The organism is Microvirga alba (genome assembly GCF_015694465.1).
Classification (GTDB): Bacteria; Pseudomonadota; Alphaproteobacteria; order Rhizobiales; family Beijerinckiaceae; genus Microvirga; species Microvirga alba.
Window position 1 is genome coordinate 1 of the sequence record NZ_JADQDO010000009.1, and the last position, 57,671, is coordinate 57,671.

Genomic DNA, 57,671 nt, shown 5'->3' on the forward strand with positions numbered 1-57,671 from the left:
TGACCGGCACCGATCCGGATGCGGGCGACACCTTCACCTTCACCCTCGCGGATGACCCGAGCGGCAAGTTCGAGATCATCGGCAGCGAACTCAGGCTGAAGGCCGGGCAGCACCTCGATTACGAGACCGCGAAGTCGCATGTCATCAAGATCGCGGTGAAGGATCACGGCGGGCTCACGGTCATCCAGGAGGTCACGATCCAGGTGAAGGACGTGGTGGAGACTGGATTGAATCATGCTCCGACCAAGGTCACGGTCAATGGCGGCACGGTGGCGTGGCTCGACGAGAATTCCAACCACAACACGTTCATCGGCATCCTTGACGCCACGGATCAGGATAGCGACGACCTGACCTATTCGTTCGCTCCCGGCGGCGATGCGGGCGGCCTGTTCGTCATCGACAGCCTCACCAAGCAGATCAAGCTCGCGCCCGGCGCGACGATTGACTACGAGACTCTTCCCGAAGGCGGGAAGTTCTACACGCTCAAGATCGTCGCATCGGACGGCAAGAGCTACAGCGCTGCGCAAACCATCACGATCGTCATTCGCGACGTGAACGAGGTTCCGGAGATGACACTGACCGGGACCGGCCCGGGCGGTACGCTCGTCGTCGCCGAGAACTCTGTGACGAACACGCTCGTCGGCACGCTCAGCGCGGTCGACCCCGACGGCGACGCGGTAAGCTATACGCTCCTCGACAACGCGGGCGGGCGCTTCAAGCTCGTCGGGACACAGATCCGCGTCGCGAACGGCCATCTACTCGACTATGAGGCCGCCGACGGCCAATCCCATGACATCAGTGTTCTGGTGACGGATTCGAAGGGCGCTACTCAAATCAAGACCTTCACCGTCGTCGTCACCGATGTGGATGAGACCGTACCGAACCACGATCCGACGGGCGTGACGCTCTCGCGAACGGCGGTCAATGAAGGCACGACCGGCCTCATCGCGACGCTCACCGGAAACGACCCCGATCCGGGCGAGACTTTCACCTTCGCGCTCGCGGAAGACGTAAGCGGAAAATTCGAGATCGTCGGCAATCAGCTCCGGCTGAAGGCCGGCCAGGTTCTCGACTACGAAACTGCGAAGTCTCACACGATCAAGATCACGGTCACCGACCACGGCGGCCTTTCGGTCACGAAGGAGGTCACGATCGCGGTCAACGACGTGGACGAGACCATTCCGAACCGTGCGCCGACGGACATTTCGCTGAGCCGCGCGTCAATTCAGGAACTGGCATCCGACGGCACAGAGGTCGGCGCACTCTCCGCCACCGATGACGCCGGCAGCGTTCACAGCTTCACGCTTCTCGACGATGCCGGCGGCCGCTTCGAGCTTCGCGGCGGCAAGATCTGGGTGAAGAACGGCGTGAAGCTCGATTTCGAGCAGGCGCAGTCTCATCAGATCAAGGTCAAGACGACCGACCAGGGCGGCATGTCTTTCGAGAAGGTGCTCACCATCGCCGTGACCGATGTCTCGCCGGAATCGACCCTCGGCAGCGCCGACAACGACAAGATCGTCGGCGGCGCGGGCAACGACACGCTAGGCGGGGGCGTCGGCAACGACACGCTCTTCGGCGGGCTCGGCAGCGACGTGCTGACCGGTGGTGCGGGCAATGATGTGTTCGTCTTCGACACCAAGCCGAGCAAAAAAGCCAATTTCGACAAGATCACCGATTACGTCGTGAAGGACGACTCGATCTGGCTCGACAACGCGGTGTTCAAGAAGCTCGGCAAGGGCACGGCGGCGGCCCCGGGCAAGCTGAACAAAAACTTCTTCACAATCGGCGACAAGGCGAAGGACAAGGACGACTACCTGATCTACGACTCGAAAAAAGGCATCCTCTACTACGACGCCGATGGAAGCGGCGGCGGAAAGGCCGTGGAAATCGCCAGCCTGAAGAAGGGGCTGAAGATGACCGCCGCCGAGTTCTTCGTCATCTGAGATCAGCCCGCGCGCCCTCCCAAGCCTCGCCGGGAGGGCGACGCCCCAAGTCTCCTGCCCTCCGGCCTCCTGCCCTCGCGCCAATCCGCGCGATGTCGCGCATCCGGGGTAGGCGAAGGCCACTTGAGCCGTTAAGAGCGCTGGATCACAGGAGGCGTGGCGGCATGAACATTCTTCTCATTGGCTCTGGCGGACGCGAGCATGCTCTTGCCTGGAGCCTGTCGGCCAGCGCCCTGTGCGACCGCCTTTTGATCGCCCCCGGCAATCCCGGCACCGCCCAGCATGGGACAAATGTCCCCCTCGACGTCACCGACCACGCAGCGTTGATCGCCTTCTGCCGGGCGGAAAACGTCGATTTCGTGGTCGTCGGGCCCGAAGCGCCCCTCGTCGCCGGGTTGGTGGACGATCTCAGAGCTGCCGGAATCAAGGCTTTCGGGCCGAGCAAGGCGGCAGCACAACTTGAAGGCTCGAAAGCCTTCACGAAGGACCTCTGCGCCGAATTCGACATCCCCACTGCCGCCTATCGGCGCTTCACGGATGCACAGGCCGCCAAGGCCTATATCCGCGAACATGGCGCGCCCATCGTGGTGAAGGCCGATGGCCTCGCCGCCGGCAAGGGCGTCGTGGTTGCAACCTCGCTGGAGGAGGCGGACGCCGCCATCGAGATGATGATCGGCGGCGGCCTCGGAGCGGCCGGGGCCGAAGTGGTGATCGAGGCTTTTCTAGAGGGCGAGGAGGCGAGCTTCTTTGCGCTGTGCGACGGCACCACCGCGATCCCGCTCGGCACGGCGCAGGACCACAAGCGCGTCTTCGATGGCGATGAAGGCCCGAACACGGGCGGCATGGGCGCTTATTCTCCCGCGGCCGTGCTGACGCCGGAACTGCAAGCCCGCGCCATGCGCGAGATCATCGAGCCGACGCTCGCCGGAATGCGCGCGCGCGGCACGCCCTATACCGGGGTTCTCTACGCGGGGCTTATGCTCACCAAGGACGGACCGCAGCTCATCGAATACAATGCCCGCTTCGGCGATCCGGAGACCCAGGTGCTGCTGCCGCGCCTCAAATCCGACCTCGTCACCGCGCTCCTTGCCGCCTGCGACGGGGTATTGAACAACATTTCCCTGCAATGGACGAACGAGGCCGCGCTGACCGTCGTCATGGCGGCGAAGGGTTATCCGGGCACGGTCGAAAAGGGCTCCGAGATCCGGGGCATCGACAAGGCCGAAGCCCTGGAGGGCGTGATCGTCTTCCACGCGGGCACGAAGCAGGATGGCGACAAGATCCTCGCCAATGGCGGGCGCGTTCTTAACGTCACGGCGTTGGGCCGCACCATCGCTGAGGCGCAGGCCCGCGCCTATGAGGCGGTGTCGAAGATCGACTGGCCAGAAGGCTTCTGCCGCCGCGATATCGGCTGGCGTGCCGTGGCGCGCGAGCGGGGCTGACAAAGCCGGATCCGAGCGAGCAATACGGGTCGGCGCCAGTCGTTGTTAGCCGCGGCGATAGTGGCGAACTCCACCGCTACCGGCGACTTGCCGCTATCAGCCCATATGGATCATGCGCGGATTGCGCGCGACCGCTCTTCAGCACCACCACCTCTTTCTGCATCGCGTGGATGGAGTGGCAGTCGAGGGTGATGGCCAAGGCCCTCCCCTCCTCCGGGCGGTTCCGGGGGCACCTGAAGCATCTCCTTCGTTCGGCTATGCTTGCAGCGTTCCTAGAAGACGCCGTCACGAAGGGCTTCCTTCGGGCTTACACCCTCCGTTCCCAGACACCCGCTTAAGCGAGTCATGGGGCGGACGCGGGGCTGACGCAACGACGACCCTCCATCGAAATGATGGACGCCGTTCGCGCAGCCCCGCGCTATTCCAACTAGATGACGAAGAAATCGGCGGCGGTCAGCTTGAGATGCTTGGAGAGGATAGCGATCTCCACCGCCTTGCCCGCACCGTTGCCATCGGCATCGTAGGAGAGCCGCCCCGTTTTATCGTTGTAGACTAGGTAATCATTTTTATCCTTGGCTTCGCCAATGGTGAAGAAGCCCTTGTTGAGCTTGCCGGGCTTATCCTCGGTGCCCTTGCCGAGCTTCTTGAACACGGCGTTGTCGAGCCAGATCGAGTCGTCCTTGACCTTGAAATCGGTGATCTTGTCCAGATTGGCTTTTTTGTTTGGCTTCGTATCGAAGACGAAGACATCCTTGCCGGCACCACCAGTCAAAGTGTCGTTACCCAGTCCGCCTCGGAGGATGTTGGCATAGTCATCACCCTTCAGCGTATCTTTACCCGTGCCTCCGCTGAGTGTGTCGGCGAGCAAGGTGTTGCGAGTCATCTGGGCGGAAGAGAGATCGATCTTGTAAGGAACGATCCAGCTTTGCGCGCCCTGAACGACCGTCACCGAGGCGGACTTTACACCTGTCGTGGCATAAGTATGGCTGAAGGCCGCACTACCGCTCGAGGGCGTCATCGTATCCGTCGTACCATCGCCCCAGGCGACACTGACTTTCGAAGCGCTCCCGACCCCGAGTTTTGCCTCAACGAAGCGCCCTTGAGCGATCGCCGCTCCGTAGGGAAGAAGCGTGGTGTCAACGCGAAAGACGTCAAAATCGCGGTTGGTATCGCCTGAAACCAGATTGCCGGCGTTGCTGCTGATTACGACATAGCGTCCGTCAGAGCTGATGCCAGCCCCAAAACTGTTACCGCTGCCTTGCGTCCCGTCGGCGCTCATCGAAAGGATCGTGACTTCGCCTGTCTGGAGATCTTTGCGGAAAACGTGAGTCTTGCCGTTGGTACCACCTGCAACCAGATTGGTTGCTTGGCTCTCGAACACAGCATATCGACCATCCGCACTCACGCTGATTCCGACGCTTTCGCCGTTCGCTTGTGTTCCGTCGACGGCCGTGGATACCCGAATGATTTCGCCCGTATTGAGATCTTTGCGGAAGATATCCGTCTTGCCGTTGGTGTCACCTGCGACCAAATTATCGGCGTCACTTGAGAAGAGAACATAACGACCATCGGCGCTGATATCACCCCAGGCACCGCTGTCGGCGTTGGCTTGAGCCCCATTCGCCGCCGTGGAGACGCGGGTTATTGCTCCGGTCTCCAGATCCTTTCGGAAAAGGTCCGTCTTGTCGTTGGTGTCGCCCGCGACCAAGTTGGTCGCCTCGCTCCTAAACAGGACATAGCGGCCATCGGCACTTAGATTGACTCCATAGCTTACCCCGTTGGCATGGGTGCCGTCAGCCGCTTTGGAAACAAGGATCATGGTGCCTGTCCGCACGTCCTTCCGAAAGACGTCGGGGCTCCCATTGTCGTCACCCGTCACGAGATCGGACGATCCCGATGTGAACATGACGTAGCGCCCGTCAGCACTAATATGCCCTCCCGCCTCGAGAGACCCTTCGCCAACGACTCCGCCGTTACGCTCTTTGGCGGAGATGCAAGTAATCGCTCCGGTCTGCACGTCCTTCAGAAAGACATTGGTTAGGTTACTGCCGTCGGGCACCAGATTGTCGGCGTCGCTTTGGAAGACAACGTAGCGGCCATCCGCGCTGATATGGGGCGCCCACCCCCCCATGCCGTTGGCCTGTGCCCCGTCCGCGGCCGTCGAGACGCGCACGATGGCGCCGGTCAGGAGATCCTTGCGGAAAACATCATCCCAACCGTTGGTGTCGCCCGGGACGAGATTATCTGCGCGACTCGTGAATACAACATAGCGGCCGTCAGCGCTGATCTGGGGACTGTGAGCACCGGCTCCGTAAGCGTTTTCGGCTTGGCCGCCACTTGCGGTGGTAGAAACCCGGGAAATGACATCGGTGGCGACCGGCCGGCTAAAGGATTGGACGTTAAGGGTGAAGGGCACGAAATTCTCCAGGGGTTAATGGTTCAGGCTATACGGCAAGTGTTCGCTATTCTATGAATACGCACCGTTATATCACGCCATTTATTTTTGCAACTCACTGCTAGAAGGGAGCCCCTGGCAAATCCTAGATGCGAACGGGGGCCTGACGAACGCGTACTTTCCGCTAAGTGTTGACGTAACTGACGGACACGCGAGTAAGCGCCATGAGCGATGACCTCTTTCCCGGCTTCGAGTCCCACTGGATCGACACGGAAGCCGGACGCATCTTCGCGCGCTCGAAAGGGGACGGCCCTCCCCTCGCGCTGCTGCACGGGTTTCCGCAGACCCATGTGATGTGGCATCGCATCGCGCCTGAACTCGCCGAGACACATCGGGTCGTGTGCATGGACCTGCGTGGCTATGGCTGGTCCACCGCGCCGAAGGGCGATGCCACACATGAGACTTATTCCAAGCGCGCCATGGGGCGGGATGTCGTTCGGGTGATGGAGGCGCTGGGCGCGGTGCGTTTCGCCATCGCCGGGCATGATCGCGGCGCGCGGGTCGGCTACCGGCTCGCCCTCGACGAGCCGGGGCGGGTGGAGCGTCTCGCGCTTCTTGACATCCTGCCGACCTTTTATGTCTGGGCGCAGATGAAAGCGGGCAAAATCCCTGCCGCCCATTGGGGTTATCTCTCACAACCCTATCCGAAGCCCGAGGAGGAGATCGGCCGCGATCCGATCCCCTATTTCGAGGGGCTGATGCGCTCCTGGTCGGCGGCGGGGGATCTTTCCGCTTTCGACCCGCGCGCCATGCGCGCCTACCGGGAGGGGTTCAACGAACCTTCCCGCATCCACGCCTTCTGCGAGGATTACCGTGCTGGTGCGACACGGGACATCGAGGCGGACGACGCGGATCTGGCGGCGGGAAAAACCATCCATTGCCCGGTGCAACTGATCTGGAGTGACTTCTACCTCGTCAGCGGCCCCATCGGCCACGGGCAGCACCCGCTCGACGTCTGGCGGCAAAGCTTCGCGCCCGGGATTTCCGGGGTGGGCATCTCGTCAGGGCATTTCGTAGCAGAGGAAGCGCCGGGCGCGACGCTGGAGGCGTTGCAGGGGTTTCTGGACGCGTGATCCCTGTTGTCATCCCCGGCCGAGCGCAGCGAGGGGAAGGGGATCCATAAACGAGACGCTAGAGCTATGGATCCTCTTCCTCCCCAGCAGCTCCGCTGCCTCCAGCCGGGGATGACACCGAGGGGGCAGTCCCATCGCGCTTGTCAGCAAAAAACGCCTTCAACAACTGTGCCGCCTCGCTCTCCCGGATCCCGCCATAGACCTCCGGCGCGTGGTGGCAGGTGGGCTGCTGGAAAAAGCGGACGCCGTTTTCCACAGCGCCGCCCTTGGGGTCATACGCCGCGAAATAGACCCGGCGGATGCGAGCGAACGAGATCGCAGCCGCGCACATGGTGCAGGGCTCGAGCGTCACGTAGAGGTCGCAGCCGGTCAGCCGCTCGTCCTGAAGGGCTTCGCAGGCGCGGCGGATGGCGAGCATTTCCGCATGCGCCGAGGGGTCGTTGAGTTCACGTGGGCGGTTGCCATCGGTGGCGATGACACGCCCGTCCCTCACGATGGCCGCCCCGACCGGCACCTCGCCGCGCGCGGCCGCCGCCCGGGCCTCGTCGAAGGCGACCGCCATCGGGTCGGATTTCGGATCGAACTTGCTGGAGCCGGCGTTGTGCATGGGGGTTATTGTGGGGCCTCGCTTCTGTTGCTTTCCTCTGCTATCAGGCCAACATGACCGACAGCAATGACGATAATCGTAAGGGCCGTTCTTCGGGACGCCCCGACCGCGGCCGCACTTCCGGTGATCGGCCCCCCTTCCGCAAACCCCGCGAGGATGGTGACCGCCCGTTCCGCGCGCGCGCCGGTGACGAGCGCCCGCGTAAGGTCGGCGACAAGCCGTTCCGTCCGCGTGGCGAGGGTGGCGACAAGCCATTCCGCAGCCGCGACAATGACGAGCGGCCCCGCCGTCCCCGCGAAGGTGGCGACAAGCCCTTCCGCGCCCGGCGCGAAGAGGGGGATCGCCCCTTCAAGCCTCGTGGCGAAGGTGGCGACCGCCCGTTCCGCCCCCGCCGTGAAGAAGGCGACAAGCCGTTCCGCCCGCGCCGTGAAGAGGGCGACCGTCCCTTCCGCGCCAAGCGGGAGGACGGGGATCGCCCGTTCCGGGGCCGTGGCGGTGAGGACCGTCCGCGCCGCTTCGACCGCGCTCGCGAGGATCGCCCGCAACGCGCCCGCGAAGAGCGCCCCGTCGCCCAAGTCGAGCCGCAGGAGCCCGCCGAGGACCGGATCGCCAAGGTGATCGCCCGCGCCGGCGTCGCCTCGCGCCGTGACGCGGAGGCGATGATCGCGGAAGGTCGCGTGACCCTCAACGGCAAGGTGCTGGAATCGCCCGCGATCAATGTGACCGCCGCCGACGAGATCACCGTGGACGGCGAACCGTTGCCGGTGAAGGAGCGCACGCGCCTGTGGATGTTCCACAAGCCTCGTGGTCTCGTGACCACGGCGCGCGACCCCGAGGGACGCCCGACCGTGTTCGACAACCTGCCCGAGGACCTGCCCCGCGTGGTGGCAATCGGGCGGCTCGACATCAACACTGAGGGCCTTCTGCTTCTCACCAATGACGGCGGCCTTGCCCGTGTCATCGCTCATCCCGATACCGGCTGGCTGCGCCGCTACAAGGTGCGTGCTCATGGCGAGGTGACCCAGGCCGATCTCGACAAGCTTCGCGACGGCGTCACCGTCGACGAGATGGAATACGGCCCCGTCGAGGCCCGTCTCGACCGGGTGCAGGGTGACAATGCGTGGATCACGCTCGGCCTGCGCGAGGGCAAGAACCGCGAGGTCAAACGCATCCTCGAACATCTCGGCCTGCAGGTGAACCGCCTGATCCGGCTGTCCTTCGGCCCGTTCCAGCTCGGCGATATCGAGCCCGGTATGGTCGAGGAAGTGCGCACCAGAACGCTCCGCGACCAGCTCGGCGCGGCGCTTGCCGCCGAGGCGGGCGTCGATTTCGAAAGCCCGGTGCGCGAGCCTATCGCTCCCTTCGGCTCGCCTAAAAAGGCGGAACACGAGGAGCGTCAGGAACGCCGTGGCGAGCGTCCGTCCCGCTTCGCGCGGGATCGCGACGAGGAGCGCCCGCGCCGGCACCGCGAAGAGGGCGGAATGCCCTTCCGCGCCCGTGGCGACGAGCGTCGCGGCCGTGACGAGGAGGAGCCGCGCAAGCGCCCCTCGCGGCTTGAGGTGAAAACCAGCGTCTGGCGCGCCGACGAGGGCGAAGAACCCGCCCGCAAGAAAGCGCCCCGGCGCGGAGCCGACCCGCGCGAAGCCCGCGTGGCGACCGGCCAGCGTGCGCATCAGCGCGTCGGCGCGATCGAGTCGAGCGAGGGCCGCAAGGTTCTGGTCGAACGCCTGGTCAGCGAGCCCAAGGAAGAAGCCCCCGCGCGCAAGCCGCGCCGGGACGCAAGTCGCCCCGCTCCCGGCGGTGAGGATCGTCCGCACCGCCGCATGAATCGCGACGAGCGTCCGTCACGCAGCGAAGGCGGATTCGAACGCCCGCGCCGCGACGACGACCGTCCGCGCCGTCCGGCCGGCGACAAGCCGTTCCGTGCACGCAGCGACGAGGGCGACCGCCCCCGTCGTCCGGCTGGTGACAAGCCCTTCCGCGCACGCTCCGAAGAGGGTGCGGAGCGTCCCCGCAAGCCGCAGGGCGACCGGCCGTTCCGCGCACGCGGCGACGATGACCGTCCGCGCCGTCCCGCTGGTGACAGGCCGTTCCGGGCGCGCTCCGAGGAGGGTGGCGACCGCCCCCGCAAGCCTCAGGGCGACCGTCCCTTCCGCGCGCGCAGCGACGAAGGCGACCGCCCGCGCCGTCCGCGTCCCGAGGGCGATCGTCCCTTCCGCAGCCGCGATGGTGACAAGCCGTTCCGCGCTGGTGGCGACGACCGTCCGCGCCGTGGCCCGCCCCGGGGCGATGGTCCGCCGCGCGGCGGCCCGAAAGGCCGTCCGGGCGGAGGCTTCAAGAGCGGCGGACCCAAGGGTGGCTCGAAGGGCGGCCCGAAAGGCGGCCCGCGCGGACGTCGTCCGTGAGGGCTGACCTGTGAGGATCGTCGGCGGACGCTGGCGCGGCCGCTCGCTGGCAGGACCGAAGTCGGACGGCATCCGCCCGACTTCCGATCGCCTGCGGGAGGCGCTCTTCAACATCCTCCAGCATGGTTATGACGACCCGCTCGAGGGTGCGCGTGTGCTCGACCTGTTCGCCGGCACTGGTGCGATGGGCCTGGAAGCCTTGTCGCGCGGTGCGGCTTTCGTCCTCCTGGTCGATGAAGGCGCCGAGGCGCGCGGCCTGATCCGCGAGAACGTGGAAGCCTTAGGCGCAGGAGGCGCGACCCGCCTCTTCCGCCGCGACGCCACCCGCATGGGGGCTGCCGCCCCCAACGCCCCCTTCTCCGTCGTCTTCTGCGACCCGCCCTACGGCAAGGACCTCGCCCCCCAAGCACTCCGCTCCTGCTCTGAGGGCGGCTGGCTGACACCGGACGCGCTGGTCGTGGTGGAAGAAGCACAAGGCGCGGACCTCACGCTGCCCGAAGGCTTCGAGGAACTCGAGCGGCGGGATTACGGAGAGACGCAGGTGGTGTTCGGGCGCTACCGCGCCTGATGCACTCTACGTCCGTTGTGCTTTGCACTGAGTACTTTGACCAGCGCAGCAACTGCCAACCCAGTGGTTGCCCCTGACGCGAGGGCGAAGAAGCCAAGATCCAGGCTCACCCCTGCAATGACTATCAGCCAAAGCGATATCGCTGCGAAGAAGCCGAAAGCGACAAAGCCCAAGGTAAACCTCACGACGCCCAATATCGCGCGCACTTGCGCCGAGCGGCCCTCACCACGTCGGCCATAAGGCACCAGGAAGAGCGCCCCGACAAATCCCAGGCCAGCAATGATGAGCAAGGAGCCTTTCATCCCCCTTGCCATCGCATCGTTCGCCTCCGCCCGTTCCTGCGCGGTGGCTTCTCGCAAGGAGAACCCCCAGCTCTCCGACCCGCCCTCCAGATCCCATAAGCCATCGCGGTCTTCACTCGAAAGACCGGGAACAGCCGGACCTTGGCGGAAGGATGACGGCTCAAGTTCAAGCACCTGGTTCGTCCGCAGATCGACAATGAGACACCCGCCACCCGCTTGGCACGATAGTGCCATGACAACTGACTTTGGACTGCGCGCGAGCAACCGCCCTTGCGCATCCAGGATCAGCGCGCGAACCGGATCAGGGCCGAAAATCCCATCGCCGCTCAGAAGCCGCACCTCTCCAAGTTCGCCGTTAGGGAGAAGGATCTTCTCGACGTGCGTGAAATAAGGCCGATGCGCGAAAGCCGGAAAGCTTGCGGCAGCAAAAACAATAGATGCGAGAATGAAGACCGAAAGATATCTCATGCCCGAATAGCCTATCGCTTGACTGTCTTGCATTCACCTGCCCGAACCGACAGGGACGCCACCGCATCAACAAGCAAAAAGGTACGTTTGGAAACAGCGAGAGTTTTGAACGTTTTGCAAGGCCTGTTGGAGCTGCGCCTCTATGGGCGTCGCGACAGATGCACACTGGCGAGCATGCAGCGGACGGAGCCTCCGGCGAGTTCGATGGTGGGCACGTCGAGCGCCACGATTTGCACCGACCGTTCCAGAAGCTGGCGCTGTTGAGTGTCGAGGGCGCGCAGCGCGCGGGTGGACATCGCCAGAACGCGCCCGTCGCGACCTTGCAGTTCGATGGCGTTGCCGGTGAAGGCGCCGATCTGCCGGTGGCTGAGATCGACAATGGTGCGCCCGCTCCCTTCCAGCCGCTCCCGGATCTCCTTGCGGCGGGTAACATTCTGGATCGTTTCGAGCCCGATCAAACAAACCTCGCTGCCGATGCACATCAGCACGTTGGTGTGATAGATCGGCCGCCCAGCCGCATCCGCCGCATCGAAGACGATGGGCTCGAAGTTGAAATGGGTGCAGAAACGCTCAAGCGACATGTCGTTGCAGCGGTTCGAGCGGGCCGCGTACGCGACGCGCTCGGCATGATCGAGAACCATGGCGCCGGTGCCTTCGAGATAGACACCGTCATATTCCAACCCCGAATAATCGATCACGTCCTGAACGCGGTACTTCCGCTTCAGCATCTCGACGACGTCCGCGCGCCGTTCCTTCCGGCGGCTCGGCGAGAACATCGGATAGATCGCCACATGGCCGCCGGCATGGGTCGAGAACCAGTTGTTGGGGAAGACCGAATCCGGAGAGGTGACGCTTTCGTCCTCGAACAGATGAACCGTGACGCCCGCAGCCTCCAACGTTGCTGCCGCTTGTGTGACCTCGGCATAGGCATCGGCGGCAATCGCCTTTGCCGTCCGCGCCGCATCCTCCGACTGGAAGGCATTGTCTTTGGCGGTGTCGGCGTTGGGCGAGAAGTGATGCGGACGGATCATGACGACGCTCCGCGGCGTCTGGACGAAGAAGCTCATGCCCGCGCCTTCATCCTGACTGGGGCATGCTGGTGAAGCCGCGGCCGCAACAAGCCGAAGAGATCGCGCGGATCGCGCGGCTCCGCCAAAAGGTCGATATCCGCATAGAAGTCCGTACCCTGGACCTGATCGCGCAGATAGCGCAGAGCGGAGAAATCCTCAGTCGCGAAGCCCACGGAATCGAAGATCGTGATCTGCCGTTCGGAGGTGCGGCCCGGCTTCTTGCCGGTCATGACTTCCCACAATTCCGTCACGGGGAAATCCGCCGGCATCTGCTGGATCTCTCCTTCGATGCGGGTCTGCTCGGGATATTCGACGAAGACATCGGCGCGCAACAGAAGCTCGCGCTGCAATTCGGTCTTGCCGGGGCAATCCCCGCCGACGGCGTTGATGTGCACACCCGCGCCGACCATGTTGTCGGACAGGATGATGGCCTTTTGCTTGTCCGCCGTCACCGTCGTGATGATGTCGGCGCCAAGAACGGCCTCCTGCGAAGTGCCGGCGACGACGATTTCGAAACCTTCGTCAGTGAGATTGGCCACGAATTTTTCGGTCGCCAGCGGGTCGATATCGAACACCCGCAGCCGCGATATTCCGAGGATCGCCTTGAAGGCGAGGGCCTGGAATTCCGACTGGGCTCCAAGACCGATCATCGCCATCACCTTGGCGTCGGCGCGCGCCAGATAGCGCGCGGCCAAGGCGGAGGTGACCGCCGTCCGAAGCGCGGTGGTGATCGTCATCTCCGACAGGAACTGCGGATAGCCGGTCTCAACATCGGAGAGCACCCCAAACGCCGTGACAGTCTGCAAGCCGCTATAGGTGTTGCGGGGATGTCCGTTCACATATTTGAAGCCATAGAGACTGCCGTCGCTGGCCGGCATCAGCTCGATCACGCCATGCGCGGAATGACTGGCGATGCGGGGAGACTTTTCAAACGCCTCCCAGCGGCGGAAGTCCTCTTCCACATAGCCCGCGAGACCGACGAGAAACTCCGGCAGGCCTGTCGCCGCAATGAGATTGGTCACATGTTGCACGCCGACATATTGAACCACGCGATACCTCCACCGGAATGAGTTGGCATGAGGGCACGCTCGCTCTCAGCTCACATGATATATAGAATATTGCGCATTATCGCGACCAATTCTTGCATTTTGCATGGTCTGACTATACAAATTGTCCATGCACCACTTCGATGATCTCGATCGCCGATTGCTCGACGCCCTGCGGCAGGACGGCCGCGCTCCGCTGTCGAAACTCGCGACCATCCTGGGAATATCCCGCGCCACGGTTCAGGCGCGGCTGGACCGGATGCTCGAATCCGGAGCTGTTCTCGGCTTCACCGTCCGCGTCCGCCAGGACCATGAGGACAACGCCATCCGGGCGGTGATGATGATCGAGGTTTCCGGCAAGTCGACCACCGCGATCGTCAAGAAATTGCGCGGGTTGCCGGAGCTTCACGCGCTCCACACGACGAACGGCACCTGGGACCTGGTGGCTGAAATCAGAGCGTCGAACTTGAGGGAATTCGACCGCGTGCTGCGCGATGTCCGCGCCATCGACGGCATCCTCAACAGCGAGACGAGCATTTTGCTGAGCTCGATTTGAGAAAGCGAAACGGACCGTCGAGGTCCAAAGGCATCGCTTTCGCAAAATGACCACGCCGTTGTCTTCGCCTTTCGCCTCTGGCCGGTCGCCTATTCCGGCAGAGGAATGAACTCGGTTTCCTCTGGCACGGGGGCGAAGCGACCGGTTTTCCAATCCTCTTTCGCCTGCTCGATGCGCTCCTTGCTCGATGACACGAAATTCCACCAGATGTAGCGCGGGCCTTCCATGGCCGTGCCGCCGAGAAACATCAGGCGCGAGGGGCGCACCGCGCGCACCGTGATCCGGTCTCCCGGGCGGAAGATCAGAAGCCTCGGGCCCTCGAACCTGTCGCCCGCGATTTCGACTTCGCCGTCGAGCACATAAATGGCACGCTCCTCGTAAGTCGGATCGAGGGGCGCGGTCGCACCGGCGTCCAGCCTGACTTCAACGTAGAACCAATCGGACAGGGACTTGACCGGCGCCGTCTTTCCAAACGCGGAACCGGTGATGACGCGCGCATGCACGCCGCGATCCGCGATGACCGGAAGAATGTCGGCGTCAAAGTGCTGAAAAGAGGGATCGACTTCTTCCTGACCGGCTGGGAGGGCGACCCAACTTTGAAGCCCCAGCATGGCGTGCACACCCGCACGCTCCAACTCCGGCGTGCGCTCGGAATGGGCAATGCCGCGCCCGGCCGTCATGAGGTTCATTGCCCCGGGCACGATCTCCTGAATGTTGCCCTCGCTGTCACGATGCAGGATCCGGCCATCGAAGAGATAACTGACCGTGGCGAGACCGATATGCGGATGCGGCCGCACATCCATTCCCTGGCCTGCCAGGAATTGCACGGGACCGAAATGGTCGAAGAAGATGAACGGCCCAACCATCTGCCGCTTGCCATGCGGCAGAGCGCGCCTGACCTCGAAACCGCCAAGGTCGCGAACGCGCGGTACGATGACCAGTTCGAGGGCGTCGCAGGATTGGGTATCACCGAGGATAGGGTCATTCGACGGAAGCCAACTCATCGCCGTCTCTCCTCATCTGCACGAGCGCGTGCCGAGGCTATTCCAGATGCACGCGGTCGCGCAATCACGACCGCGTTAGCAGCGGATGCCGCGCGCTGATCGGTCTCAACCAGCCTTGCGCAGTCGCGACGATTGCGCAAACGCGACGAAGCCCTTCGCGAAACTCTCAAGCTGTTCGCGGATCTTCGGGTCGGTGAGACGGCCATCCTCCGTGAACACGCTTGGAGCCCGCGAAACGAGCAGACGCCCCTCGCCCCAGAACTCGGCTCCGAGCGTGCGGAGCACCGGCAGCCAGGCATTCTGGCTCAAGATGGTGCCGAACCCTCCGGGCGAAGCCCCCATCACCGCGACCGGCCGTCCACCGAACACGCGCTTGATGTCCGAAGCGGGGCGGGACAACCAGTCGATAGCGTTCTTGAACACACCGGGAATGGAATTATTGTATTCGGGCGTCGAAAGGAGCAGGCCGTCCGCCTCGGCGATCGCGTCCTTGAGGGCCGTTACGATTGCCGGGATGCCCTCGCTGGCTTCCACATCCCCGTCATAGAGCGGGATGCCGCGGATCGTGGCGATGGTGAGTTCCACCCCATCGGGCATCACGTCCTTGCAGGCGCGCAGAAGGGCGGCGTTATAGGACCCTTGACGAAGGCTCCCCGAGATCCCGACCAGCTTCGTCACGAGTGCTTCCCTTCTCCAACAAGCGCAGATCAATCTGAAGCCCGCGCCCGCTAAGGTCAACAAAGGCGACGCCGAAGGGGCATGCTGCCTTGCGAAATGAAACGCTGCCCCAATGGATCAGGAACGGCTACAATTCTCACTGCAGCCGCTTCGCCTGCCATAGACACCAGGAGCAAGATCATGGACGACAGCATCGTCGATAACCCCGTCGATCATCGGTTTCAGCTGGCTGTCGGAGAGAGCATCGCGGCGGCCTATTATCGGCTGAAGGATGGCAAGGTCATTCTCACCCACACCGAGGTCCCCCAGGAATTGTCGGGTCAAGGCATCGGGTCGAAATTGGCCCATGGCGTTTTCCGGCGGATTCGCGAAAGTGGACGCAAAGTGGAGATCAAGTGCTCGTTCATGGCGTCCTGGGCAGCACGCCATCCCGAGGTGAATGATCTGGTGGTCGCCCGCACCTAGAGCCCTCGCGGCCCGATGCCTCACTCGTTGTCTCAATCACCGTCGTTTATCGAAGGCGCTGTGGCGTGCTTGCGAGACTTTTTTCAAACCAGTCGGATGAAAAGAATCCATGACCCTTCTCGATCTTGACCGACGAACCGGCTGGCCCGAGGACATGCGGGTGCTTCTCGACCTTTATCCTCGTGAGGTTTGGCCTGCCCATGCCAATCTAGGACGAACCGCCCGCTTCTGGCTGAAGCGCCATGACATGTTTCGTGAGCTCGGGGGCGCGCTGCAATCAGCGACTGCCCAGTTTCGAGAAGGGCTGATCACGCCATCGGAGTTTCAGGGGTGGTTTGCGCCCCGGCTTCAGTTCTTCCTGTCGGGGTTGAACGATCATCACCATATCGAGGATCACGCGTATTTTCCGCTGTTCCGTGCGGCCGAGCCTCGCCTGGTGAGAGGTTTTGAGGTTCTTGAGAACGACCACGATGTCATTCATCAGTCCATCGAAAAGGTTATGGACGCCGCCAACGATCTCCTTCGGAACCTGCAGAAGGACAGCCTTCAGCGATCGGCCGACCATTATGCCGATGTCAGTGATTGCCTTCTCTCGGGACTGATCCGACATCTGGACGATGAGGAAGATCTTATCATTCCTCTGATCCTCGATCGCAGCGAAGAGAAGCTAGGCATGTGACGCCAAAGCGGGCCGAAGCGTTCAACGCCGCCCGAACAGCCGCTCGATATCGCTGAGCTTGAGTTCCACGTAGGTCGGCCGCCCGTGATTGCACTGGCCCGACAACGGTGTGGCTTCCATTTCGCGTAAAAGCGCGTTCATCTCTTCCGGCTTCATACGCCTGCCTGCGCGCACGGAGCCGTGACAGGACATGCGGGAGAGCACCGCGTCGAGACGCTCCTCCAGCGGGTGCGAGCCGCCCTGCCCCCATTCGGCGAGCGCATCCGCCACATCCTGAACCAGCGCCTTGATGCGGCCACCAGCGAGCGCGGACGGAACCTCGCGCACCAGAAGCGCGCCGGGGCCAAAACTTTCCAGAACGAGACCGAGGCTCTCCAAGGTCGCGGCTTCCGCCATCACGCGATCCGCATCGACCGGATCGAGATCGACCACTTCCGGGATCAACAGCAATTGCCGCGCGATGCCCGACGCCGTGCGCTCGCGCTTCAGGCGTTCATAGACGAGGCGCTCGTGCGCCGCGTGCTGATCGACGATGACGATGCCGTCCTGTGTCTGCGCGACGATGTAGGTGCCGTGCAACTGTGCCCGCGCCGCGCCGAGCGGTGCATCATCCGCCACGTGATCGTGCTCGGTGAACGTGGCGCGGCTGTCGGCGGAGGGCGCGGCGAGATCAGGCAGGCTCGCCTGCATCTCCGACAGGCCGGGAGTGCGGGAGGCTTGATCAAGCGGGGCCTGCCATCCGGCAAACGCGCTGGCATGGCGGAAGGACGGAGCGCGATGCGCCACCGACACCGGGCGCAACGGCGCGCTCTGCGGACGCAGGCTTTCCAGCGTGCGCGTTCCGCCGGTGGAGGCGGACCGGAAACCGAAACGGGTGATCGCTTCCTTCAACGCGGCCACAAGAAAGCCGCGCACGAAAGCCGGATCGCGGAAACGGACTTCCGTCTTCGCGGGATGCACGTTCACATCAACCGAGCGCGGGTCGATATCGACCATCAAAGCCAGCACGGGATGACGGTCGGAGGCCATGACATCCGCATAGGCCCCGCGCACCGCACCGAGCAGAAGCTTGTCGCGGACGGGGCGTCCGTTGACGACGAAATGCACATGGCTCGAGGTGCCGCGATGGAAGGTCGGCAAGCTGGCGAAGCCCGACAGGCGCACGCCCTCGCGCGTGACGTCGATCGCCATGGCGTTCTCGTTGAACTCCGCTCCCAGCACGCGCGACAGGCGTCGCAGGAAACCATGCTCGCTCGCCGGTTCCGGCGGATAGGTGACCGACGTGATGTGCTCGCCCGAGAGGGTGAAACGGATCGTCGGATGCGCGATAGCAAGCCGTTTGACGATCTCCGTCACGGCCTGGGCTTCCGAGCGGTCGCTCTTCAGGAATTTCAACCGCGCGGGCGTGGCGGCGAACAGGTCCGTGACCTCGATCTTCGTGCCCTTCGGCGCGGAGGCGGGCCTGACCGCGCCTTTCACGCCCGCTTCGACGACGATGGCGGAGCCGGTCTCGGCGTCTTCCGTACGCGTGGTGATGGCAAGGCGCGCCACCGCGCCGATGGAGGGCAGAGCCTCGCCGCGAAAGCCCAGCGTATTGATGGCAAACAAATCTCCGTCGGGGATCTTCGACGTGGCGTGCCGCTCGACCGCAAGTTCGAGATCCTCCGGCGTCATGCCGTGCCCATCATCGATAATGCGGATCAGGCGGCGTCCGCCCGCCTCGACCGTGATCTCGATGGAGGACGCGCCCGCATCGACCGCATTCTCGACCAACTCCTTCACCGCCGCCGCCGGACGCTCGACAACCTCGCCCGCGGCGATGCGGTCGACGAGTATGGGATCGAGGCGGCGAACGGTCATGACACCCTATTGGCTTTCAGGGATTCGAGAGAACAAAGATAGAGATTGAGGCCGAAGGACGCCAGACGGCGCGGCTGCGTTTTCGCCCGTTTCTCCCTCCCTTGGGGAGAGAGTTGGGGTGAGGAGTCGCGCGTTATCCGGATAGGCCTGTCCCCCCTCACCCTCGCTTCGCTCGACCTCTCCCCATCGGGGAGAGGTGGGTGCGGCGGGTAGGTTGGACTTGGGACGGGAGCTTTTGGCGCTGTCGTTGTGACGCGTCTCCCCACACCTCTCCCGGCGGGAGAGGTCGGACCGCAGGTCCGGGTGAGGGGTTTCAGGTCTGTCCGGAAGACGCGCCTACTTCGCTTGCGCGAGATATTGCTTCGCCAGGATCTTGCCCTCTTCCACCGCCGGCTGGTCGAACGGATCGACGCCGAGCGCATAGCCGGTCAAAATCGTCTCCAGCATGAAATGCATCAGGAGTTCGCCCAGCGCGCGCTCGTCGAGCTTCTCGATGTGGAGACGGCGCGTCGGGCGGCCGTTCTTGGCGAGCGTATCGGCAGTGGCGCGGCCTTGGGCCGCCACCAGATCGCCGATGCGTTTGCCCGCAAAGCCGGGCTCTCCCGCGCGCTGCGCCAGCTTTTCGTCGATGAGCGGCCCCTGCCCTGCGACCCCGGTCGTCAGGATGGTGACGAGCTTGTCGTTCGGCCCCGCGAGATAGAGCTGCAACTGGCTGTGCTGGTCAACCGGGCCGATGGCGGCCACCGGCTGCGAGCCCTTGCCGTTCTTGCCGACACTTTCGGCCCAAAGCTGCACCCACCAGCGGGTGAAGCGCTCGAGCCGGTCGGCATAGGCCATGGTGACGGCAATGTTCTTGCCCTCCATCGCCATGGCGACGTTGAGCGCAGCCCCCAAAGCCGCGGGCGCATCTTTGGCCGCACGACCGTCGCGGAACGGCGCATAGGCGTCCGCCGCGCCGTTGCGGATGGCGGAGATGTCGAGGCCGAGCACGGCGGCGGGCAGAAGGCCCACATTGGTCAAAACCGAATAGCGCCCGCCGATGCCGGTGTGATGCTCGAGGAAACGCACGCCTTCCGGTTCAAGAAGATCGCGCAGGGCGTTCCTGCCACCAGGCTTCCGGGGTTCCGACAGGCCGAGGAACATGTCGTTCGGGTGCGCCCGCAGGCCAGCCCGGTCGAGGGCGGAGAGCACCGCGATGGTCTGCATCAAGGTCTCGCCTGTGCCACCGGATTTCGAGATCGCGACGAAACGGGTCGAGGACAGCGGCAGCTTGTGCAGGATATGGTCGAAGGTGACGGGATCGAGATTATCGAGGAAATGCACGCGTGGGCCATCGGCGAACCGGCCGGCACCAGGCACCGCGTAATCCTTCAACTGCGCGAGAGCCTGTCCGCCAAGGCTCGACCCGCCGGTGCCGAGGAAAACCACATCCGTCGCGTCCCGGCGCAGCCACGCCGCCGCCTCGCGGATGCTCGCGAGATCATCCGACGTATGGGGCATGTGAAGCAGCGGCAACCGGCCCGTGGCGTCGTCCTCGGCAAGGCGCTTCATGGCGTGGCCGACCGCCGAGAGGGCGGCGTCCAAAGCCGTCTGCGGCAGACCGCCTCCGCCGATGTTGGACGCAAGGGCGAGATCGATCGATTGCTGCAGGGCCATACGGGGACGCTCCGAGTCATACCAGGGAGCGTGACAGTAAGGCAGAGCGAGCGCGGCGGCTAGGGCGGGGGCTTTGATAACGCCACCACGTTGAAAACACTCGACTTCCAGGCTGCCGGCGGCTTGCGCCGACAAAGGTCGCCCGTTAAGCACCGCAACGAAACAACATTATTGAGGCATGCTATGGCAAAAGGCGCTTACGATCCAACGAGAACCGGCAACCCTTACGTCGACGGGGTCCTTTCCGGCTGGCATTGGGATAGCAACACCCTGCGCTATACTTTCCCGCAAAGCCCCTCTGCTTATCCGGTTAATTATGGCGGGTATTACGAGCCCCTCTTCGACTTCTCTCCCGTCTCGGAGCAGGCGCAGCAAGCCATGCGGGAATTCATCCACGGAGCGCAGGCGGGCTCCTCCCCATGGATGACACTGACGCCTATCGAAGGTTTCTCCAATCTGACCCTCGTCGAAACGACATCCACGTATCGCGACACGGAGATCATGATTGCCCATTCGTCGAAGGGCAATCCGACGGCCCATGCTTACTATCCGATGCCCTACAACGAACATCGAGCAGGCGACGTCTGGTTCGGCACCAGCATTGACTACAATTTTATGCGCCGGAATCCGCTTATCGGCACCTGGGGCTACAAATCCGCCATGCATGAACTGGGCCATGCTCTTGGCCTGAAGCACGGCCATGATCGTGACGAGTTGGAAGATGTTGCCTTGCCGCTCGACAAGGACTTCATCGAATATTCCGTGATGTCCTACAATTACGCACCGAAGGTGGAGCCGAGTTCCCTTGTCGCGGCGGATAATTGGCGGTTCTTCTACCCGCAAACCTACATGATGCTCGACATCGCAGGCTTACAGCGCATGTACGGGGCGAACTTCACCTTTCGCGCGACCGACACAGTGTACACCTGGGACCCCGACACTGGTGAGACATTCGTCAACGGCGTCGGCCAGGGGTTGCCGGGCGGCGGGATCGTGATGGGTCCGGACGCCAACCGAATCCTTCAAACGATCTGGGACGGCAACGGCATCGACACCTACGACCTGTCGAACTACACGACGAACCTTTCCATCAACCTGGAACCGGGCAAGTACTCCACCTTCAGCGAGGCCCAAAGGACATGGCTCGGTTATTTGAATGATGAATATTATTATGCACGCGGCAACGTCTACAACGCGATGCTCTACAGCGGCGACACGCGCTCGCTGATTGAGAACGCCACGGGCGGTTCCGGTGACGATACCATCAAGGGCAATCAGGCCGGCAATTACCTGATCGGCAACGGCGGAATCGACACATTGGAAGGCGGCGCGGGGGATGACACCCTCGATGGCGGAGCCGGTGCAGATACCGCGGTGTTTTCGGGGCTCAAGTCTGACTACACTATCGTCGAGAACTCCGACGGCACTTTTACGGTAACGGACAATCGCGCCGATGGTGACGGGACAGATAAACTGATCAGCATCCGATACGCGAAATTCAGCGATCAACGGATTGCCCTGCAACCCAACCACGCACCGACGGCGATCGACCTGTCCAACAAAAAGGTGGCGGAGAATATCGAAGTGGGCAAGGAGGTCGGCATCCTGTCGGGCACCGATCCAGACGAAGATCCGTTGACCTATCGCCTGACTTCCGATCCCGGCAACTATTTCAGGATCGAAGGCAACAAGCTGATCGTAGCCAAACCGCTCGACTACGAGACGTTGAAGGAACATACGATCACCATTGAGGGCAAGGACGCGGGTGGCCTCGCGACGACGAAGACCTTCACCATCGAGGTGACGAATGTCGTCGAAGGCCGGCCTCCGGCGATCCTGCTGATCTCTGTCAAGAACCTCGCCAAATCGACCCCTGTGGGGAGCGTCATCGGCGAAGTTTTTGGATGGGATCCGGATGGCGACAGCCTGACCTATCAGGTGACATTTGACGGGTATGGCTCTTTCAGCCTGAAGGGCAATCAGATCATCCTGGAAAAGGCCCTCGACAACCTCTCCATGAAGCAGATTTACATTCGAGCAACCGATGTCGAGGGTCTGTCGATCGAACGCGGCTTCGACATCAAAATCATCGACGATGGCGTCGGCAATCGCGCTCCTGCCTTCCTGTCGATCTCCTGCGAAAACATCGCGAGATCGACGCCTGTAGGCACTGTCATCGGCGAAGTCGCCGGATATGACCCGGATGGAGACAGCTTGGCCTATACGATGACGGTGGACGGGGATGGCTATTTCGGCCTGAGCGGCAACAAGATCGTTCTGAAAAAGGCGCTTGATGCCTCAATAACCACCAAGGAGATCTCCATTCGGGCAACCGATGTTGGAGACCTGTCCCTCGAAAAGAACTTCCAGATTAATGTCATCGGCAATGTCGCCGAAAATCGCGCTCCGACCATCCTGTTGATCTCCAGCGAAAAAATCGCGAGATCGACGCCTGTGGGCACTGTCATCGGCGAAGTTGCTGGATATGATCCAGATGGCGACAGCTTGACCTATACGATGACGGCGGACGGGGATGGCTATTTCGGCCTGAACGGCAATAAGATTGTTCTGAAAAAAGCAGTTGATACCTCAATAACCACCAAGGAGATCTCCATTCGGGCAACCGATGTTGGAGACCTGTCCCTCGAAAAGAGCTTCCAGATAGATGTCGTCGACGGTGTCGTGGAAAATCGCGCTCCGACTATACTGTTGATCTCCTGCGAAAACATCGCGAGATCGACGCCTGTAGGCACTGTCATCGGCGAAGTCGCCGGATATGACCCGGATGGAGACAGGTTGACCTATACGATGACGTTGGACGCGGATGGGTATTTCGGCCTGAGCGGCAATAAGATCGTCCTGAAAAAAGCGCTTGATACCTCAACCGGCGCCAAAGCGATTGGTATTCGCGCGACCGATGTCGGACGTTTGTCTCTCGAAAAGCGCTTCGAGATCAATGTCCTCGACGATCATGGCTCTACTCCTCCAACGTTTCCTCCAACCAGTCCTCCTACAACTCCTCCATCAATCCCCTCGCTGACCCTGCGCGGCACAACCAAGGCCGATACCCTCATCGGCGGCATGGGGGACGATACGATCTACGGGCGGCAGGGCAACGACGTGCTCGTCGGAAGCGCCGGAAAAGATATTTTTGTCTTCGACACGAAGCCGAATGCCAAAACGAATGTCGATATCATCATCGACTTCAACGTGAAGATCGACAGCATCTGGCTCGATCGTGCCGTCTTCAAGAAGCTCGGCAAGGGCCCCGCGGCGGAGCTGAACAAGAAGTTCTTCACCGTCGGGGGCAAGGCCAAGGACAAGGACGACTACGTCTTCTACAACAAGAGCACCGGCACCCTGTCCTACGACGCGGACGGCTCGGGGGCCGGCAAGGCAATCGAGATCGCCAAGCTCAGCAAGGGCCTCAAGCTGACCTACGCCGATTTCTTCGTGGTTTGAGCAAAGACTAGAGTTTGATCATGTCTCTTTGAAACATGATCAAACTCTCGAATCCTTACTGCCGCATGATCCGGGCGAACAACCGGTTTCCACTTGTTCTGATCATGCTCGAGACAAAAAAAGAGGGCCGCCAAGGCCCTCTTCTTTTTGGTGGAACCCTCAAAGCCCGGTGGGCCGCCCCGCGATCACCGTCAGCATTCTGCCGTCGCCGAGGACGCGATCGGCGGCGGCGCGGATGTCGGCTTGCGTGACTGCGCCGACAAGGCCATTGCGGTGGCCGATATAATCGACGCCGAGGCCCTCGAAGGCGATCTGGACCAGGGTGTGGGCGATCTTCGTCGAGGTGTCGAAGCCCAGCGCATAGGAGCCGATCAGGTAATCCTTCGCCTTCTGCAATTCCTCGTCGCTCGGGCCGTCCTGCCTCAGGCGCGCCATCTCGTCCGCAATCACCTGCAGGGCTTCGCCGACGCGCTCGTTCTTGGTTGCAGTGTAGCCCCAGGTCATCGCGGCCGAGCGATAGCTGACGAGCGAAGTGCCGACGCTGTAGGCGAGGCCGCGCTTCTCGCGGACTTCCTGAAACAGGCGCGATGTAAATGCACCGCCGCCGAGAATGTGATTGAGCACATAAGCCGGAATGAAGCTAGGATCGCGCCAGGCGATGCCTTGCATGCCGAAACGGATCACCGATTGCGGCACATCGAGATCGACCACGAAGCGCGAGCCGAGATTACCCAGCACTGCGGGCTCGATGATGGTGAGCGGCTTTGCCTCGGGCAATGCGCCGAAGACCTTGTCGAGCTGCGCCGACAGCCGCTCCGCGTTGATCGCGCCGACGACCGCGATCTTGATGCGTCCGCGCGTGATGATCGCGCGGTGCATGGCGACCAGGTCGTCGCGGGTGATCGAGGCCACGCTCTCCAGCGTGCCGGAGGTCGAGCGGGAATAAGGATGTCCAGCAAACCCTTCCTCGAAGAAACGGCGCGTGGCCATGACGCCGGGATCGTTCTGCTGGTAGCGCAGGCCCGCGATTGTCTGGGCGCGCACGCGCTCGATGGCGTCCTGATCGAAGCGCGGCTCGACGAGCGCGAGGCGCAGGAGATCGAAGGCCTCATCCGCGTGCTTCACGAGCGTCTTCAATGAGCCGCCGATGGCGTCGTTGCCCGCGTTGAAGGACAGCTCGATGGCGCGCGCCGCGAGATGTTCCTGAAACGTATCCGAATCGAAATCGCCTGCGCCCTCATCAAGCAGACGCGCCAGCATCTGCGCCACGCCGGGCTTGCCTTCGGGGTCGTGCGCCGAGCCGCCTTCGAAGGTGAAGGCGACGGCGATCAGCGGCACCACATCGGATTCGACATGCCAAGCCTCGACGCCGCTCGGCGATGCAAGCGTCGTCACCTTGGTTGGGGACGCGGAGTGGGCGGCGACAGAAGCGGTCATGGTCATCCCAGGTGTCAAATGCGCGGTCACGAGGCCGACTTCTTCAGATAGCCCGTCACGGAACGGCGCAGGGTGAGATAGCGCTCGGTGACGGAGGCGAGGTCATCTTTCAACACGGCCTCGATCTCGCTCGGCCAGCGCTTCACGTCCTCGATGGTTTCGCCGATGGCGAGCGCCGAGCCGTAGATGCGGGCGAGTGCGGATTGGCTATCGGTGGAATAGATCGTCTCGGCCACGAGGCGCGTCTTGGCACGCTCGATGGCTTCGAAATCCAAGGCCTCGTCGGAGATGTTCTTCAACACCTCATCCACCGCCACTTCGAGCGCCTCGAGAGAGACGCCCTCAGCGGGCACCGCATAGACGCAGAAGCGGGTTTCCTCCATGGCGGAGGACATGTACCAGGCGCCTGCATTGACGGCGAGGCCGCGCTCTAGAACGAGCTTGCGGTAGAGATACGACGTCGGACCGCCGCCGATCACCTCGGCAAGAAGTTCGAGCGCATAGCAATCCCGGTTCTTGGCGCTGCAACAGGACGGCACGAGATAAAGCCGCTGCAAGGTCGGCTGCTCGACCTTCGGATCGGCCACCGTGATGTGGCGCGCGGCAACCGGTTCCGGATCGCGTGGGCGGAAGCGCACGGGGCGCTCACCGCGCGCCTCGATGCGGCCGTAAGTGTCTTCTGCAAGACGGCGCACCTCATCGGGTGTCACGTCGCCGGCGACAACCAGGATGGCGTTCTCCGGCGTGTAGAAACGGCGGTAATAATCAAGCGCGTGATCGCGGTTGAGCGTTTCGATCTCATGCATCCAACCGATAATCGGAATGCCGTAAGGGTGATGCACGAACAGCGCCGCCGCCATGGCTTCGGAAAGTTGCGACGAGGGATCCGTCTCGACCCGCATGCGCCGCTCTTCCAGCACCACGTCCCGCTCGGGGCCGATCACGGATTCCTCGAGCAGCAGGTTCGTCATGCGGTCGGCCTCGAACGCCATCATGGTCTCGAGGTGCTCGCGCGCGACGCGCTGGAAATAGGCCGTGTAGTCGAAGGACGTGAACGCGTTCTCCTGGCCGCCGAGACCGGACACGACTTTCGAGAACTCGCCCGCCGGGTGCTTCTCGGTGCCCTTGAACATCAGGTGTTCAAGAAAGTGCGCGATGCCCGATTGCCCGATCGGATCATCCGCCGAGCCATTGCGATACCAGATCATATGCGTGACGACAGGCACCCGGTGATCAGGGATCACCACCACGTCGAGACCGTTATCGAGGGTGAAGCTCGATACTTCTGGCCCACCACCTTCCGTCCGCCCCTGAGAGGCGGCGTCGGCGCGGAGGAAAGGCTTCGTGGCTGCGTCCATGATGTTTTCAACCTTAGCGGAAACAAATCAACCCGTAGGATTCCAATACGGGAATAACTCAATCTTGTTCTCAAGCAAGCGGGGCAGCGCAACTTCCGGGTGCGACACGGTTTTCACAGGCCGATGCGAACAAGCTTGGGCTTTTCGGGGCCCAGAAAGCATTTCAGGCGAGACGGGGTGCCCCGTTCGCCTGAAATAAGAAAGATCGATGATGTCTTAGCGCTGTTGCTGCTGTCGGATGAAAGCATGCGGGCTGTCGGGATCGCCGACCGGCTGCGGATCAACCGAGGCCTTGAGCGGCGCGCCGCCCGCGGCCTTCAGAAGACCGCCCGGGGGATCGCTGAGATAGCGACGCTCGAGACCATCGCCGGCGAGTTTCACATCGTCGCTCGACTTGAACGAACGCAACTCGTCCGGGCTCATGATGCTCTTGTCAGCCTGACGGCCGACAGGGCCCGACGGGCCGCCATGCACATAGTTGTTCGGATTGCGCCCGGCGCGCATCTCTTCGATGGAGAGCGGCTTGCCGTTGCTGTTCTTGTAGAGCTCGGAGTTCGTATAGGGCGTCCTCGCCTCGGCGGCGGCCTTGCGGGCGGCGATCACGTCCGGATCCTTGGGCCAGTTGCCGTTGCGGGCTTCCGCGCCGCCGCCGGGGGCAGGCTGACGCAGTTCCATTTTCGGCGGGAGAACCAGCGGCGCACGCTCGTTATAGACGATCGGCGCCTTCTCCTTGGGGATGATGCCAATGCTGCCGAGCAGGCTCTTCACGACCTCGCCCTCTTGCGCCATCGCGCCGGAGGAGGCGACGAGAAGCGCTAGAGCGCCCGCGCTACAGAAGACCTTCAATCCGTTCATGGCACCCACCGTATGGTTCCCAAAATTCTTTCCGGAACGCCTGACGGCCCATTCGGGCGAACATAAGGCGGCGCGGACGTTCGGAGGTTTAGACTACCGCGTCCGGCGCTTTTCCAACAGAAAGGAGTCATAAAGCAATCCGATCACCCCCGCAACGATGGCCGCATCCGCCACATTGAAGACGTACCAGGACCACGATCCGAAATAGATCTGGATGAAATCGAACACCGCGCCATAGGCGAGGCGGTCGATGACATTGCCGATGGCGCCGCCGACGATGAGCCCGAGAGAAATCGCCAGAACCCAGCCCGTCGTGCGCCGGATCCAGAAGATCAGGCCGACGGCCGCGACGATCGAGATGACAACGAGCATCCAGCGCCCAAACTCGGTGCTCTGCTGGAACAGACCGTAGGAAACGCCGCGATTCCAGACCACGATCAGGTTGATGAACGGCCCAAACGCAACCGGCTCGCGCACGGGCAGGTCATAGATGAACAGGCCATAGATCTTCGTCGCCTGATCGAGGATGAGGATGATCAGGGCAGCGGCGAAACCGAGATAGGCGGCGATGGGGAGGCCACTCTTCTTGGTGCGGCGCTTGCCCCCGCCTTTCGATGGCGAGGAGCTTTTCGTGGGGCGCGGTCGTTGCGGCGCTGCCTGTTCGGGCGGAACGGAGATCGGAGCGGACGGATCCGGATTTTCGGTCATGCTCATTCCGCAGCCGTCCTCAGCCGGTCCCATTCCCGCAACGCCGCCGCATCGCGCGGGGTCACGTCCGGATAATCGGTGTCGGAGCCGACATCGGGGGAGACCTTCCACGACCGGGCGCATTTCCGGCCCTCGGCGAGCGCGGGCACAACCGAAACACCCTTCACGTCATCGAGACGGAAGGCGTCAGCCGGTCCCTCACCCGTAACGATCTTGATGCCGGAGGTGATGCAGATCTCAGCCATATCGAGGCCCTGCACCGCCTGCAGAAGATCAGCGTCGGCGATATGGACGACGGGCGCGGCCTCGAGGCTCGCGCCGATGCGCTTCTGCGCGCGCTCGATTTCGAGCGCGCCGGTGACGACGCGGCGGACGCGGCGGATCTTGGCCCAGCGTTCTGCCAAAGCCTCGTTGCGCCACTCGGTCGGCACCTGCGGGAAGGTTTCGAGATGCACGGACTCGGCGTTGGGATAACGCGCGAGCCACGCCTCCTCCGCCGAGAAAGCGAGGATCGGCGCGATCCAGGTGGCAACACAGCGGAAGGTCTGGTCGATGACCGTGAGCGCGCTCTTGCGGATCTTGCTCGACAACGGATCGCAATAGAGCGCGTCCTTGCGAACGTCGAAATAGAACGCCGACAGATCCGTCGTCATGAACGAGTTCAAAAGCGCGATCACGCGCTTGTAGTCGAAGGTTCCGTAAGCCTCACGGATCTCGCCGTCGAGTTCGTTGAGGCGATGGAATACGAAGCGCTCCAGCTCGGGCATCTCCGAAAAAGCGACTTTGTCGGCCTCGTGGAAATGCGCGAGAGAACCAAGCATCCAGCGGATCGTGTTGCGCAGCTTGCGGTAGGTCTCTGCCGTCGTTTTGATGATTTCCGGGCCGATCCGTTGATCGTCCCAATAATCGACGGAAGCAGTCCAAAGCCGCAGAATGTCGGCGCCGGACGTGCGGATGATATCTTGCGGCGCGACGGTATTGCCCAACGACTTCGACATCTTGCGACCATTCTCGTCGAGCGTGAAGCCGTGCGTGACCACGATGTCGTAAGGCGCGCGGCCGCGTGTGCCGCAACTTTCGAGGAGCGATGAGTGGAACCAGCCACGATGCTGATCCGATCCCTCGAGATACATGACCTGATCCGGGCCGCCATCGACCTTGCGCTTCACCTGCAAGTCGAGGCGCTTCTCCAATGCGAATGCGTGCGTGCAGCCGGAATCGAACCACACGTCGAGAATGTCGCCGACCTTATCGAAGTCAGCCACGTCATAACCGCCGGCCCTCAGGAAGCGCGCACCGTCATCCACATACCACGCATCCGCGCCTTCCTTCTCGAAGGCATCGGCGATGGCCTTGTTGACGCGCTCGTCCTTGAGGATCTCGTTGGTGCCCTTCTTCACGAAGACCGCAATCGGCACGCCCCAGGCGCGCTGGCGCGACACCACCCAATCGGGCCGGTTCTCGATCATGCCGGTGATGCGGTTCTCGCCTGAAGCGGGCACCCATTCCACGGTCTTGATCGCATGAAGCGCGCGCTGGCGGAGCGTGTCGCCCTTGTCGTCGAGCGCCTTGTCCATGGCGATGAACCATTGCGGCGTGTTGCGGAAGATCAGCGGACCCTTCGAGCGCCAGGAATGGGGATATTGGTGCTTGAGACGCCCGCGCGCGATCAGCGCGCCGACTTCCATGAGCTTCTTGAGCACGGCCTCGTTCGCGCCCGCATCCTTGCCCTTGTCGTCATAAACGCGCTCGCCCGCGAAGAACGGCACATCGGGGAAGTAGGACGAGTCCGGCGCAACCGTATGCGGCACCTGCGGCGTGCCGCAGGCCTCGAACACCGCCTTGTGCTTGACGAACGTGTTGTAGTCGTCCGCGCCGTGGCCGGGCGCGGTGTGCACGAAGCCCGTGCCCGCATCGTCGGTGACGTAATCGGCGGGCAGCATCGGAACCTGGAAATCCCAATAGCCGTTGGCGCCGTCAAGGCCCCGGAACGGATGCGCGCAGCGCTCGATCATCACCGGCAGCACATCCTTGACGCGCTCGTATCCGGTAACGCGGGCAGCCGCGAACACGTCCGCCGCGAGCTTGTCGGCGAGCACGAAACGCTCGCCGACCTTGGCCCAATTGTCGGCAGCCGCCTCCGTGACCTTGTAGAGGCCGTAGGCGATGTCCGAACCGAACGCGATGGCGCGGTTCGCCGGGATCGTCCAGGGAGTCGTCGTCCAGATGACGACGGAGGCCCCTTCGAGATCGCCGTCGAGGGTGTTGGTGATGGCGAATTTCACCCAGATCGTGGTCGAGGTTTTCTCGTGATACTCGACCTCGGCCTCGGCAAGCGCGGTCTTCTCCACCGACGACCACATCACCGGCTTCGAGCCGCGATAGAGCTGGTCGGATGTCGCGAAGCTCATGATCTCGCGCGCGATCTGCGCTTCGGCATCATAGGACATCGTGGCGTAGGGGTGAGACCAGTCGCCCTCGACGCCGAGGCGCTTGAACTCCTCGCGCTGCACGTCGATCCACTTCTCGGCGAAGGCGCGGCACTCGCGGCGGAACTCGACGACGGGCACGTCGTCCTTGTTCTTGCCCTTGGCGCGATACTCCTCCTCGATTTTCCACTCGATCGGCAGGCCGTGGCAATCCCAGCCGGGCACGTAGTTGGAATCGAAGCCAAGCATACCTTGAGAGCGGACGACCATGTCCTTCAGGATCTTGTTGAGCGAGTGGCCGATATGGATGTTGCCGTTGGCATAGGGAGGCCCATCGTGCAGCACGAAGCGCGGCCGGCCTTTCTGGACCTCGCGCAGGCGCTCGTAGAGCTTGTTCTCATGCCAGCGTTTGAGCAGCTCTGGCTCGCGCTGAGGCAGGCCCGCGCGCATCGGGAACTCGGTCTGCGGCAGAAACAGCGTTTCGGAATAATCGCGCGCGGGGGCGTCTGTCTTATCGGTCATGACGGTCAATCGGTCTTGATGAAGATGGCCCGCGTGACCGGGCGCATCAGGCATTCGTGAAGGGGCGAAACGGCTCAAATCCCGGACCTTCGCGCATTACGCGAGGGCCGGGCCTATAATTCGCGAGGCGCGGATGAGAATTGCGCGGGAAGCCTGAAAAACCATGGACATGGCAAGCCTTTTAGCAGCGCCGCGCGGGATAATAAAGCGTAGCGATTCTGGTGACAGGCACCTATTTAAGGATAGAACAAACCCGCCCGGGCCGTGTCGTCCGGGACGGGAACGCGAGCGCATCCCGAGAGAAACGGAATACGCTCTAGAAACGCTTATTTTGCCGCATTTGTCTCGCGCAGAACCGGATCCCACTTCTGCGGGAAATGCTCTAAAGGATCGACCCATGGCTCATACGACCATTCCGGCAGGACAGCGCTCCAAGGCGGGCTTTGATCTGACCCCGCCAAGCCAGGAGCAATTCGCAACGCTCGCGGCGGACCTGGACGATGAAGAGCGCCGGGTTATGCTCGACCACGGCACGGAGCGCCCCTTCTGCGGCGTGTTCAACGCGGCGAAGAACGCCGGCACCTATGTCTGCCGCCTCTGCGGCCTGCCCTTCTTCCGTTCCGGCGCGAAGTTCGAATCCGGCACCGGCTGGCCGAGCTTCTTCGATCCCATCGACCGCGAGCACATCGCCTTCATCCGCGACACGAGCTACGGCATGGTGCGCACGGAAATCCGCTGCGCCCGCTGCGAGGGCCATCTCGGCCATGTGTTTGACGACGGCCCGCCGCCCACGGGCGAGCGCTATTGCATGAACTCGGCCTCGATGCGGTTCATTGCCGAGGGCGAGCCCCTGCCCGACCTCCTCGACCGGGGCGCGCCCGAAGGCAAACCGCTTGCCTGACGAGCGCCCCAGCCCCATTTGCCCGGGGGAGATCCTTCGGCAGAGCGGGCCTTCATGGAGACGAGCGTAGCCACGGCGGACAGGCCCGACGCGACCGGATTCTATGACCGGTTGCCCGTCTTTGGCATGTTTTCGCAACTGACCGATCCGGACATCTACACGCCCCTGCCGGACGATTGGATCCTGGGCCTCGCCGATATCGTGCGCTCGACCACCGCGATCGAGACCGGACGCTACAAGGAGGTCAACACCGCCGCCGCCGCCGTCATCGCGGCCATCGCCAATGGCTTGGGCGGCAACGACTTTCCCTTCGTTTTCGGCGGCGACGGGGCAAGCTTCGCCCTGCCTCCGTCCCACACCGATCTCGCACGGGAAGCGCTATCAGCCGTCGCGGCCTGGGTTCGGGACTCGTTTTCGCTTGAATTGCGCGTCGCGCTCGTTCCCGTCGCAGAGGTGCGCGAGCAGGGCCATGATGTGCGCATCGCCCGGTTCGCCGCCTCGGTGGATGTAACCTATGCCATGTTTTCAGGCGGCGGCATGGCCTATGCGGAACGGCGGATAAAGGAAGGGGCCTATGCGGTTCCGCCCGCCGCGCCCGGGACGCTGCCGGACCTAACCGGCCTGTCCTGCCGTTTCGACGAAATTCGGGCGGAACGTGGCGTCATCCTCTCACTGATCGTCGTTCCCGGTCGGACGGCGGAGACGAGCGCCTTCAACGATCTCGTCCGCGACATCCTGTCCCTCTCGGAGAACCGGACAGAGGCCGGGCGGCCGATGCCCGAAGGCGGGCCCGGCATGAGCGGGCCCTTCAACCGCTTCGCCATGGAAGCGAAAGGCATGACGGGGCCGCGCCCGCTCGTCTATGCCGCGCTCGCGGTGCGGCGTCTGCTGTCGTTCCTGATCCTCAAGCTCGGCATGCCGATCGGCGGGTTCGATCCGGCGCGCTATCGCCGCCAGCTGGTCGAGAACACGGATTTCCGCAAATTCGACGACGGCCTGCGCATGACGCTCGATTGCACGCCCGCCCTTGCCGACCGTCTGGAGGACCTGCTCTCGGAAGCACAGCGGCAAGGCATCGCGCGCTTTGGGCTGCACCGGCAGGCTTCGGCTTTAATGACCTGCTTCGTGCCCTCCGCCACCCGCAGCGACCACATCCATTTCGTCGATGGCGCGATGGGCGGCTACGCGGCTGCGGCGCGGAAGTTGAAGGCGGCGTGAGGGTGGCAACGCGCAGAGCCCCCTCTCCCTCGGGGAGAGGTGAAGAATGGCGTCACACACCGATCATCGACGCGGTCCTGTCCTCGGCGAGCAGGCGCTTCGCCTCCGCCGAATCCCGGTCCATCTGCGCGATCAGCGCCTCGACGCTGTCGAATTTTTCCTCGCCGCGAATCCAGCCGACGAATTCCACCTCGAGGGTCCGGCCGTAGAGGTCGCCGGAGAAATCGAACAGGAATGTCTCGAACAGCGGCGCGCCATTGTCGAAGGTCGGGCGGCGGCCGAAGCTCGCGACGCCGTCGACGAGGCGACCGCCCACATTCGCGCGGACCGCATAGATGCCGTGGCGCAGGCGGCAATCGTCGGAAAGACGCATATTCGCGGTGGGATAGCCAAGGTCGCGCCCGCGCTTGTCGCCATGGCGCACTTCTGCGCGCACGAACCAGCGATAGCCGAGAAGCCGGTTGGCCTCGACGATGTCACCCGCTTCGAGCGCGACCCGGATGGCGCTGGACGAAATCGGCTCTTCGTCCTCCGTCACCGCGGGCGCGATCAGGCATTCGAGACCGCGCGCCTTGCACAATTCCAGCATCCGCGCCGGATTGCCCTCGCGGCCGCGGCCGAAATGAAAATCATGGCCGACCACGACGCCCGCGATCTTGAATTCGTTCGCCAGGAGATCGACGAATTGCTCTGCGGTCAGGGTGGCGACTGTCTGATCGAAGCGCCACAGGAAAACGCCTGCGAGACCCAGACGCGAGAGGATCGCGAGCTTCACCGGCTCCGGCGTGATGCGGAACAAGGGGCGATCCGGTTGGAAGAAGGAGCGCGGATGCGGCTCGAAGGTCACGACCACGCCGCGATTTTCCGCCACCACGGCCATGTCGATCAGGTAGCGATGACCGCGATGCACCCCATCGAAATTGCCGATGGCCGCGATGGCCCCTTTCATACTCTCCGGCACGGGATCGCCCTCGCGGCAGACCACGAAGGGGGGAGGTTCAGGGAGCGTTTCTGTTTCGGCGGACATCGGGATCAGGACGGGCTTTCAATGGCCGCGACCCTGTCGAAATCCGGCCCCAGGGTCAAGGGATGAAGCAAATGCGTCTTCCTTCCCTGTCATGGATGGACGGTCCCGCGGGTTCGGCGTTCATCCGTGACCGCGCGGCCGGTAATGAGACAGAGGTAGAGCGCCGCACCCCGCTTGTCATGGCCGGGCATGGTGTCGGCCATCTCGATGAAACCAAGCCAGCCGCATCGGGATCACCAGCACGAGGCCGGTGACGACAAAAAGAGGTGGCAGAAGGGCTTTAGGCCGCCCAGGACAACACGCCCGTGATCGCCTGCGGCTTGACCGGTTGGAGGTCGACCCAATCCTGCACGTGCTCAGAGACGAGCGGGCCGTGATGGGCCTTCAGCTCCTCGGCGTGGATGCCGCGTGCGATCAGGAGCGAGTCGATGCCGAAGCCTGCCGCGCCCGCAATGTCGGTTCGGATCGCATCGCCGATGGCGAGCACCCGCTCCTTGGCGATGGGGCGTCCGTTGAGGGCCGCCGCGACCGCGATCGCCCGGTCATAGATCGGTGCATGGGGCTTTCCCGCATAATAGACGTCGCCGCCCATCTCTTCGTAAGCGACTCCGAGCGCTCCGGCGCAAGGCACGATGGTGTTGCCCCGTTCCACGATGAGATCGGGATTGGCGCAGACCATCCAGAGCTCGCGCTTGAGCATCGCCTCGAGCCGGGGGCGGTAATCCTCGACCGTCTCCAGCTCGTCATTCTCGAAGCCGGAGCACACCACGTATTCCGCCTCCGCGATGGAGCCGAAGCGGATATTGAGACCGTCATAAATCGGCATGTCGCGGGCAGGGCCGATGTGATGCACGACCTTGTCGACGCGCTCCTCGATGGCAAGGCGAGTCAGATCACCAGAGGTAACGATGGCGTCGTAAGCGGTGCGAGGAACCCCGAAACCGTCGAGCTGTGTCCCGACGGACGCCCCGGGGCGGGGCGCGTTGGAGACCAGGACGACCCGGCCTCCACGCTCGCGAAAGCGCGTCAGGGCCTCGCTTGCGGTCTCATAAGCCTTGATGCCGTTGTGCAGCACGCCCCACACGTCGCACAGGACGAGGTCGTAGCGGTCGGCCAAGGGTTGCAGGCCGTCGACGAGGGCGGGGCGAAGAGAGGCGGTCATGAGATCTCGCGGGCTAGAGTTCGTTCATGTTTCAAGGAGACATGAACAAAGAAGTCAACCGGCGCGGCGCATGGCAGGTCTGTCGCCAGCGGGCGAGGATGCCTTTTCTGCGCCCGGTTCCCCCAAGACTTCTGACCGGATCGCGCGGGGGGCGGCGAAGACGAAGCCTTGCGCCAGCGGAACGCCGAGATCGACGAGAGCCGGCACGATCTCCTCGCGCTCGACGCGTTCGGCGACCAACTTGATGCCCTCGCGGCGCAGGATGGAGGCGAAATCGCGCACGCCGAGATCGTAGGCCGAACCTTCATCCTGTTCGGCAGCGGCGAGCATCAGCTCGGCGGGAAGCTTCAGGAAGCGCACGCCGAGATCGGAAAGCGCGCGGGCATCGAAATCAAGGTCGCCGGCCCGATCGAGGGACATCGGCACGCCCCGGTCGCGCAGGGTCGCAAGTGCTTGCCTCTGGTCCGCATCGAGGCTGCGCCACAGACTCTGCGGGAGTTCTAGAACGATTTTGCCCACCACCTCTGGCGAGGCATCCAGGACCCGGACGAGCGAATGCAGGAAACCGGGCTCCCTGACGGAGCGCGGCGACAGGTTGACGCCGACGATCGCCTCGCTGCCCCGAGCCAGCAGGTGGTTCGCCACGGCGATGGTGCGTGTGATGACCCGCCGGTCGAATTCCGGCGCGCGGCCAAGGCGTTCGAGGACGGGAAGGAACTCGCCGGGACCGAGAAGCGTCCCATCCGCCAGCCGCAAACGGGCGAGCGCTTCATAGAAGCGAACCCTGCGCTGCGGCAAAGCGACGACCGGTTGCAGGTGAAGCTCGACCCTGTCGGCCTCGAAAGCCTGGGTGACCAGCCGCATCCGGCGCATCTCGTCCTCGGTCTCCTTGCGGGGCTGCGGCAGGAGAGAGGGCTCGGGCTGCGCCTTTTCCCGTGCGGCGACGGGGGTCGTGACGGGACGCGGCTCCGGCGCAATCTTGAGCGCGGGTTTCTCGCTCTCGGCGGGTTTCGTGGAGACTTTCAGGCTGTCCTTGAGATCAGCCACATCGCGGTTTTGCGCCGCGACGTTGCGGGCGAGTTCGCGCACCACCCCGCCGAGCAAGCCGACCGTACCCGTGACCTCGGCCATGGTGGTGCGGATGGCGGGAGTCGCCGCGCCGGGGGTGCGGATGATGTCCTGCTCAAGCCGGATCAGCCGCTTGGCGACGTATCTGAGATCTGCGGAGGCTTTCTGGGCGGCCTTGGAGGCTTCGTTCGCCCGCGCCCAGGCGAAGGCCACGCCGGAAAGGGCCGCCACATGCAGGAGCGCGATGGAGGTCGCGAGGAGACCCGCGTCCACCGCCACCGCGCCGAGGACAACGACCACAGCCGAGGCCGTGCAGAGAGCGCCCAATGTCGCCCCTCGGCCTTCCAAGATCTGTCGTGCCTTTGCCATGTCCACCGTGGGGGCCCCCGCTCCCGAAATCCCGCCTTTTGTGGCGGCGAATCAGTGTGAACCGATGTTGTCGGAGGGGCACCTCAATCGCAAGTGCAGCCTTGTTACAAGAGGTAAAATTGCCGCTTTCCTGGTGCAAAAGTCGTTTTGCCGCGCTTTGCTTCGGCTGCTAGGTTGGTCGCCAGAATCCATGTCCGAGGACTTTCATGACCGCTCAATCATCCAGGGCCGCTCACGACCTATCCGCGCCGAACGATCTGGAAGCCTGGTGGCTTCCCTTCACGGCGAACCGTTCCTTCAAGCAGCGCCCGCGCATGATCGCCCGTGCCAAGGACATGCACTATTACACCCCGGATGGACGCGCCGTGATCGACGGCGCGGCGGGCCTGTGGTGCTGCAATGCGGGCCATAACCGCGATCAGATTACCGCCGCCATCCAGAACCAGGCGGCCGATCTCGATTATTCGCCGGCCTTCCAGTTCGGCCATTCGGCGGGTTTTGCGGCCGCCTCGCGCATCGCCCAGCTCGCGCCCGGCGACCTGAACCATGTCTTCTTCTGCAATTCCGGCTCGGAGGCGGTCGACACCGCTCTGAAGATCGCGCTCGCCTATTGGAACGTTTCGGGCCAGGGCAGCCGCACCCGGCTGATCGGTCGCGAGCGCGGCTATCACGGCGTCGGCTTCGGCGGCATTTCGGTCGGCGGCATCGTCAAGAACCGGCAGTTCTTCGGCACCCTGCTCGCGGGCGTCGATCATCTGCCGCACACCTATAACCGCGCCGAGCAGGCGTTTTCGCGCGGAGAGCCCGAATGGGGCGCGCATCTGGCGGACGACCTGGAGCGCATCGTCGCGCTCCATGACGCCTCGACCATCGCTGCCGTCATCGTCGAGCCCATGGCCGGTTCGACCGGCGTGCTGCCGCCACCGAAGGGCTATCTCCAGCGCCTGCGCCAGATCTGCGACAAATACGGCATCCTGCTGATTTTCGACGAAGTCATTTCCGGCTTCGGACGTCTCGGCACCGCGTTTGCGGCGGAACGCTATGGCGTGATCCCCGACATGATCACCTTCGCCAAGGGCGTGAATTCGGGCACCGTGCCGATGGGCGGCGTGCTGGTGCGCCAGGGCATCTACGACGCCTTCATGAAGGGGCCGGAAAACGCGATCGAACTGTTCCACGGCTACACCTATTCCGGCCACCCGCTCGCCTGCGCGGCGACGCTGGCGGCACAGGACATCTACCGCGACGAGAAGCTGTTCGAGCGCGCGAAGACCCTGGAGCCGATCTGGGCCGACGCGATCCATTCGTTGAAAGGCCTGCCGAACGTGCTCGACATCCGCACCATCGGTCTTGTGGGCGCCATCGATCTCGCCTCGCGTCCCGATGCGGTCGGCGCGCGCGCCTTCGAGGCCATGGATCGCGGTTTCAACGAATACGACCTGATGATGCGCATCACCGGCGACACCATCGCCCTGTCGCCGCCGCTCATCATCACCGAGAACCAGATCGGCGAAATCGCCGACAAGCTCGGCAAGGTGATCCGCGCGGTAGCATAACGGCTAGACTGGGGCGGCCTTCGTGTTGCGTCCAACCTCCGCCCTCTCGTCTCACGACAGACAGTGGCTTGGCTCGTTTCTGCGGGACAAGCCGCTGTTTCGTTTGTATTTCGAGGCGGCCCTGGCCGATCTCGAAAACGGCATCGACAACCGTTCCGCCTACCTCGGCCAGGACCGGGCCGGGGCGTTGCTCGGGATCGCCTTCGATCAGCTCGTCGTCGTGACCGCCATCGGAACGTTACGGCCGGATGAACTGGCCCTCGGCCTCGCATCGCCATCGGCCACCGAGCTTCATCTCGAACCGGCCCATGAAGCCATCCTGCGGTCGCGGTACGGCCATCGGTTGATCGAAGCGCGTGACATGCACGTCTATGGGCGAAAATTAGGCGCGGAAGCCGCCGACCCGGATGCTCGCCGCCTGGGGGCTGACGACGCGCACGCCGTCACCCGCTTCATGCAGACGCACTACCCGCGCAACGCCTTTTCCGAATGGATGCTGACCCTGCCGTTCGTCGCCCTCTTCCATGCGGGCGACATCGTCGCCACGGCGGGAACCATCGCGTGCCATGGAGATACCGCCCTGATCGGCGATTTTCTGACGCGGCCCGACCAGCGGGGACGCGGGTATGCCCGCCGCCTCGCCCATCATCTCGGCTGGGTCTTCGCGCAGGAAGGGGTTCGGACCCTCGTCCTCGCGACCACGGCGGACAATGTCCCGGCCTGCCGTGCCTATGAGGCGGCGGGCTTCCGCATTCTCGAAACCAGACGGCAGATCGACCTGGGTCCGAAAAACGTTTGAGACGGCCCCCGGGGTGTCATCCCCGGCGAGCGCAGCGAGGGAAGGCGATCCACCTTCGGGCGTCACGCCCATGGATCCCCTTCGCCTCCGCTTCGCTCCGGCGGGGGATGACAGCGGCGGCTGAGCAACTGTCGCTGGCCTCAAGCAAACCTTGCCCCTCAGCGCTTTGCGGTTTAGGACCCGAGCACGTTTTCTCACCAACAGACTGCATCTCGACCCATGTCCAAAGCCGACAAATTGAAGGCTCGCGCGCCGCGCGGCTTCGCCGACCGTGGTCCCTCCGAGCTGGCGGCGACCGAGCGGATGCTCGCAGCAATCCGCGAATCCTATGAGCTCTACGGTTTCGAGGGGGTGGAAACGCCCTTCGTCGAATACACCGACGCGCTCGGCAAGTTCCTGCCGGACCAGGACCGCCCGAATGAAGGCGTGTTCTCGTTTCAGGACGACGACGAGCAGTGGCTGTCCCTGCGCTACGACCTGACCGCGCCGCTGGCGCGCTATGTGGCCGAGAATTTCGACGCCCTGCCGAAGCCCTATCGCAGCTACCGCGCCGGCTGGGTTTTCCGCAACGAGAAGCCGGGACCGGGCCGCTTCCGCCAGTTCATGCAGTTCGACGCCGACACGGTGGGCGCGGCTTCCGTCGCAGCGGATGCGGAAATCTGCATGATGGCCGCCGACACGCTCGAAAAAGTCGGCATCAAGCGCGGCGACTATGTCATCAAGGTCAACAACCGCAAGGTTCTCGACGGCGTGCTGGAGACCATTGGCCTTGGCGGCGAGACACAAGCAAACCAGCGCCTGACGGTGCTGCGCGCCATCGACAAGCTGGATCGTTTGGGGCCGGACGGCGTGCGCCTTCTGCTCGGGCCCGGCCGCAAGGACGAGAGCGGCGACTTTACCAAGGGCGCGGGGCTCGGGCCTGACGCCATCGACCGGGTGCTTTCGTTCGTGGATGCCCGGGGCGCGACTTTCGCCGACACCATCGCCAACCTGCGCAAGGTCGTTGCCGGGTCTGCGCGGGGCGAGGAAGGCGCGAACGAACTCGCCGAGATCGGGACCCTCGTCGCGGCCTCGCGCTACGAAGACCGCGTGATCATCGACCCGTCCGTCGTGCGCGGCCTCGAATACTACACCGGCCCGGTCTACGAGGCGGAACTCACCTTCACCGTCACGGACGAGGACGGACGCCCCGTGCGGTTCGGCTCGGTCGGCGGCGGTGGGCGTTATGACGGGCTCGTGGGCCGTTTCCGCTCCGAGCCGGTTCCGGCGACGGGCTTCTCGATTGGCGTGTCGCGCCTGTTCTCGGCGCTTCGCATGGTGAAAAGCCCCATCGTCTCCGGCCAGGAGCAGCCCGGTCCCGTGGTGGTTCTCGTCATGGACAAGGACCAGATCGCCGCCTACCAGCGCATGGTCTCGACCCTGCGCCAGGCTGGCATCCGCGCTGAGCTTTATCTCGGTTCGTCCGGCATGAAGGCGCAGATGAAATATGCCGACAAGCGCCAGAGCCCTTGTGTCATCATTCAGGGCTCGAACGAGCGCGAGCGTGGTGAGGTCGAGATCAAGGACCTGATCGAGGGCGCGAAGGCAGCCGACGCCATCGCCTCCAACGCCGAGTGGAAATCAGCGCGTCCGGCGCAATTTTCGGCTGCTGAAGCCGAGATCGTCGAGGCCGTGCGCGAGGTTTTGGCGCGGCATTTCTCTTGACGTAATACCCTATCCCAATAAGCTTGAGCTTCCATTGGGATAGGGGGCTCCCGTGCGGACGGCCGTTGGCGTCTGGACTCTGGCATTGCTTGCGCTTGGAGCGCCAAGCGCCTTCGCTGCGCCCCCGGCTCTCCCCCAATACGCGATCAAGGAATGGTGCGCCTTCGCCGCGACCTTGAACAAGCAGGAAGCGAAAGCCATCCACGAGGGTTGTCTCAGCCAGGAGCAAAAATCCTACTCCTTGGTCAAAGCGCGATGGGATTTTCTGCCCGACGACATCCGCCGCCGCTGCATTCCCGCCTCGCGACGGGGCCACTACGGCTCCTATTTCGTGCTGCGAATGTGCATTTGGGGCGAGCTGCCGGACGAGCGGAAACACGAGCTGGTTGAGCGTTAAGCCACCCGCATAGCCACACATGCTACAGAGAGTTAAGCAGGAACTCTTAAGCTTGTCTGCGCGTTTTCCTTCAGTTCCGCGCCCATCAGGAGACCATTATGGCGAAGGCCAAGTCGAAGAAGAACGCTGGCAATGAGGAAAAGAAAACGGATAAGAAGCTGCCGAAAGGCCTGCGCAAATTCGCCCCCCTCAAAGCGCTGATGACCACCCAGCATGGGCGCGAACTCCTCGCGGACGCCCTCATGGCTGCGGCTACCGCCGCGGCTGGTGCCCTGACCAAGAAGCGCCCGGGCAAGAAAAGCGCAGCGGCTTCCGAAACGCATTTCGCCGGCGCCGCAAAGGATGCGGTTTACTCGGCTGCCGGGGCTCTTGCGGGGGTCGTGACCGAGGCGTCCCGCCATCTCCTCCCGGCTTCCCTCATGGGCGAGCCGGAAACGGAGAAGAAGCCCAAGGCAAAACGCAAAGCCGCCGCCAAGAAAGCGAAGGCCCCCTCTTCTCAGGCCGAGAGCAAGCCGAAGGCCGCCCGGAAGACGGCCAAGGTCGTCGATATCCCTGCGGTTCACGCTTCGCCGGACGAGAAAATCTCTAAGCACTGACGCTCGTAGCGCCTGTCCGGGGAGGCCTCCACTCATCGAGACGGCCGGCACAAGGCCGGCCAGGACAGCGGCGCGCTTTTCACCCGTTGCCCTCGCCTCCTCCTCTGTCATCACCGGGGGGCGTCCCGGTGATCCCGATGCGAAACACGCCTCACTCAATCAGGATGGCCCGGGGGCCGCCCCCCAACGTCCCCGCATTCACCCTGCCCGCCGAAAACGGTCGCCTTCCCTGTCAAGCATTGCTAGAGAGCATGCGGACAAAGGAATTTGGACGACGCCAGTGACGGAGACGGATGCCATTATCGCGCTGATCGCGCTGTTTGAGCGCGAGGGCTATGCGCGCGTCGAGCCGGCTGTTCTGCAGCCGGCGGACATGTTCATCGACCTGTCGGGCGAGGATATTCGGCGGCGCATGTTCGTCACGCAGGATGCCTCGGGGACCGAGCTTTGCCTCAGGCCCGAATACACCATTCCCGTCTGCCTCGGGCATCTCACCCACCACGGCGCGCAACCGGCGGGCTATTCCTATGGCGGCCCGGTCTTCCGCATGCGTGCGGGCGAGAGCGGCGAATTCCTGCAGGCCGGTCTCGAGTCCATCGGCCGGGTGGACGCCTCCGCCGCCGACGCCGAGATCCTCGGTCTCGCGCTTGAGGGCCTCGAGCAGCTCGGGCAGACCTCCTACCGTGTGAAGCTCGGCGATATGGGGCTGCTCCATGCGCTCATCGACGCGCTGGGCGTGGCGCCCGCAGCCAAGCGTCGGGTCATCCGCGCCATCGTGTCCGGCCAGGGGCTGGCGAGCCTGAGCGAGCCGGAGGGCCAGACCCAGCAGGAACATGCGGGCCTTCTCGCCGCCATCGAGGGCCAGGCGCCCCATGCGGCCAAGGCTTTCGTGGAGGACATTCTCTCCATCGCGGGCATCGCCCGCGTCGGCGGACGCAGCGCAGGCGAAATCGCCGAGCGTTTCCTTGCCCGCGCCGCCAATCGGTCCGGCCTCGCCGATGCGGCCCGCGACGTGCTGGAGCGCTATCTCGCCATTGCCGGCGACCCCGATCAGGCGATCCAGGCGGTCAAGAATCTGGCCAAGGATGCCGGTCTCGACCTGAGCGCGGCCGTGAGCGCCTTCGAGGAGCGCACCGGCTTCATGGCTGCACGCGGCCTCGATGTGAGCGCATTCTCGTTTGCCGCCACATTCGCCCGCAACCTCGATTACTACACGGGCTTCATCTTCGAAGTGCAGGACCCCAAGCGCAGCGACGGCAAGCCCATCGTCGGCGGCGGGCGCTATGACCGGCTGCTGGATCACCTGGGGGCCACCGCCCCGATTCCGGCGGTCGGTTGTTCCTTCTGGCTCGACCGCATCGTGGGGAGGCCCTGATGACCGATTCTCCCCTGATCCTGGCCGTCCCCTCCAAGGGACGCCTGCAGGAAAACGCGGCGGCGTTCTTCGCCCGCGCGGGTCTGGTGTTCTCGCAATCGCGCGGCGCGCTCGATTATCGCGGCACTCTCACCGGCGTGCCGGATGTGGAAGTAGCATTTGTCTCCGCCTCCGAGATCGTCAGCCAGCTCGCGAGCGGCGCGGCCCATCTCGGCATCACCGGCGAGGACCTGATCCGCGAGCAAATCCCTGACGCCGACGACGCGGTCGAGTTGCTGACACCCCTCGGCTTCGGCTACGCCAATGTGATCGTCGCGGTGCCGCAGGCCTGGATCGATGTGCGCACCATGGCGGATCTCGACGAGGTGGCCGCCGACATGCGCGCCCGCCACGGTCGCAAGCTGCGGGTCGCGACGAAATACGTGAATCTCACGCGCCGTTTCTTCGCCGAGCGAGGCATTTCCGATTACCTCATCGTCGAGAGCCTGGGCGCTACCGAGGGCGCCCCCGGCGCGGGCTCGGCGGAGATCGTGGTCGACATCACCACGACCGGCGCGACCTTGAAGGCCAACGCCCTGAAAATTCTCGATGACGGGCTGATCCTGCGCTCGGAGGCCAACCTTGTCGCCTCCGCCCGCGCCGCCTGGACCGACAAAGCGCTCAAGGCCGCCACAGCGGTGCTCACCCGCATCGCGGCGGAGGAAGAGGCACGCACGAGCCGCGAGGTGCGCGCGGCGCTCGATCCGTCCCGGGTTTCGGGGCTGTCGTCCCTCGCGCAGCAATTCGGCGCGTCCCTTCCCTTCGGCCAGCCTACGGGTCGGGAAGTGGTGCTGCATTGCAAGGTCTCGACGGTGTTCGAGATCGTGGCCGGGCTGCAAGCGATCGGAGCCCAGGACATCACGGTGCGAACCTTCGACTATCTCTTCCGCCCGACGAACGCCCTCACCGAGCGGCTGTTGGGTCGGATGGGCTGAAGGCGAAGATGTTGCCGCCGACCTGTTCTCAATTCGGCGGATCATGCACCAAGACGAAGCGCAAGGGGCGTTGCCTCCCGGCGCAAGGCCCCTTATGGTCCCGACGTTTTCTGTTCACGAGGTTCTGATGAACGCGCTTCGACTTGCGGCGCTCCTGGCCGCCTTCGCAACTGTGTCGGTCGCTCAAGCCGAGACATCGACGGTCCCCGGCCGACCTGCGGGCCCGACGCGTCAGGTGGACGCCAAGGTTCCGCAACCGAGTCAGCGGGACAAGATCTTCCCCCTCGGCTCGTCCTGGACGGCGGTCAGCCTCAACGGCAAGCCCTTCAGCGGCGACCGTCCGAGCTTTGCGCTCGACGACCAATTGCGTGCCCGCGGCTTCGGCGGCTGCAACAATTATTCGGCCACCGCCTATCCCCTGCGCGAGCAGGGCCTCGCCGTCGGCCCCTTCGCCCTGACCAAGAAGTCCTGCGACAAGGCCGTGATGGCCATCGAGCAGGCTTTCCTCGTGGCTTTGCGCACCTCGGCCAAGTGGAACATCGAGGGACAGACGCTGATCATCAGGACCCAGAACGGCGAGTTGCGGTTCGACCGGGCGCTGTAAGCGTTCTTCCTCCACCGTTATGCGATGGCCGGCCCTTGTGCCGGCCATTTTTTTGCGGCGTCATCCCCGGTGCGCGGCCGCGCCCGTCCCCGCCTTCGCGATGAAGTGAAACGCGGCACGCAATCGGGATCACCGGCACAAGGCCGGTGAGGACAAACGAGGCTGGCCTCCGATCAGCGCGCCCCCTACTCCGCCGGTTGGGGCTGGCGCTTCTCGACAGGCGCGTAGAGACCGTCTTCCGTCATCGTCATGTCGATGCGCCGGTCGTGGAAGGCGGAGAGCGTCGAGCGGTGGCCGATGGAGACGACCGTGGTCTCCGGCAGCTTCTCCCGGATGACCGCATAGATCTCCGCTTCCGTCGGCTCGTCGAGCGCGGCGGTCGCTTCGTCCAGGAACAGCCAATCGGGCTTGGCCAGCAACGCCCGGGCGATGGCGAGGCGCTGTTGCTCGCCGAGCGACAGAGTCTGTGCCCAGGCGCGCTCCTCGTCGAGGCGGTCGGCAAGAGTTGGCAGCTTCGCCGCGCGCAGTGCCTCCTTGATCGCGGCGTCGTCATAATCCGCATGCGCGCCGGGATAGGTCACGGCGGCGCGTAGCGTTCCCATCGGAATGTAGGGCCGCTGCGGCAGGAGCATCATGCTCTGCCCGTCCGGCACCAGGATCTGCCCCGTGCCGAACGGCCAGATTCCGGAGATCGCGCGGAACAGGGTCGATTTGCCCGAGCCCGACGGACCCGTGAGCAGGGTCGCCTCGCCCTGACGGAACGCGACGCCGTCAGCCTTCATCAGCACGCGGCCATCCGGCAGCGCCACCTCAAGCCCCGCGACGTTGAGATCGCCATTGTGGGAGGGAGCGAGCGACACGCGCTCCTTGCCACCCTTCTGGCGCACAGCCTCCACGGCGGCCTCGAAGGTGGTCAGACGATCGACCACCGCTTTGTAGTTGGCGATGGTGGAGTAGGACGTGATGAAGAAGTCGAGCGCGCTTTGGACACTCGAAAACGCGCCGACCGTCTGCTGCATCTGGCCCAGCGTGATCTTGCCGATGAAAAAATACGGCGCGGTCAGGATGTAGGGCACCACCACATTGGCCTGGAAGTAGGTCGACTGGAACACCTGCAGCCGCATGACGCGGCGGACGATCTGCATGAAGTTGCGAACGATCATGCCGAAGCGGCCGTTCAACGCGTGCTGCTCCGCCGTCTCGCCGCCGAGAAGGGCGACCTGCTCGGTATATTCGCGCAGACGCGCCAGCGAAAATCGATAGTCAGCCTCCACCCGCTCCTGCTGGAAGTAGAGGTTGATGAGCGGACGGCCGATGACATGGGTCAGCCATGTCCCGAGAAGCGCGTAGGCGATGCAGACCCAGACCAGCAGGCCGGGGACCGGGATATCCGTGCCAGGCAACGTGAAGCCTTGGGACAGCGCCCACAGGATGGCGATGAAGGAGACGAGCGTCGCGGATTGGTTCAGCAGACCGATGGAGAGTGTGTAGGTCTGGTCGATGTAGCTTTTCAGATCGTCCGCGATACGCTGGTCGGGGTTGTCCGCCGCGTGGCCGGCGAGTTGCATGCGATAGTGAGTTCCTTCGCCCAACCATTCACTCACATAGAGCCGGTTGAGGAAGCCGCGCCAGCGGATGCGCAGCACGTATTGCGATACGATCTCGACCAGCGCCACGGAAATGAACACCGCAGCCAAGGGCACGAAGACCCAGAAAAGCTGATACCAGAACGCCCCGGCATCCTTTTCCTGAAGGGCGTTGAACATGTCGCGGCTGAAGAAGTTCAACCGAACGCTGAGGGCGACCTGTCCCAGATTGATGGCGATCAGAAAGGCAAGCAGCGCCGTGCCGATGGCGCCCTCGGAGGCGCGAACCGTGCCGATGAGCGGGAGGCGGATCTCGCTCGACGCGTGGGAGGTGAAATAACGGTCCGCGATCCGCATGATCGTCCGGATCACCGGGATGCGCGACACGCCGAAAATCACGAAGGCGAAAATCGTCGCGCCGACCGGCATCGAGGCAGGCGGCACATAATTCACCAGCATCTCCGGCACGGCATCGAAGGCCTGGGCGAGGCTCAGGGCAACGAGAATGCCCTCGAGGCCCGCCAGGACCGAAAGAAATACCTTGAGGAATTTCGGCATGTCCCGGGCGAGGAACAACGCAACACCCAAGCCCAGCATCGCTAGGGGCAGCAGGATCGAGATGTCCGTGCCGCTGACCTGCAAGGCGAGAAGGGCGAGACCGACGGCTGCCGCCACGATGCTGGCCTGAATCATACGTATCGTCCTCAAAAGCTCACTGGAGCAAAAACCCACTTGGGTCTGTCTAAAGCATGATCCGGCCAAGGGGAATCCGGTTGCCTTTCCAGATCGCGCTCAAATGTGAGCGAGCGAGTGCAAAGACCGTGTCAGCGCATGACCTCTCCGAGACGGATCTCGATGCGCGATCACCCGCGCACGTGGCGAAAGAAAGGTGAAAGTTCCGCATTCTGAAGACTGTGACGACATGGACCCGGTCATCATCGCCCGGTCTGGCGCCAGCTTTGCGCGGATGGGAAGGCGTTCTTCATACCATACTATCCTGTTTAAAGAACGAAAAAGTTGACATATAGAACAATATGGCCCATGTCTTCGCAACTGCACAACGACTGACCCAAGGCGGATCCATGAACGCCCCCATCGGATATCTCGGCGATCAGCCGCTGCAACGCCTCGTCCCGGCGGACCCCATCGTGCGCCTGGAGAAGGTCTCGAAGATCTTCGCGGGTCGCGATGGTTCGCCCGTCACGGCGCTCGGCGAGATCAACCTCTCCGTCCAGCAAGGCTCGATCCTCGGCGTCATCGGTCGTTCGGGCGCGGGCAAGTCGACCCTGATACGTCTGGTCAACGGACTGGAAAAGCCAAGCTCGGGCCGGGTGATCGTCGACGGCGCGGACATCGCGGTGCTTCCGGAGAAATCCCTGCGCCATGCCCGCCGCTCCATCGGCATGATCTTCCAGCACTTCAATCTGCTTTCCTCGCGCACGGCGGCACAGAACATCGCCCTGCCGCTTGAGGTCGCGGGCTACGACAGGGCGGCGGTCAAGGCGCGTGTCGAGGAATTGCTGGCGCTGGTCGGCCTCACCGACAAGCGCAACCGCTACCCGTCCGAATTGTCCGGCGGCCAGAAGCAGCGCGTCGGCATCGCCCGCGCTCTCGCCACCAAGCCGAAGGTGCTGCTCTCGGACGAGGCGACCTCCGCGCTCGATCCGGAAACCACCCGCTCGATCCTCGATCTGCTCGCGCGCATCAATGCCGAGCTTGGCCTCACCATCCTGCTCATCACGCACGAGATGGCGGTGATCCGCTCCATCGCCCGCGAGGTCGCGGTGATCGAGGGCGGGCACATCGTCGAGCAGGGCGACGTGTTCGACGTGTTCACGCGCCCGCAGCATGAAGTAACGCGCTCGTTCCTCGCGGATGAAGCCGGACGCGCGCTGCCGCCTTATGTGGCGAGCCGCCTGCAGGCCGAGCCGGTCGCCGGCGGTCAGGCTGTCTTGCGCATCGGCTTTCGCGGGCCGCACGCGACCGATCCGGTGCTGGCGCGGCTCGCACGCGATCTCAACATCGAGGCGAATATTCTCGCCGGGTCCGTGGATGAGATCGCGGGCCGTCCCTGCGGTACCCTCGTCATCGGGGTGCCGGTCGGCTCGCTGGCGCGAACCCTCGACTTCCTGAAGCAATACGGTCTCGACACGGAGGTGCTGGGCCATGTCGCCTGAGATGATCCGCCTCATCGCCGCCTCGACCGGCGAAACGCTCTACATGGTCGCCGTTTCGGCGGCGATCGGCACTCTGTTCGGCCTGCCGCTCGGCGTGTTTCTCGCCACCAGCGGCAAGGGCGAACTTTACGCAGCACCCTGGGTGAACCGCGTGCTCGGCGCCATCGTCAACGCCACGCGCTCGACGCCCTTCATCATCCTCGTCGTGGCGATCATTCCCTTCACGCGCCTGATCGCGGGCACCTCGATCGGCACCAACGCCGCCATCGTGCCGCTAACGGTCGCCGCCACGCCGTTCATCGCGCGCCTCATCGAAGGCGCGATCCGCGAGGTGGACCAGGGTCTCATCGAAGCCGCCCGCGCGTTTGGCGCAAGCCCGTTGCAGATCGTGCTGAAAGTGCTGATCCCAGAGGCCCTGCCCGGCATTGTGCTCGGCCTCACGCTTGCGGTCGTGTCGCTTCTCGGCTTCTCCGCCATGGTCGGCGCGGTCGGCGGCGGCGGCTTGGGCGATCTCGGCATCCGCTACGGCTACCAGCGTTTCATGCCCGACATGATGCTCGCCGTTGTCGTCGTCCTCATCGTGCTGGTTCAGGCCGTGCAGAGCATCGGCGACCGGCTGGCGCGGCATCTCAACAAGCGCATCCGTCACGCTTGATCTCTTTATACCTTCATCCAAGGAGCCTTCTGATGTCACTCAAGAAACTGGGCTTCGCCGCCCTCTTCGCACTCGCAGCGCTTCCCGCCGCCGCGCAGACGCAAACGATCCGCATCGGCGTGACGCCCGGTCCGCACGCGCAGATCCTGGAAGCCGTTAAGCCCATCGCGGCGCAGAAGGGCCTCGACCTGAAGATCGTCGAGTTCTCCGATTACGTGGTGCCGAACGCCGCACTCGCCGCCGGCGAATTGGAAGCGAATTCGTTCCAGCACCAGCCCTATCTCGACAACCAGAAGGCCGACCGCGGCTACAAGATCGAGACCGTGGCCTCCACCGTGAACTTCCCCATCGGCGTGTATTCCAAGAAGCACAAAGCTTTCGACGCGCTCCCCAACGGCGCGACCATCGCGATCCCGAACGATCCCACCAATGGCGGTCGCGCGCTGCTGCTGTTGCAGGACAAGGGCCTATTGAAGCTCAAAGACGGCGTCGGCTTCAAGCCCACCGTCATCGACATCACCGAGAATGCGAAGAAGCTGAAATTCGTCGAGATCGACGCGGCTCAGGCTCCGCGCGTGCTTGACGACGTGGACGCCGCCGTCATCAACACCAACTACGCCACGCAGGCCGGCCTCGATCCGGTCAAGGACGCGCTGACCCGCGAGAATCCGAAGGGTCCCTACGTCAACATCATCGCCGTGCGCGCCGAGGACAAGGACAAGCCGTGGGTGAAGGCCCTCGTCGAATCCTACCATACACCCGAAGTGAAGAAGTTCGTTGACGAGACGTTCAAAGGCGCAGTGCTGACGAGCTGGTAAGCCGCTCTATCGCTACATGCGCGCATGCAGGCCGGTCCCGCCAGGGGCCGGCTTTTTTCGTTCGACGCGCCGTGCGCGCCCGAGCAGCTTGACAAGAAGCCGGCTAATGGTCCTGATCGCCGTCATTCCGCTTCGGAATATAAGCCGGCCGCCAAGGCCGGCCTTCAGGAGGAAAAGAATGCGCCTATCCTTGTTCGGTTTGGCCCTTACGGCCGCTGTCAGCGCTGCGCCGCTCGCGGCTCAGGCTCAAGCACCGCTGACGATCTATTGCTCGATTCTGGAAGAGCAATGCCGCGTCGGCGTCGCCGCCTTCGAGAAGGCGACGGGCGCCAAGGTGACAATGGTGCGCAAGAGCACCGGCGAAGCGCTGGCCCAGATTCGCGCCGAGGCCGCGAATCCGCGCGCCGATGTGTGGTGGGGCGGCCCCGGCGATTCCCACATCCAGGGTGCCGAGGAAGGGCTGACCGTCGAGTACAAGTCGCCGATGCTGCCGGAACTCCACGATTGGGCGTCACGCTTCGCGCAACAATCGGGCTATCGCGCCACCGGCACTTATCTCGGTGCGCTCGGCTTCGGCTACAACACGAAGATCCTGGCGAGCCGCGGCCTGCCTGAGCCGAAATGCTGGGCCGACCTGCTCGATCCGAAATATCGCGATGAAGTTCAGGTGTCGGATCCGAACTCGTCCGGCACAGCCTATGTGATGCTGGCGACCCTCGTGCAGCTCATGGGCGAGGACAAGTCGTTCGAGTACATGAAGGCCCTGCACAAGAACGTCAATCAATACACCAAGTCGGGTGCAGCCCCCGTCAAGGCGGTCGCGCTCGGCGAAACCGCCATCGGCATCGCCTTCATGCACGACATGGTGACGATGATCGCCGAGGGCGCGCCGGTGAAGACCGTCGCTCCGTGCGAAGGCACGGGCTACGAGACCGGCTCCGTGTCCATCGTGAAGGGCGGCAAGAATACGGAACTGGCGCAGAAATTCGTCGATTGGTCGCTCTCCGCCGAGGCGCAGAAACTCGTCGGCGCGGATCTGAAGATCTACTCGATCCCGTCCAACAAGAGCGCCGCGATTTCGCCGGATGCGCCGAAGCTCGCCGAGATGAAGCTCATCAACTACGACGTGCCGAAATACGGTTCCGTCGCGGAGCGCACGCGCTTGCTCAAGAAGTGGGACGCTGAGGTGAAGTCGGCTCCGCGATAAGAACGAGCGACCTCTTTTTGCGAAAGGGGTGGCCGGGCCGCGTGAGCCCGGTCACCCGTTCGGCATGGCGTCCTTGCGCGTGCCCGACAACGGAAGAAAGGCGGTGATGCGGCTTCCCGCCCCGACCTCGATCTTGCCGCCGCGGGATTGCGCCAGGGAGGCGATCATCCGCATACCCAGACCCTGGCCGTCACGCAGCGGATCGAAGCCGATGGGAAGGCCCGGGCCGTCATCCTCGATCGTCATTTCAAGATTGGCCCCACCCCGCATGACGCGGACCCGGATGTGGCCCTCGCCGTGCTTGATCGAGTTCGTCACCCCCTCTGCCGCGATGAGACCGAGGGCCACGAGCAGATCGGCTTTCAGGAAAATGCCATACGCATCGCCGGCGTCGAGGACGATCTGTCGCTTATAGGTCTCGCCGAGCGAGATGCGCAGATCGGACATCACGCCTTCGATATAGGCCTTCACCTCACACTCGACCGTGGAGCTGCCCTTCTGAAGCCTGCTGTGCAAGGTGCCGATTGTACCGATCCGCGCAGCAGCCTCGTGAAGCTGGAAACGGACGGCTTCATCCCCGCTGCCACGAGCCTGCAGGTTCAGCATTCCCTGGACCAGTTGCAGGCTGTTGCCAACGCGGTGATGGACCTCTCGCATCAAGAGTTCCTTTTCCGCCAGGAGCGTCTCTCGCTCCGCCTCCAGCCGACGCCGCTCCGTCACATCGCGCGCGATGACCATCGCCGCGCGCGCGCTGATCCAGGGCATTGGTGCGGCGGCGACCTCAACCTCGACCTCCGAACCATCGAACCGCCGCCAGGTCTCATCGGCCAACGGCACAGGGGAGGTTTGATGCATGTGCTGGATGCGTTCTTCGACGAGCGCCTGGGAAGACGGCGCGACGAAATCAGCCAGCGCGCATCCGACAACCCCGTTATGGTGCTGGGCCCCCACGAGACGGGCCATGGCCGGGTTCGCCAGAAGGACGGATTGTCCGTCGTGCACGATCAGGGCATCCGGACTGAGTTCGATGAGCGTGCGATAACTCTGGTCCCCCGCCTCGGTGTCACCATCGCGGGGCTTCGACTGGTCAGCCTTCCAACCACCCCATGTCGGCATGCTGCTCCCCCAGTCTCATCGCCTGTCTTTCCGATGCAATCTGGAATCTCTGTGGATGCAAATTCGCGACGGTTCAAAACATAATAACATCGAACGAAGTGCCTCGCCAGTCACGCTCCCCGCCAAGGAATTGCCTCGCGCGGGCCAAAAGGGGGTATCGCGACAATCACCGAGGCGCGCCGATCAACGCCCCTCGGCATGGAAGCTTCCCAATGAGCCAAGCGGCTCGCGGAGTTCGATCCGATGACGGCCATTGTCGCGGATCTGGGCTGTGCGGTAGGAACCGCCGAGTTCATCCTGAGGCGGCTGGAGGATCTCGACCCCGCGCGCTCGCAGGCGCTCGACCTCCTCGTCCACGTCCGGTACCAGGAGCGTGATGACGGGAACAGGCGTGACCCCCGGGACCTCGCCACCTGGCGGCATCGGATGGTCGGCCTCCGTGACCTCGAGGAAAGACCCATTGCGCTCCAGCACGGCCGATCGTCCCGGAACCAGGTTTCGAGACGCGATCAGGCGAAAGCCGAGATTGTTCTGATACCAGCGGATCGTCTCGTCGAAATCAGGCGTGCGGATCGAGACCGCGCCCGAACGCGCCGCCGGGGCGCTCTGGGCTAGAGCTGGCGGCAAATGGGTGGAATGAAAGGACAGGAGAGATACGGTCGCGATGGCGCATAGGGCGCTTCGGCGGAACCCGGCACGAAGAAACTGTCTCACACCCGCGACCTCGTTGGCCCCGGCCTCCGCCACCGACTGCCGTCGCCCGCATGGGGCCGTTTCGACGCGACATCCTCCGGAAGAGATGGGTTTTCCAGCTTCGGCGACAAGGCCAAAGCCCGCAGCCTGCTCGCGCTAGAGCCTGCCGAGGAGCGAGGCCAGTTGCTCGGTCTCGGTGTCCGCGAATTGCGAGCCGACGAACCGGTCGATCGCCGCGCCGTAGACCGGCCACATGCGCTTTTGCAGGTCTCGCCCGCGCTCGGTGATTTCGACCAGTTGTCGGCGCTTATCGCCCGGATAAGGGATGCGGCGCACGAGTCCTTCCGTTTCCATGCGGTCGAGCAGACGCGACAGGTTGTATTGCTCGAACAGCAATCCGCGCTCGATCTCGCGGGGAGACAGGCGGCCATTCTCATCGCGCTTCAGGTGAAGCAACACGCCGTACCAATCCAGACAAGGAAAACCGGCCTCCCTCAAGGCGGCCTCGATGCTCGCCTTCACCCGGCGTTGCGCGCAGTTGAGGCGGATCCAGACGTCCTGGGTCGCCTCCGATGGCATTTGCATTGCCGCAAACCCTTTCTCGTTCTCATGCAATTGCATCAAATTTGACGCCGAAAGGCAAGTGTGTCTATATCGATGCACTTGCATTGAAATACTCACTCCAAATTGGTCACTCCCGCAAGGAACGCAAGCATGAAGCTCTACTACGCTCCCGGCGCCTGCTCTCTCGCCGTCCACATCACCGCCCGCGAGGGAAACCTCCCGATCACCCTCGAAAAAGTTGATCTGGCCGCACGCAAGACCGAGACCGGCGCGGATTTCGCCGCCGTGAACCCAAAGGGCTATGTCCCTGCCCTCACGCTGCAGGACGGCGCGACGATGACGGAGGTTGCGGCCCTCGTTCAGTTCCTGGCAGACAAGAGCCCGGACGCGAAGCTTGCGCCCGCCAACGGCACGATGGAGCGCTATCGCCTGCAGGAATGGCTCGCCTTCATCAGCTCCGAGGTTCACAAGGGCTTCGCGCCCCTGTGGAAGCCCGACACTCCGGAAGCGACGAAGCAGACGTCCAAGGACAGGCTGGCGACGCGGTTCGCCTATCTCGACAAGACGCTGGCGAACCAGCCCTATCTCACCGGTTCGCAGTTCACCGTCGCCGACGCCTACCTGTTCACGGTCGTGAACTGGGTCAATTTCCTTGGCATGGATATTTCAGCCTATGCCAACCTTAAGGCGTTCATGGAGCGCGTCAGCGCCCGTCCGAAGGTGCAAGAAGCGCTCATCGCCGAGGGCCTGGTGAAGCAGGCGGCTTAAGCGCCCGGCTCAAACGGTCATGTCCGAAAACCGCGAGCGCGGTTTGATGAAATGTGAGAAGGTCCGCTTATGGACCTTCTCAACCGCGACGCCTGCTACCGAGTTCTTCAAACCCGCGATCCGCGTTTCGACGGGCGGTTGTTCGTCGGCGTGACATCGACGGGCATCTATTGTCGCCCGGTCTGCCCAGCACAAACGCCCAAACTCGAGAATTGCCGCTTCTTCGCATCCGCCGCCGCGGCGCAGGAGACGGGGTTGCGGCCCTGCCTGCGTTGCCGCCCGGAAACTGCGCCGGATTTCGGCTCGTGGCGCGGCACCTCCAACACGGTCTCGCGCGCCTTGGCTTTGATTGCGGATGGTGCGCTTGACGGCGGCGAGGCCGGTGTCGAAGCTTTGGCCGAGCGCCTCGGTCTTGGCGAGCGTCAACTTCGCCGTTTGTTCAAGCAGCATCTCGGCGCGTCCCCGATTGCGGTCGCCCAGACGCGGCGAGTTCTCTTCGCCAAGCAATTGATACACGAAACCCGGATGCCGATGGCGGAGGTCGCGCTCGCGGCGGGCTTCGGCAGCGTGAGACGCTTCAACGAAACCTTTCACGCCCTGTTTCGCCGGCCGCCGAGCGAGCTGCGGCGCAAGACCGCGACGGACCTGTCGGCCCATTCGGAAGCGGGCGTGACGCTTCGCCTGCGCTATCGGCCGCCCTACGACTGGGCCGCGATACTGGCCTATCTCGAAGCGCGCGCCATCGACGGGGTCGAAGAGGTCGCGGACGACATATACCGGCGCGCCGTCTCGCATGATGGCCAACACGGCACGGTCGAGGTTCGTCATGACCCTGAACACGACAGCCTGTCCGTCACGATCCACTTCCCTTGCGTGCGTGCGCTTCCCGCGATCCTGGCGCGCGTGCGGCGGGTCTTCGATGTAGGCGCGGATATCGAAACCATCGGCACGCATCTTTCACGCGACCCATTCCTGGCACAACTCGTCGCGCAGCGGCCGGGCCTGCGCGCGCCGGGCGGATGGGACGGTTTTGAACTGGCGGTGCGCGCCATCCTCGGGCAGCAGGTGACTGTCGTCGCAGCACGGCGGCTTGCCGGCCAATTGGTGGCCTTGTGCGGCGAGACGCTGTCCGACAAGGAGCGCATTCACGCCGCGCTATCCCGCACCTTCCCCTCGCCCGAGCGCGTCGCGGCGGCTGATCTGAGCACTCTCGGCATGCCCGGCGCGCGGCGGGCGGCACTGACGGCGCTCGCGGAAGCAGCGCTTGCGGACCGCGACCTGTTTCGCCCCTTCGGAACGATCGAAGAAGCCATCACGCGCCTTCGCAGCATTCGTGGCATCGGGGAATGGACGGCGCAATACATCGCGCTGCGGGTCTTGCGCGAAACCGACGCCTTTCCCGCAAGCGATATCGGGCTGCTCCGAGGCGCTGCCATCGACACCGGCAACCGGCCGACGCCAGCGGATCTTCTGCAACGGGCCGAGCCCTGGCGGCCGTGGCGGGCCTACGCCGCGCAACATCTGTGGGCCGCCGACCCAGGAATGAAACCGAATGCACGGGAGTTGCAGAATGGCTGACACCCTGCGCCTTTTCATCGACCGAACGGACACGCCCATCGGCGAACTCGTCGTGATCGCGGACAGTGACGGGCGTTTGCGTGTGGTCGATTGGACCGATCACGAAGCGCGCCTGCTTCTGCTCTTGCGGCGTCAATATGGCGAGCATGGTTTCACACTTGACCCGGCGCGCGATCCGGGAGGCTTTACGACCGCGATGATCGCCTATTTCAATGGTGATCTCGGCATCATCGACGATCTGCCGGTCGAGACGGCCGGAACGCCGTTTCAACGGAAGGTCTGGGCGGCTTTGCGTGACATCCCTTGCGGCGTCACCATTTCCTATTCCGAACTCGCGCGCCGCATCGATCAACCATCCGCTGTGCGCGCGGTCGGGCTTGCCAACGGCGCGAACCCGGTCGGAATCGTGGTGCCATGTCATCGTGTGGTCGGTGCGAACGGCACGCTCACGGGCTATGGCGGCGGGATCGAGCGCAAGCGCTGGCTGTTGGCGCACGAGACCAAGGCCGCAATCACGCCGCAACTTTCGCTGACCCTCTAGAGCATGATCAGAACAAGTGGAAACCGGTTGTTCGCCAGGATCATGCGGCAATAAGGAATCCGGAGCTTGATCATGTTTCAAATCGACATGATCAAGTTCTAGGACGCCTCACCCGTTTCCCCATCCCGACGATCTCGCAGCGCCATTTCGTGCGTCCGCGCGGTCAGGTCGTCGAGATCTTGTCGGAACTGCTCAAAGGCGAATTGCAGGGCATAGAGACGCCCGATTGCGTCACTCGGCAGATCTTCGATGAGGTGTTCCGTTCGCAACGCATCCATCTCTTTCGCATAGTCCGCGAGGCTTGCATCGATGGCATCGGATGTCGGAGGAGGCGCGCGCATCTGCAGCGCGTCGCCAAGTTCGGTCAGGAGGGCGCAGGCCGTGTCGCGGATCGTGAGAATGAAAGGTTGCAGCCGGTCGCGAAGCGCGCCGGGCAGCGGGCCGGATGCCGCTCGACCGATCATCACGAAGTCGTGCCGCACACGGTAGAGCGTCCGCACCAGCGGCTCGGGATCCGGCGCGTCGGTCAAATGCGTCTTGCGCTCGCGCGAGGCTTCGTCGGCAGCGGTCTCGACCTGTTTGAGACTGGCGCGAATGCTGGCGTGCAGAGGCGCAACACCGACAGGGCCGCCGGACTCCGCGACGAGCGCATTCATCAGCGCCGCCATCAGCTGAGCGTTGAGGCGCACAACCTGGGCCGCGGATTCCGTCAGCAATGTATGGGCCCGCGCGGGCAGAACGAACAGAGCGACGGTGACGCCGACCACATTGCCGAGGGTGATTTCAAACACCCGCTCGATGGCCGATGCCAGTGGGCCAAGCGTTTGGACCGACGTCCCAAGCAGAACGATCAACGCCGTAATGGGCGCCACGCGAAAGCTCGTCCTGACGGCAGCGAGGAACGCCAGCGGCGCAAGGGCCGCCACCACCGCGCCTCCCAATTGGACAACCGAGCCATGCGGGATGAAAGCGGCGACCGCCGCGCCGTAGAGCGCGCCCGCGAATGTCCCGAGGAAGCGATCGATCGCCGCCTTGAGAGAACCGCCGACGCTCGCCTGCATGACGATGACCGCCGTGATCACGGCCCAATAGCCCTGAGTCAAGGAAAAGGCGTGAGCCAGAATGAAGGCGACGGCTCCCGCGATGGTAACGCGAAGCGCCAGGCGAAGC

Annotated in this window: 49 protein-coding genes (1 of these 49 running past the window's edge); 26 read left to right on the forward strand and 23 right to left on the reverse strand. The window is 63.6% G+C overall.

Going from position 1 to position 57,671, the window contains the following annotated elements; translation table 11 throughout:
• Together I2H38_RS21275 and purD are read left to right on the forward strand one after the other, a co-directional pair.
• On the forward strand, positions 1-1,943 hold a 1,943-nt coding region (locus I2H38_RS21275; RefSeq protein ID WP_196272907.1), incomplete at its 5' end, for a cadherin domain-containing protein.
• 164 nt (positions 1,944-2,107) lie between these two features.
• Positions 2,108-3,385 (forward strand): phosphoribosylamine--glycine ligase, encoded by a 1,278-nt coding sequence (gene purD / locus I2H38_RS16170; protein ID WP_196272908.1) that lies wholly within the window; start codon positions 2,108-2,110, stop codon positions 3,383-3,385.
• A gap of 76 nt (positions 3,386-3,461) precedes the next feature.
• Here the strand turns inward: purD and I2H38_RS21525 are convergent, their stop codons facing one another.
• Together I2H38_RS21525 and I2H38_RS21425 are read right to left on the reverse strand one after the other, a co-directional pair.
• Positions 3,462-3,674 carry a hexameric tyrosine-coordinated heme protein gene (locus I2H38_RS21525; protein WP_407664096.1) on the reverse strand — a complete coding sequence of 71 codons (213 nt, stop codon included), beginning with the start codon at positions 3,672-3,674 and terminating at the stop codon, positions 3,462-3,464.
• A 138-nt stretch (positions 3,675-3,812) separates the two neighbouring features.
• On the reverse strand, positions 3,813-5,801 hold the full coding sequence (locus tag I2H38_RS21425) for a hypothetical protein (RefSeq protein ID WP_324617419.1): 1,989 nt from the start codon (positions 5,799-5,801) through the stop codon (positions 3,813-3,815).
• Between the two features lie 203 nt (positions 5,802-6,004).
• Between I2H38_RS21425 and I2H38_RS16185 the strand changes: the two genes are divergently transcribed.
• On the forward strand, positions 6,005-6,913 hold the full coding sequence (locus tag I2H38_RS16185; protein WP_196272910.1) for an alpha/beta hydrolase: 909 nt from the start codon (positions 6,005-6,007) through the stop codon (positions 6,911-6,913).
• Positions 6,914-6,977: 64 nt separating this feature from the next.
• On the opposite strand, the gene I2H38_RS16190 is transcribed toward I2H38_RS16185, so the two are convergent.
• Positions 6,978-7,520: a nucleoside deaminase gene (locus I2H38_RS16190; RefSeq protein ID WP_229426753.1), complete on the reverse strand. Its 543-nt coding sequence runs from the start codon at positions 7,518-7,520 to the stop codon at positions 6,978-6,980.
• 53 nt (positions 7,521-7,573) lie between these two features.
• Here I2H38_RS16190 and I2H38_RS16195 point away from each other — a divergent pair, with 53 nt between their 5' ends.
• Both I2H38_RS16195 and rsmD read left to right on the forward strand, forming a co-directional pair.
• Entirely contained in the window at positions 7,574-9,925 is a 2,352-nt protein-coding gene (locus tag I2H38_RS16195; protein ID WP_196272911.1) for a pseudouridine synthase, read from the forward strand.
• 10 nt (positions 9,926-9,935) lie between these two features.
• Positions 9,936-10,493 carry a 16S rRNA (guanine(966)-N(2))-methyltransferase RsmD gene (rsmD, locus tag I2H38_RS16200; protein WP_196272912.1) on the forward strand — a complete coding sequence of 186 codons (558 nt, stop codon included), beginning with the start codon at positions 9,936-9,938 and terminating at the stop codon, positions 10,491-10,493.
• Here rsmD and I2H38_RS16205 read toward each other — a convergent pair.
• The 3 genes from I2H38_RS16205 to I2H38_RS16215 form a co-directional block, all read right to left on the reverse strand.
• Complete coding sequence (locus I2H38_RS16205) at positions 10,481-11,263, reverse strand: hypothetical protein (protein WP_196272913.1); 783 nt, start codon at positions 11,261-11,263, stop codon at positions 10,481-10,483. The two genes, rsmD and I2H38_RS16205, sit on opposite strands and share 13 nt — an antisense overlap.
• A 140-nt stretch (positions 11,264-11,403) precedes the next feature.
• Positions 11,404-12,330 (reverse strand): citrulline utilization hydrolase CtlX, encoded by a 927-nt coding sequence (gene ctlX, locus I2H38_RS16210; protein ID WP_196272914.1) that lies wholly within the window; start codon positions 12,328-12,330, stop codon positions 11,404-11,406.
• Positions 12,327-13,382 (reverse strand): ornithine cyclodeaminase, encoded by a 1,056-nt coding sequence (locus I2H38_RS16215; protein ID WP_196272915.1) that lies wholly within the window; start codon positions 13,380-13,382, stop codon positions 12,327-12,329. Before I2H38_RS16215 ends, ctlX begins: the two co-directional genes overlap by 4 nt.
• A gap of 127 nt (positions 13,383-13,509) precedes the next feature.
• On the opposite strand from I2H38_RS16215, the gene I2H38_RS16220 reads away from it, so the two are divergent.
• Positions 13,510-13,935 carry an Lrp/AsnC family transcriptional regulator gene (locus I2H38_RS16220; protein WP_196272916.1) on the forward strand — a complete coding sequence of 142 codons (426 nt, stop codon included), beginning with the start codon at positions 13,510-13,512 and terminating at the stop codon, positions 13,933-13,935.
• Positions 13,936-14,024: 89 nt separating this feature from the next.
• On the opposite strand, the gene I2H38_RS16225 is transcribed toward I2H38_RS16220, so the two are convergent.
• Both I2H38_RS16225 and I2H38_RS16230 read right to left on the reverse strand, forming a co-directional pair.
• A complete protein-coding gene (locus tag I2H38_RS16225) occupies positions 14,025-14,939 on the reverse strand; it encodes a pirin family protein (protein ID WP_196272917.1) in 915 nt (304 codons plus the stop codon).
• A gap of 105 nt (positions 14,940-15,044) precedes the next feature.
• On the reverse strand, positions 15,045-15,617 hold the full coding sequence (locus tag I2H38_RS16230; RefSeq protein ID WP_196272918.1) for an NADPH-dependent FMN reductase: 573 nt from the start codon (positions 15,615-15,617) through the stop codon (positions 15,045-15,047).
• 180 nt (positions 15,618-15,797) lie between these two features.
• On the opposite strand from I2H38_RS16230, the gene I2H38_RS16235 reads away from it, so the two are divergent.
• Together I2H38_RS16235 and I2H38_RS16240 are read left to right on the forward strand one after the other, a co-directional pair.
• Positions 15,798-16,082 (forward strand): GNAT family N-acetyltransferase, encoded by a 285-nt coding sequence (locus I2H38_RS16235; protein ID WP_196272919.1) that lies wholly within the window; start codon positions 15,798-15,800, stop codon positions 16,080-16,082.
• A gap of 109 nt (positions 16,083-16,191) precedes the next feature.
• The gene (locus I2H38_RS16240; RefSeq protein ID WP_196272920.1) at positions 16,192-16,761 is read left to right on the forward strand and encodes a hemerythrin domain-containing protein; all 570 of its coding nucleotides are present in this window, start codon (positions 16,192-16,194) and stop codon (positions 16,759-16,761) included.
• A 21-nt stretch (positions 16,762-16,782) separates the two neighbouring features.
• Here I2H38_RS16240 and mutL read toward each other — a convergent pair whose 3' ends face one another.
• Both mutL and I2H38_RS16250 read right to left on the reverse strand, forming a co-directional pair.
• A complete protein-coding gene (mutL, locus tag I2H38_RS16245; RefSeq protein WP_196272921.1) occupies positions 16,783-18,621 on the reverse strand; it encodes a DNA mismatch repair endonuclease MutL in 1,839 nt (612 codons plus the stop codon).
• 336 nt (positions 18,622-18,957) lie between these two features.
• Positions 18,958-20,277 (reverse strand): glucose-6-phosphate isomerase, encoded by a 1,320-nt coding sequence (locus I2H38_RS16250; RefSeq protein WP_196272922.1) that lies wholly within the window; start codon positions 20,275-20,277, stop codon positions 18,958-18,960.
• A gap of 183 nt (positions 20,278-20,460) precedes the next feature.
• Here I2H38_RS16250 and I2H38_RS16255 point away from each other — a divergent pair, with 183 nt between their 5' ends.
• Positions 20,461-23,739 (forward strand): cadherin domain-containing protein, encoded by a 3,279-nt coding sequence (locus tag I2H38_RS16255; RefSeq protein WP_196272923.1) that lies wholly within the window; start codon positions 20,461-20,463, stop codon positions 23,737-23,739.
• A 159-nt stretch (positions 23,740-23,898) separates the two neighbouring features.
• Here the strand turns inward: I2H38_RS16255 and I2H38_RS16260 are convergent, their stop codons facing one another.
• The 5 genes from I2H38_RS16260 to ileS all read right to left on the reverse strand — a co-directional run bounded on the left by I2H38_RS16260 (position 23,899) and on the right by ileS (position 31,048).
• Positions 23,899-25,176, reverse strand: coding sequence for a M16 family metallopeptidase (locus I2H38_RS16260; RefSeq protein ID WP_196272924.1), 1,278 nt, complete (start codon positions 25,174-25,176; stop codon positions 23,899-23,901).
• Between the two features lie 26 nt (positions 25,177-25,202).
• Positions 25,203-26,534 (reverse strand): M16 family metallopeptidase, encoded by a 1,332-nt coding sequence (locus I2H38_RS16265; RefSeq protein WP_196272925.1) that lies wholly within the window; start codon positions 26,532-26,534, stop codon positions 25,203-25,205.
• 216 nt (positions 26,535-26,750) lie between these two features.
• The gene (locus I2H38_RS16270; RefSeq protein WP_196272926.1) at positions 26,751-27,389 is read right to left on the reverse strand and encodes a hypothetical protein; all 639 of its coding nucleotides are present in this window, start codon (positions 27,387-27,389) and stop codon (positions 26,751-26,753) included.
• A 93-nt stretch (positions 27,390-27,482) separates the two neighbouring features.
• Complete coding sequence (lspA, locus tag I2H38_RS16275; protein WP_324617423.1) at positions 27,483-27,959, reverse strand: signal peptidase II; 477 nt, start codon at positions 27,957-27,959, stop codon at positions 27,483-27,485.
• 140 nt (positions 27,960-28,099) lie between these two features.
• A complete protein-coding gene (gene ileS / locus I2H38_RS16280; protein ID WP_196272927.1) occupies positions 28,100-31,048 on the reverse strand; it encodes an isoleucine--tRNA ligase in 2,949 nt (982 codons plus the stop codon).
• Between the two features lie 397 nt (positions 31,049-31,445).
• Here ileS and msrB point away from each other — a divergent pair, with 397 nt between their 5' ends.
• On the forward strand, positions 31,446-31,949 hold the full coding sequence (gene msrB / locus I2H38_RS16285) for a peptide-methionine (R)-S-oxide reductase MsrB (protein WP_196272928.1): 504 nt from the start codon (positions 31,446-31,448) through the stop codon (positions 31,947-31,949).
• Positions 31,950-32,003: 54 nt separating this feature from the next.
• The gene (locus I2H38_RS16290; protein WP_196272929.1) at positions 32,004-33,167 is read left to right on the forward strand and encodes a DUF3095 domain-containing protein; all 1,164 of its coding nucleotides are present in this window, start codon (positions 32,004-32,006) and stop codon (positions 33,165-33,167) included.
• Between the two features lie 52 nt (positions 33,168-33,219).
• Here I2H38_RS16290 and I2H38_RS16295 read toward each other — a convergent pair whose 3' ends face one another.
• From I2H38_RS16295 to I2H38_RS16305, 3 genes are all read right to left on the reverse strand, one after another.
• A complete protein-coding gene (locus tag I2H38_RS16295) occupies positions 33,220-34,194 on the reverse strand; it encodes a bifunctional riboflavin kinase/FAD synthetase (protein WP_196272930.1) in 975 nt (324 codons plus the stop codon).
• 280 nt (positions 34,195-34,474) lie between these two features.
• A complete protein-coding gene (locus I2H38_RS16300) occupies positions 34,475-35,356 on the reverse strand; it encodes a TIGR01459 family HAD-type hydrolase (protein WP_196272931.1) in 882 nt (293 codons plus the stop codon).
• 54 nt (positions 35,357-35,410) lie between these two features.
• The gene (locus tag I2H38_RS16305; RefSeq protein ID WP_196272932.1) at positions 35,411-36,793 is read right to left on the reverse strand and encodes an EAL domain-containing protein; all 1,383 of its coding nucleotides are present in this window, start codon (positions 36,791-36,793) and stop codon (positions 35,411-35,413) included.
• Positions 36,794-36,999: 206 nt separating this feature from the next.
• Between I2H38_RS16305 and I2H38_RS16310 the strand changes: the two genes are divergently transcribed.
• The 8 genes from I2H38_RS16310 (at position 37,000) to I2H38_RS16345 (ending at position 44,798) form a co-directional block, all read left to right on the forward strand.
• Positions 37,000-38,349 carry an aspartate aminotransferase family protein gene (locus I2H38_RS16310; RefSeq protein WP_196272933.1) on the forward strand — a complete coding sequence of 450 codons (1,350 nt, stop codon included), beginning with the start codon at positions 37,000-37,002 and terminating at the stop codon, positions 38,347-38,349.
• Positions 38,350-38,371: 22 nt separating this feature from the next.
• Positions 38,372-39,148, forward strand: a complete 777-nt coding sequence (locus I2H38_RS16315) for a GNAT family N-acetyltransferase (RefSeq protein WP_196272934.1) — start codon at positions 38,372-38,374, stop codon at positions 39,146-39,148.
• A 219-nt stretch (positions 39,149-39,367) separates the two neighbouring features.
• Positions 39,368-40,852, forward strand: a complete 1,485-nt coding sequence (gene hisS, locus I2H38_RS16320) for a histidine--tRNA ligase (RefSeq protein WP_196272935.1) — start codon at positions 39,368-39,370, stop codon at positions 40,850-40,852.
• Between the two features lie 52 nt (positions 40,853-40,904).
• A complete protein-coding gene (locus I2H38_RS16325) occupies positions 40,905-41,249 on the forward strand; it encodes a hypothetical protein (RefSeq protein ID WP_196272936.1) in 345 nt (114 codons plus the stop codon).
• A 98-nt stretch (positions 41,250-41,347) separates the two neighbouring features.
• Positions 41,348-41,845 (forward strand): hypothetical protein, encoded by a 498-nt coding sequence (locus I2H38_RS16330; protein ID WP_196272937.1) that lies wholly within the window; start codon positions 41,348-41,350, stop codon positions 41,843-41,845.
• A gap of 280 nt (positions 41,846-42,125) precedes the next feature.
• On the forward strand, positions 42,126-43,220 hold the full coding sequence (locus I2H38_RS16335; RefSeq protein ID WP_196272938.1) for an ATP phosphoribosyltransferase regulatory subunit: 1,095 nt from the start codon (positions 42,126-42,128) through the stop codon (positions 43,218-43,220).
• Positions 43,220-44,194, forward strand: a complete 975-nt coding sequence (hisG, locus tag I2H38_RS16340) for an ATP phosphoribosyltransferase (protein ID WP_196272939.1) — start codon at positions 43,220-43,222, stop codon at positions 44,192-44,194. Before I2H38_RS16335 ends, hisG begins: the two co-directional genes overlap by 1 nt.
• 127 nt (positions 44,195-44,321) lie before the next feature.
• On the forward strand, positions 44,322-44,798 hold the full coding sequence (locus I2H38_RS16345) for an META domain-containing protein (protein ID WP_196272940.1): 477 nt from the start codon (positions 44,322-44,324) through the stop codon (positions 44,796-44,798).
• 185 nt (positions 44,799-44,983) lie between these two features.
• On the opposite strand, the gene I2H38_RS16350 is transcribed toward I2H38_RS16345, so the two are convergent.
• Positions 44,984-47,077: an ABC transporter ATP-binding protein/permease gene (locus tag I2H38_RS16350; RefSeq protein ID WP_196272941.1), complete on the reverse strand. Its 2,094-nt coding sequence runs from the start codon at positions 47,075-47,077 to the stop codon at positions 44,984-44,986.
• A gap of 389 nt (positions 47,078-47,466) precedes the next feature.
• On the opposite strand from I2H38_RS16350, the gene I2H38_RS16355 reads away from it, so the two are divergent.
• From I2H38_RS16355 to I2H38_RS16370, 4 genes are all read left to right on the forward strand, one after another.
• Entirely contained in the window at positions 47,467-48,561 is a 1,095-nt protein-coding gene (locus I2H38_RS16355) for a methionine ABC transporter ATP-binding protein (RefSeq protein WP_196272942.1), read from the forward strand.
• Positions 48,551-49,216, forward strand: a complete 666-nt coding sequence (locus I2H38_RS16360; protein WP_196272943.1) for a methionine ABC transporter permease — start codon at positions 48,551-48,553, stop codon at positions 49,214-49,216. The genes I2H38_RS16355 and I2H38_RS16360 overlap by 11 nt, the downstream gene beginning before the upstream one ends.
• Before the next feature lie 32 nt (positions 49,217-49,248).
• Positions 49,249-50,034 (forward strand): MetQ/NlpA family ABC transporter substrate-binding protein, encoded by a 786-nt coding sequence (locus I2H38_RS16365; RefSeq protein WP_196272944.1) that lies wholly within the window; start codon positions 49,249-49,251, stop codon positions 50,032-50,034.
• Between the two features lie 178 nt (positions 50,035-50,212).
• Positions 50,213-51,241: an ABC transporter substrate-binding protein gene (locus tag I2H38_RS16370; protein WP_196272945.1), complete on the forward strand. Its 1,029-nt coding sequence runs from the start codon at positions 50,213-50,215 to the stop codon at positions 51,239-51,241.
• A gap of 51 nt (positions 51,242-51,292) precedes the next feature.
• On the opposite strand, the gene I2H38_RS16375 is transcribed toward I2H38_RS16370, so the two are convergent.
• From I2H38_RS16375 to I2H38_RS16385, 3 genes are all read right to left on the reverse strand, one after another.
• On the reverse strand, positions 51,293-52,357 hold the full coding sequence (locus tag I2H38_RS16375) for a sensor histidine kinase (RefSeq protein ID WP_196272946.1): 1,065 nt from the start codon (positions 52,355-52,357) through the stop codon (positions 51,293-51,295).
• A 183-nt stretch (positions 52,358-52,540) separates the two neighbouring features.
• Positions 52,541-53,071 (reverse strand): VOC family protein, encoded by a 531-nt coding sequence (locus I2H38_RS16380; RefSeq protein ID WP_196272947.1) that lies wholly within the window; start codon positions 53,069-53,071, stop codon positions 52,541-52,543.
• Between the two features lie 135 nt (positions 53,072-53,206).
• Positions 53,207-53,635 (reverse strand): MarR family winged helix-turn-helix transcriptional regulator, encoded by a 429-nt coding sequence (locus tag I2H38_RS16385; RefSeq protein WP_196272948.1) that lies wholly within the window; start codon positions 53,633-53,635, stop codon positions 53,207-53,209.
• A gap of 129 nt (positions 53,636-53,764) precedes the next feature.
• Here I2H38_RS16385 and gstA point away from each other — a divergent pair, with 129 nt between their 5' ends.
• The 3 genes from gstA (at position 53,765) to ogt (ending at position 56,501) form a co-directional block, all read left to right on the forward strand.
• Positions 53,765-54,382, forward strand: coding sequence for a glutathione transferase GstA (gene gstA / locus I2H38_RS16390; protein ID WP_196272949.1), 618 nt, complete (start codon positions 53,765-53,767; stop codon positions 54,380-54,382).
• A gap of 69 nt (positions 54,383-54,451) precedes the next feature.
• A complete protein-coding gene (locus I2H38_RS16395) occupies positions 54,452-55,960 on the forward strand; it encodes a DNA-3-methyladenine glycosylase 2 family protein (RefSeq protein WP_196272950.1) in 1,509 nt (502 codons plus the stop codon).
• Positions 55,953-56,501, forward strand: a complete 549-nt coding sequence (ogt, locus tag I2H38_RS16400; RefSeq protein ID WP_196272951.1) for a methylated-DNA--[protein]-cysteine S-methyltransferase — start codon at positions 55,953-55,955, stop codon at positions 56,499-56,501. The genes I2H38_RS16395 and ogt overlap by 8 nt, the downstream gene beginning before the upstream one ends.
• A 98-nt stretch (positions 56,502-56,599) precedes the next feature.
• Here ogt and I2H38_RS16405 read toward each other — a convergent pair whose 3' ends face one another.
• Positions 56,600-57,671 carry the 3' portion of an FUSC family protein gene (locus I2H38_RS16405; protein WP_196272952.1) on the reverse strand. Its footprint extends 56 nt past the window's final position, so 1,072 of the gene's 1,128 nt are visible here — the last part of the coding sequence; the start codon falls outside the window, past its right edge; the stop codon is at positions 56,600-56,602.

Bases quoted from the DNA above. Each gene is read 5' to 3' on its own strand.
- I2H38_RS16350 (WP_196272941.1), bottom strand. From the start codon at position 47,077: ATGATTCAGGCCAGCATCGTGGCGGCAGCCGTCGGTCTCGCCCTTCTC.
- I2H38_RS16300 (WP_196272931.1), bottom strand. From the start codon at position 35,356: ATGACCGCCTCTCTTCGCCCCGCCCTCGTCGACGGCCTGCAACCCTTG.
- I2H38_RS16330 (WP_196272937.1), top strand. From the start codon at position 41,348: ATGGCGAAGGCCAAGTCGAAGAAGAACGCTGGCAATGAGGAAAAGAAA.
- I2H38_RS16265 (WP_196272925.1), bottom strand. From the start codon at position 26,534: ATGGACGCAGCCACGAAGCCTTTCCTCCGCGCCGACGCCGCCTCTCAG.
- I2H38_RS16185 (WP_196272910.1), top strand. From the start codon at position 6,005: ATGAGCGATGACCTCTTTCCCGGCTTCGAGTCCCACTGGATCGACACG.
- ctlX (WP_196272914.1), bottom strand. From the start codon at position 12,330: ATGAGCTTCTTCGTCCAGACGCCGCGGAGCGTCGTCATGATCCGTCCG.
- I2H38_RS16305 (WP_196272932.1), bottom strand. From the start codon at position 36,793: ATGGCAAAGGCACGACAGATCTTGGAAGGCCGAGGGGCGACATTGGGC.
- hisS (WP_196272935.1), top strand. From the start codon at position 39,368: ATGTCCAAAGCCGACAAATTGAAGGCTCGCGCGCCGCGCGGCTTCGCC.
- ileS (WP_196272927.1), bottom strand. From the start codon at position 31,048: ATGACCGATAAGACAGACGCCCCCGCGCGCGATTATTCCGAAACGCTG.
- I2H38_RS16270 (WP_196272926.1), bottom strand. From the start codon at position 27,389: ATGAACGGATTGAAGGTCTTCTGTAGCGCGGGCGCTCTAGCGCTTCTC.
- I2H38_RS16240 (WP_196272920.1), top strand. From the start codon at position 16,192: ATGACCCTTCTCGATCTTGACCGACGAACCGGCTGGCCCGAGGACATG.
- msrB (WP_196272928.1), top strand. From the start codon at position 31,446: ATGGCTCATACGACCATTCCGGCAGGACAGCGCTCCAAGGCGGGCTTT.
- I2H38_RS16190 (WP_229426753.1), bottom strand. From the start codon at position 7,520: ATGCACAACGCCGGCTCCAGCAAGTTCGATCCGAAATCCGACCCGATG.
- I2H38_RS16360 (WP_196272943.1), top strand. From the start codon at position 48,551: ATGTCGCCTGAGATGATCCGCCTCATCGCCGCCTCGACCGGCGAAACG.
- I2H38_RS16295 (WP_196272930.1), bottom strand. From the start codon at position 34,194: ATGTCCGCCGAAACAGAAACGCTCCCTGAACCTCCCCCCTTCGTGGTC.
- I2H38_RS16370 (WP_196272945.1), top strand. From the start codon at position 50,213: ATGCGCCTATCCTTGTTCGGTTTGGCCCTTACGGCCGCTGTCAGCGCT.
- I2H38_RS16310 (WP_196272933.1), top strand. From the start codon at position 37,000: ATGACCGCTCAATCATCCAGGGCCGCTCACGACCTATCCGCGCCGAAC.
- hisG (WP_196272939.1), top strand. From the start codon at position 43,220: ATGACCGATTCTCCCCTGATCCTGGCCGTCCCCTCCAAGGGACGCCTG.
- ogt (WP_196272951.1), top strand. From the start codon at position 55,953: ATGGCTGACACCCTGCGCCTTTTCATCGACCGAACGGACACGCCCATC.
- I2H38_RS16195 (WP_196272911.1), top strand. From the start codon at position 7,574: ATGACCGACAGCAATGACGATAATCGTAAGGGCCGTTCTTCGGGACGC.
- I2H38_RS16260 (WP_196272924.1), bottom strand. From the start codon at position 25,176: ATGACCGCTTCTGTCGCCGCCCACTCCGCGTCCCCAACCAAGGTGACG.
- I2H38_RS16255 (WP_196272923.1), top strand. From the start codon at position 20,461: ATGGCAAAAGGCGCTTACGATCCAACGAGAACCGGCAACCCTTACGTC.
- I2H38_RS16355 (WP_196272942.1), top strand. From the start codon at position 47,467: ATGAACGCCCCCATCGGATATCTCGGCGATCAGCCGCTGCAACGCCTC.
- I2H38_RS16395 (WP_196272950.1), top strand. From the start codon at position 54,452: ATGGACCTTCTCAACCGCGACGCCTGCTACCGAGTTCTTCAAACCCGC.
- I2H38_RS16225 (WP_196272917.1), bottom strand. From the start codon at position 14,939: ATGAGTTGGCTTCCGTCGAATGACCCTATCCTCGGTGATACCCAATCC.
- I2H38_RS16375 (WP_196272946.1), bottom strand. From the start codon at position 52,357: ATGCCGACATGGGGTGGTTGGAAGGCTGACCAGTCGAAGCCCCGCGAT.
- I2H38_RS16250 (WP_196272922.1), bottom strand. From the start codon at position 20,277: ATGGCCCTGCAGCAATCGATCGATCTCGCCCTTGCGTCCAACATCGGC.
- mutL (WP_196272921.1), bottom strand. From the start codon at position 18,621: ATGACCGTTCGCCGCCTCGATCCCATACTCGTCGACCGCATCGCCGCG.
- I2H38_RS16345 (WP_196272940.1), top strand. From the start codon at position 44,322: ATGAACGCGCTTCGACTTGCGGCGCTCCTGGCCGCCTTCGCAACTGTG.
- I2H38_RS16220 (WP_196272916.1), top strand. From the start codon at position 13,510: ATGCACCACTTCGATGATCTCGATCGCCGATTGCTCGACGCCCTGCGG.
- I2H38_RS16385 (WP_196272948.1), bottom strand. From the start codon at position 53,635: ATGCAAATGCCATCGGAGGCGACCCAGGACGTCTGGATCCGCCTCAAC.
- gstA (WP_196272949.1), top strand. From the start codon at position 53,765: ATGAAGCTCTACTACGCTCCCGGCGCCTGCTCTCTCGCCGTCCACATC.
- I2H38_RS16290 (WP_196272929.1), top strand. From the start codon at position 32,004: ATGGAGACGAGCGTAGCCACGGCGGACAGGCCCGACGCGACCGGATTC.
- I2H38_RS16365 (WP_196272944.1), top strand. From the start codon at position 49,249: ATGTCACTCAAGAAACTGGGCTTCGCCGCCCTCTTCGCACTCGCAGCG.
- I2H38_RS16235 (WP_196272919.1), top strand. From the start codon at position 15,798: ATGGACGACAGCATCGTCGATAACCCCGTCGATCATCGGTTTCAGCTG.
- purD (WP_196272908.1), top strand. From the start codon at position 2,108: ATGAACATTCTTCTCATTGGCTCTGGCGGACGCGAGCATGCTCTTGCC.
- I2H38_RS16205 (WP_196272913.1), bottom strand. From the start codon at position 11,263: ATGAGATATCTTTCGGTCTTCATTCTCGCATCTATTGTTTTTGCTGCC.